This window comes from Cohnella suwonensis (assembly GCF_042655365.1).
Classification (GTDB): Bacteria; Bacillota; Bacilli; order Paenibacillales; family Paenibacillaceae; genus Cohnella; species Cohnella suwonensis.
The window spans coordinates 1-41,243 of record NZ_JBHSMH010000117.1; the positions used below are offsets into that span (position 1 = coordinate 1).

At 55.1% G+C, this 41,243-nt stretch carries 38 protein-coding genes; 30 read left to right on the plus strand and 8 right to left on the minus strand.

Annotation, left to right across the window (positions count from 1 at the left end; translation table 11 throughout):
• Window positions 1–567: 567 nt before the first annotated feature.
• The 3 genes from ACFPPD_RS25870 (at window position 568) to ACFPPD_RS25880 (ending at window position 4,106) form a co-directional block, all read left to right on the plus strand.
• Window positions 568–936, plus strand: a complete 369-nt coding sequence (locus ACFPPD_RS25870; RefSeq protein WP_209750564.1) for a DUF4180 domain-containing protein — start codon at window positions 568–570, stop codon at window positions 934–936.
• 238 nt (window positions 937–1,174) lie between these two features.
• Window positions 1,175–2,017: a hypothetical protein gene (locus ACFPPD_RS25875; RefSeq protein WP_209750567.1), complete on the plus strand. Its 843-nt coding sequence runs from the start codon at window positions 1,175–1,177 to the stop codon at window positions 2,015–2,017.
• A gap of 100 nt (window positions 2,018–2,117) precedes the next feature.
• Window positions 2,118–4,106, plus strand: coding sequence for a glycoside hydrolase family 31 protein (locus ACFPPD_RS25880; RefSeq protein WP_209750638.1), 1,989 nt, complete (start codon window positions 2,118–2,120; stop codon window positions 4,104–4,106).
• A 16-nt stretch (window positions 4,107–4,122) separates the two neighbouring features.
• On the opposite strand, the gene ACFPPD_RS25885 is transcribed toward ACFPPD_RS25880, so the two are convergent.
• Window positions 4,123–5,202, minus strand: a complete 1,080-nt coding sequence (locus tag ACFPPD_RS25885; protein ID WP_209750569.1) for a DctP family TRAP transporter solute-binding subunit — start codon at window positions 5,200–5,202, stop codon at window positions 4,123–4,125.
• 104 nt (window positions 5,203–5,306) lie between these two features.
• On the opposite strand from ACFPPD_RS25885, the gene ACFPPD_RS25890 reads away from it, so the two are divergent.
• The 4 genes from ACFPPD_RS25890 to ACFPPD_RS25905 all read left to right on the plus strand — a co-directional run bounded on the left by ACFPPD_RS25890 (window position 5,307) and on the right by ACFPPD_RS25905 (window position 10,458).
• The gene (locus tag ACFPPD_RS25890; RefSeq protein WP_209750571.1) at window positions 5,307–6,908 is read left to right on the plus strand and encodes an ATP-binding protein; all 1,602 of its coding nucleotides are present in this window, start codon (window positions 5,307–5,309) and stop codon (window positions 6,906–6,908) included.
• Window positions 6,905–7,612, plus strand: coding sequence for a response regulator (locus tag ACFPPD_RS25895; protein ID WP_209750573.1), 708 nt, complete (start codon window positions 6,905–6,907; stop codon window positions 7,610–7,612). Before ACFPPD_RS25890 ends, ACFPPD_RS25895 begins: the two co-directional genes overlap by 4 nt.
• A gap of 103 nt (window positions 7,613–7,715) precedes the next feature.
• On the plus strand, window positions 7,716–9,140 hold the full coding sequence (locus tag ACFPPD_RS25900; RefSeq protein ID WP_209750575.1) for an NAD-dependent malic enzyme: 1,425 nt from the start codon (window positions 7,716–7,718) through the stop codon (window positions 9,138–9,140).
• Between the two features lie 22 nt (window positions 9,141–9,162).
• A complete protein-coding gene (locus ACFPPD_RS25905) occupies window positions 9,163–10,458 on the plus strand; it encodes a dicarboxylate/amino acid:cation symporter (protein WP_209750577.1) in 1,296 nt (431 codons plus the stop codon).
• 53 nt (window positions 10,459–10,511) lie between these two features.
• On the opposite strand, the gene ACFPPD_RS25910 is transcribed toward ACFPPD_RS25905, so the two are convergent.
• A complete protein-coding gene (locus ACFPPD_RS25910) occupies window positions 10,512–11,267 on the minus strand; it encodes an MBL fold metallo-hydrolase (protein ID WP_378083884.1) in 756 nt (251 codons plus the stop codon).
• Window positions 11,268–11,519: 252 nt separating this feature from the next.
• Between ACFPPD_RS25910 and ACFPPD_RS25915 the strand changes: the two genes are divergently transcribed.
• From ACFPPD_RS25915 to ACFPPD_RS25940, 6 genes are all read left to right on the plus strand, one after another.
• Window positions 11,520–12,809: a glycoside hydrolase family 27 protein gene (locus tag ACFPPD_RS25915; RefSeq protein WP_209750579.1), complete on the plus strand. Its 1,290-nt coding sequence runs from the start codon at window positions 11,520–11,522 to the stop codon at window positions 12,807–12,809.
• Between the two features lie 591 nt (window positions 12,810–13,400).
• Window positions 13,401–15,533: a hybrid sensor histidine kinase/response regulator gene (locus ACFPPD_RS25920; RefSeq protein ID WP_209750582.1), complete on the plus strand. Its 2,133-nt coding sequence runs from the start codon at window positions 13,401–13,403 to the stop codon at window positions 15,531–15,533.
• Complete coding sequence (locus tag ACFPPD_RS25925; protein WP_209750586.1) at window positions 15,530–15,898, plus strand: response regulator; 369 nt, start codon at window positions 15,530–15,532, stop codon at window positions 15,896–15,898. The genes ACFPPD_RS25920 and ACFPPD_RS25925 overlap by 4 nt, the downstream gene beginning before the upstream one ends.
• Window positions 15,899–15,919: 21 nt before the next feature.
• Window positions 15,920–16,987 (plus strand): HD-GYP domain-containing protein, encoded by a 1,068-nt coding sequence (locus ACFPPD_RS25930; RefSeq protein ID WP_378083887.1) that lies wholly within the window; start codon window positions 15,920–15,922, stop codon window positions 16,985–16,987.
• Between the two features lie 133 nt (window positions 16,988–17,120).
• Window positions 17,121–18,083: a hypothetical protein gene (locus ACFPPD_RS25935; RefSeq protein WP_209750589.1), complete on the plus strand. Its 963-nt coding sequence runs from the start codon at window positions 17,121–17,123 to the stop codon at window positions 18,081–18,083.
• A 69-nt stretch (window positions 18,084–18,152) separates the two neighbouring features.
• Window positions 18,153–18,389: an NHLP leader peptide family RiPP precursor gene (locus ACFPPD_RS25940; RefSeq protein ID WP_465251446.1), complete on the plus strand. Its 237-nt coding sequence runs from the start codon at window positions 18,153–18,155 to the stop codon at window positions 18,387–18,389.
• Here the strand turns inward: ACFPPD_RS25940 and ACFPPD_RS25945 are convergent.
• On the minus strand, window positions 18,366–20,279 hold the full coding sequence (locus ACFPPD_RS25945) for an ATP-binding protein (RefSeq protein ID WP_209750595.1): 1,914 nt from the start codon (window positions 20,277–20,279) through the stop codon (window positions 18,366–18,368). The genes ACFPPD_RS25940 and ACFPPD_RS25945 overlap by 24 nt on opposite strands.
• A gap of 202 nt (window positions 20,280–20,481) precedes the next feature.
• Between ACFPPD_RS25945 and ACFPPD_RS25950 the strand changes: the two genes are divergently transcribed.
• The 5 genes from ACFPPD_RS25950 to ACFPPD_RS25970 all read left to right on the plus strand — a co-directional run bounded on the left by ACFPPD_RS25950 (window position 20,482) and on the right by ACFPPD_RS25970 (window position 25,292).
• The gene (locus ACFPPD_RS25950; protein WP_209750598.1) at window positions 20,482–20,919 is read left to right on the plus strand and encodes an Rrf2 family transcriptional regulator; all 438 of its coding nucleotides are present in this window, start codon (window positions 20,482–20,484) and stop codon (window positions 20,917–20,919) included.
• Between the two features lie 119 nt (window positions 20,920–21,038).
• Window positions 21,039–21,683: an NAD(P)-dependent oxidoreductase gene (locus ACFPPD_RS25955; protein WP_209750601.1), complete on the plus strand. Its 645-nt coding sequence runs from the start codon at window positions 21,039–21,041 to the stop codon at window positions 21,681–21,683.
• 529 nt (window positions 21,684–22,212) lie between these two features.
• Entirely contained in the window at window positions 22,213–23,289 is a 1,077-nt protein-coding gene (gene rlmN, locus ACFPPD_RS25960) for a dual-specificity RNA methyltransferase RlmN (protein WP_209750603.1), read from the plus strand.
• Window positions 23,290–23,291: 2 nt separating this feature from the next.
• Window positions 23,292–24,266, plus strand: a complete 975-nt coding sequence (locus ACFPPD_RS25965) for an aldo/keto reductase (protein ID WP_209750605.1) — start codon at window positions 23,292–23,294, stop codon at window positions 24,264–24,266.
• 15 nt (window positions 24,267–24,281) lie between these two features.
• Window positions 24,282–25,292, plus strand: a complete 1,011-nt coding sequence (locus ACFPPD_RS25970; protein WP_209750607.1) for a TlpA family protein disulfide reductase — start codon at window positions 24,282–24,284, stop codon at window positions 25,290–25,292.
• A gap of 2 nt (window positions 25,293–25,294) precedes the next feature.
• Here ACFPPD_RS25970 and ACFPPD_RS25975 read toward each other — a convergent pair whose 3' ends face one another.
• Entirely contained in the window at window positions 25,295–25,984 is a 690-nt protein-coding gene (locus ACFPPD_RS25975; RefSeq protein ID WP_209750609.1) for a lysoplasmalogenase, read from the minus strand.
• A 190-nt stretch (window positions 25,985–26,174) separates the two neighbouring features.
• Between ACFPPD_RS25975 and ACFPPD_RS25980 the strand changes: the two genes are divergently transcribed.
• From ACFPPD_RS25980 to ACFPPD_RS26020, 9 genes are all read left to right on the plus strand, one after another.
• Window positions 26,175–26,747: a pyridoxamine 5'-phosphate oxidase family protein gene (locus ACFPPD_RS25980; protein WP_209750611.1), complete on the plus strand. Its 573-nt coding sequence runs from the start codon at window positions 26,175–26,177 to the stop codon at window positions 26,745–26,747.
• A 53-nt stretch (window positions 26,748–26,800) separates the two neighbouring features.
• Window positions 26,801–27,280: a transcription elongation factor GreA gene (greA, locus tag ACFPPD_RS25985; protein WP_209750613.1), complete on the plus strand. Its 480-nt coding sequence runs from the start codon at window positions 26,801–26,803 to the stop codon at window positions 27,278–27,280.
• Window positions 27,281–27,501: 221 nt separating this feature from the next.
• Window positions 27,502–27,765, plus strand: a complete 264-nt coding sequence (locus tag ACFPPD_RS25990; protein WP_209750615.1) for a hypothetical protein — start codon at window positions 27,502–27,504, stop codon at window positions 27,763–27,765.
• A 93-nt stretch (window positions 27,766–27,858) separates the two neighbouring features.
• Window positions 27,859–28,554: an aspartate/glutamate racemase family protein gene (locus ACFPPD_RS25995; RefSeq protein WP_378083893.1), complete on the plus strand. Its 696-nt coding sequence runs from the start codon at window positions 27,859–27,861 to the stop codon at window positions 28,552–28,554.
• A gap of 100 nt (window positions 28,555–28,654) precedes the next feature.
• Entirely contained in the window at window positions 28,655–29,353 is a 699-nt protein-coding gene (rpiA, locus tag ACFPPD_RS26000) for a ribose 5-phosphate isomerase A (protein ID WP_209750617.1), read from the plus strand.
• Window positions 29,354–29,425: 72 nt separating this feature from the next.
• The gene (locus tag ACFPPD_RS26005; protein WP_209750620.1) at window positions 29,426–30,925 is read left to right on the plus strand and encodes a class I SAM-dependent methyltransferase; all 1,500 of its coding nucleotides are present in this window, start codon (window positions 29,426–29,428) and stop codon (window positions 30,923–30,925) included.
• The gene (locus ACFPPD_RS26010; protein ID WP_209750623.1) at window positions 30,926–31,573 is read left to right on the plus strand and encodes a YczE/YyaS/YitT family protein; all 648 of its coding nucleotides are present in this window, start codon (window positions 30,926–30,928) and stop codon (window positions 31,571–31,573) included.
• A gap of 97 nt (window positions 31,574–31,670) precedes the next feature.
• Entirely contained in the window at window positions 31,671–33,236 is a 1,566-nt protein-coding gene (locus ACFPPD_RS26015; protein WP_209750626.1) for an MFS transporter, read from the plus strand.
• A gap of 13 nt (window positions 33,237–33,249) precedes the next feature.
• Window positions 33,250–33,978 carry a CAP domain-containing protein gene (locus ACFPPD_RS26020; protein ID WP_209750628.1) on the plus strand — a complete coding sequence of 243 codons (729 nt, stop codon included), beginning with the start codon at window positions 33,250–33,252 and terminating at the stop codon, window positions 33,976–33,978.
• Between the two features lie 62 nt (window positions 33,979–34,040).
• Here ACFPPD_RS26020 and ACFPPD_RS26025 read toward each other — a convergent pair whose 3' ends face one another.
• Entirely contained in the window at window positions 34,041–34,931 is an 891-nt protein-coding gene (locus ACFPPD_RS26025) for a LysR family transcriptional regulator (protein ID WP_209750630.1), read from the minus strand.
• Between the two features lie 160 nt (window positions 34,932–35,091).
• Between ACFPPD_RS26025 and ACFPPD_RS26030 the strand changes: the two genes are divergently transcribed.
• A complete protein-coding gene (locus ACFPPD_RS26030) occupies window positions 35,092–36,162 on the plus strand; it encodes a branched-chain amino acid aminotransferase (RefSeq protein WP_209750632.1) in 1,071 nt (356 codons plus the stop codon).
• A 401-nt stretch (window positions 36,163–36,563) separates the two neighbouring features.
• Here the strand turns inward: ACFPPD_RS26030 and ACFPPD_RS26035 are convergent, their stop codons facing one another.
• The 3 genes from ACFPPD_RS26035 to ACFPPD_RS26045 all read right to left on the minus strand — a co-directional run bounded on the left by ACFPPD_RS26035 (window position 36,564) and on the right by ACFPPD_RS26045 (window position 38,628).
• Complete coding sequence (locus ACFPPD_RS26035) at window positions 36,564–37,226, minus strand: MFS transporter (protein ID WP_378083904.1); 663 nt, start codon at window positions 37,224–37,226, stop codon at window positions 36,564–36,566.
• Window positions 37,133–37,981: an MFS transporter gene (locus ACFPPD_RS26040; protein WP_378083899.1), complete on the minus strand. Its 849-nt coding sequence runs from the start codon at window positions 37,979–37,981 to the stop codon at window positions 37,133–37,135. Before ACFPPD_RS26040 ends, ACFPPD_RS26035 begins: the two co-directional genes overlap by 94 nt.
• Before the next feature lie 65 nt (window positions 37,982–38,046).
• Complete coding sequence (locus tag ACFPPD_RS26045) at window positions 38,047–38,628, minus strand: TetR/AcrR family transcriptional regulator (protein WP_209750634.1); 582 nt, start codon at window positions 38,626–38,628, stop codon at window positions 38,047–38,049.
• A gap of 180 nt (window positions 38,629–38,808) precedes the next feature.
• On the opposite strand from ACFPPD_RS26045, the gene ACFPPD_RS26050 reads away from it, so the two are divergent.
• Both ACFPPD_RS26050 and ACFPPD_RS26055 read left to right on the plus strand, forming a co-directional pair.
• Entirely contained in the window at window positions 38,809–40,341 is a 1,533-nt protein-coding gene (locus ACFPPD_RS26050; RefSeq protein ID WP_209750636.1) for an MDR family MFS transporter, read from the plus strand.
• A gap of 151 nt (window positions 40,342–40,492) precedes the next feature.
• Window positions 40,493–41,110: a nitroreductase family protein gene (locus ACFPPD_RS26055; protein ID WP_378083901.1), complete on the plus strand. Its 618-nt coding sequence runs from the start codon at window positions 40,493–40,495 to the stop codon at window positions 41,108–41,110.
• The last annotated feature ends 133 nt before the right edge of the window (window positions 41,111–41,243 follow it).

Genomic DNA, 41,243 nt, shown 5'->3' on the forward strand with positions numbered 1-41,243 from the left:
CCCGCCTACTCGACCATTTCGCGGGAAAGATGTAGGGGAAGTTAAGCTGCTCCAATTCTCCTCCTGAAAGGACAGGAGGCAAAGCCTCCGGTTTTTCTTAGAGTGTCAGAAAGTATAAGTTTTCGATTTCCTTTGTACTCATCTGATACCTACGCAAAGCTGCTTCAGCGTCTAAGTACGACGAAGGCGTGTTTGCTTGTTTGGTGAAGTGCGGAAAGTCGTACAAAGTGGCGTTCGAGGTTGTCCGTCGTAGAAGTTTTGTTCGAAATATCGTACAAAGTGGCTTGCGAGGCAGTCCGTCGCAAAGTTTTGTACGAAATATCGTACAAAGCGGTGAGCGAGGTAGTCCGTAGCAAAGGTTTTGTACGAAATATCGAACAAAGTGGTGAGCGAGGCACCCCGTCGCAGAAGTTTTGTACGAAATATCGCACATAGCGGTTTATGCAATCGTTCGATTCAATACGTCCAAGGACGTCGGAGACGTTTTTGCTTGTCCTCGCGGGAAGTAAAGTGTGATAAAGTATCGGAAGAAACGCAAACATCGCCAAGGGCGGGAAGGTGAGAAGAATGAATATCGCGATAAACGAACGGGGTGCCTCGAAGGTTGCCGTCGTGGAATGCGGCGAAGTATTAATCTCGAGCGTCCAGGACGCGCTCGACTTCATGGCTACGGTCAGGTACGAGGCGGATTGTCATAAGATCGTCATCGGCAAGGAGGCGATCGCGGAGCCGTTCTTCGATCTGAGCACGCGACTTGCCGGCGAGATTTTGCAGAAGTTCGTGAATTACGGCGTCCAGATCGCTATCGTCGGAGACTTCGGCGGATATTCGAGCAAAAGCCTGAAAGACTTTATTTACGAAAGCAACCATGGCAAGAACGCCTTTTTCCTGCCGGACGTCTCGTCGGCTCTCGATGCGCTTCACTCGGTCGGGTAGTCGGTCGAACGAATGCGATTGGAACCCCATCCCGGCGATGGGGTTCTTTGCGGTTGACGCGCTAAATGCCGAGTACCGCGCTTTTGTATTCGTCGACGATTTTCTTTTCCGCGTCCGAATGGAGAGCGGAAAGCTCGGCCAGAAATATTTCACTGCTTGCGATTGGTGTTTGGGATCAATGTCTAAGCTTAAAAAAAATGAGCGGGTGGAATGATAAGGAATGAAAGGGTGAAGGAAGATGCATGAAACGCTTCTATCAGAACTGAGGCAGTTTGTAACCGAGCTCGAGCAAAAAGAGGCTGCAGCCACATATATCGTCCCCAGTGAAGTCATGAAGGCCGTGAAAAAAGCCAAATCGTTGGAAAAGCTGCTGCACGAAATTTTTATGCAAGTTAGCGGTCACGGCGGGATTCACCTCAGTCCCATTATCCGCAGAGAGTTCGGCATGAACGAGGAGTTAATGGATCACTTCAAGCAGTGGGCGCCTTACATCAAGGAGCAGTTTGAGGATGAACTCCACGAAGCGATAGACCGAGCGGAAATCCGTGCGGGAAACCAGGGGGTGTTTTTTGAAGGTACGCCGAGTAAGAAGGAAGCGGGAGAAGCTCTCCAATTACTGAAGGATATCGCACATGCCGCGGTGAGATGTCAGTTTCATGCCAGGCTCGTAGAACCGGAGTTATATGTTGAAATCTTGGATAAACTCTTGCGGTTTTATGCCATGCCGAATACATACCCTGAGGGGAATACAGTTAGTTACCGAAACCTCATCTCGGCCGACCGGCTTTATGCGATGTCAGGGAGTGACGATGCGGTCGCGGATGCCTTGAAGGCTTTTGCCAAGGAGTGGTACCAGCAGTCGCCGCATACATTCCTGGAGAGCAAGGAAGGTTTTTTTTCCTATGAATATGTCCGCAACTTCTTGTACGCATTAACGGAGGAACAGCTGGAGCGGCTGCGCAGCGATTATATCCGGTACATCGAAGAAGAATTCAAGCTGGTAAGGGCCAAGCCGGAATTAAATCGCGCGAATCATTTGAAAATCATGCTGGAAACGGTAATAAGCTGGATGCCGCACTGATAAGGATGTGAAAGCGGGGCAATTTAACTTTTATCGATCAAGACGGCTGCATACAATTGGATAGCAACGCAATTGGATGGAGGAGATCCTATTGGACAGTATGTTTCGATTAGAGAGCAACCGACTAATCCGGCGATACGATGCGGAACAACTATGGGTGGAGCCCTGGGGTGTTAATAGTCTGCGTGTTCGTGCTACGCAGATGGAAGCTGTACGTATGGATGACTGGGCGTTGCTGCCGCAGGAAGCAAGCGATGTTCAGATTTCGATAGTCGGGCAGACCGCATCCATTCAGAACGGGAACATTCGGGCCGCGATTTCAGCCGATGGAAAGATTACTTTCTATAACCGAAAAGGCGAGATTCTGCTGCAGGAATATGTACGCAATAGGGAGGAGACTCAGGAGTTCAAAAGCGCTCTCAACATCAAAGCCCGTAACTTCATTCCTATTTTAGGCGGCGATTATAAATTGATTATGAGTTTCGAATCCGATCCGGAGGAGAAAATATTCGGTATGGGGCAATATCAACAGCCGTATTTGAATATGAAAAATTGCACGCTCGAGCTAGCGCAGCGGAATTCGCAAGTCACCGTGCCTTTTGCCTTATCTAGTTTGGGGTACGGTTTTCTCTGGAACAATCCGGCTATCGGACAAGTGACTTTTGGGAAAAATGTGACAGAGTGGGCAATAGGTTTTACGAAGCAGTTGGACTACTGGATTACTGCAGGGGATACGCCGGCACAGATCGAAGAAGCTTATGCTCGGACGACCGGTACGGTGCCGATGATGCCGGACTATGGGATGGGTTTCTGGCAAAGCAAGATGCGTTACCAAACACAGGAGGAGCTGCTTGCGATTGCTAGGGAATACCGGCGGAGAGGGCTTCCGATTTCCGTAATCGTTGCCGATTTTTTTCATTGGACCAAGATGGGGGAATGGAAGTTCGATCCGAAATATTGGCCGGATCCTGCTGCTATGGTCAGCGAACTTAAATCGATGGGGATCGAGCTCATGGTTTCCATCTGGCCTACAGTAGACAAGACAAGCGAGCATTACCCGGAAATGCTGCAAAAGGGGTTTCTTGTCCGAACCGAGCGGGGGATTCGGATAACGATGGATTTTGTCGCCGATACCGTTTTTTACGATACAACCAATGCCGAAGCACGGGGTTTTGTCTGGAAGAAAGTCAAAAAGAACTACTATGACTATGGAATCAGAGTTTTCTGGCTGGATGAAGCCGAACCGGAATATTCCGTATACGACTTTGACAACTATCGGTATTACGTGGGACCGGATGTGCAGATCGGGAACATTTACCCTTTAATGTACGCAAAAGGTTTCTTTGACGGCATGACCGAAGCCGGACAGAAAAATATCATCAATCTGATTCGTTGCGCTTGGGCAGGCAGTCAACGCTATGGCGCTCTTGTCTGGTCCGGAGATATCGATTCAAGCTTCAGGTCGCTGCGGAATCAAGTTAGGGCGGGACTCAACATGGGTCTGGCAGGCATTCCTTGGTGGACGACCGATATCGGCGGATTTCATGGAGGCAATCCGAACGATCCCGCTTTTCGCGAGCTCATTATCCGTTGGTTTCAATATGGGGCTTTTTGTCCTGTTTTCCGTATTCACGGCGCTCGCGAACCGCATTCCCCGCCAATAGGAGTCAGCGGCGGCGGCTTGATGGAAAGCGGGGCCGCGAATGAAGTATGGAGCTATGGCGAAGGAGCTTACGAGATTTTCAAGAAGTATATGTTCATTCGTGAGCGGCTTCGTCCATACATCACGGAGTTGATGAAGGCCGCTCATGAGAAGGGAACTCCTCCGATGCGCCCGCTGTTCTATGATTTTCCGAAGGACGGCGAGGCTTGGAACATTGAAGATGAATTCATGTTCGGTCCTGATTTGCTCGTTGCCCCTGTACTGTATAGTGGAGCAAGAACAAGAAAGGTATATTTGCCTAAAGGTCCTACTTGGAAAGAGGTGAGTACGGGGCAAATCCATGAAGGCGGCAGTTGGATAAAGAGCGATGTGCCAATCGAAGTTATCCCTTTGTTTTTGAGAGACGAGGCGGAGTTACCTATTTGATAATAAGTAATAAACCTTAATCAAGGGTCGGCGGCGGCTGATCGGAGAACCGGCTTCTGAGCTCGTAAACGGCTTCCATCAGCTCTTTGCCGATGTACGATTCGACCTCTTGATAGACGGGCTCAAGAGCCTGCTGCCATTCACTCCGCTCTTCAAGGGAAAGAGCGTGAATGTCCATCTGGCCTTTCTTCTTTAACTCATCCCATTGCTTGCGATTGGTGGCGACGGCATTCCGGTTCGCCCAAGCCGTCGTCCCTTGCATGGCCTCTGCAATCGCCTTCCTCTGACTTTGCGGCAGCTTTTCCCAAAATGATTTATTCATCAACACGCCATACCCTAAGTAAGCATGATTGCTTAAGGTGAGATATTTTTGAACCTGATACAGCTTTTTGGAGTATAGGTTTGAGATCGTATTCTCGCCTGAATCAACCTTGCCGGTTTCCATGCTGCGATAGACCTGATTAAAGGGGATACTTATCGTTGCGGCCTGCAATTGATTAAATTGAGCCTGTTTGACTTTGCTGGGAAGAATCCGAAAACGCAAATCGCGAAAGTCTTCCGGATGAACGAGCAATCCGCGGTTCGAGGTCATCTGCTGAAAGCCGTTTCCCCAAAAGCCTAATCCGATCATTCCTTCCGGTTCCAATTTGCGCAACAAAATGTCCCCGATATTACTCTGAAACGACTCCAATACCGCCTCTTCGTTCTGGAAAGCAAACGGAAGATCCATGACCATCCATTCGGGAACCACTTCGGATATATTGGAGAAGCTTGGAGCTATCATCTGTACCCTGCCGCGCTGCAGTGCCTCGACTTCATTCGTTTCATTATAAAGGCTTGCATTAGGGAATAATTCCACCTTGACGCCGTCGTTCGTTTTTTCTTCGACTAATCGGGCGAACTCTTGAGCAGCTAAGCCTTTAGGGGTATTTTCCGCAACGACATAGCTGAATTTAATCACGGTTTGCCGGCCGAGTCCGATTTGTTCATCGTCATAAGCGCTTGGAGCGTTACTGAATCGAGAGAAGAATCCAATACCGATCGCGGTAACGAGCCCGATCAAGACGAACGATCCGATTCCCCAAAACGTTCTCATGTCTAACCTCCTCCAGAAGCTCCGTTGTTTAATTTCAGCTTCATGTTAAATGATATGGAGTAAAAACAGCCCGTTGTTGCCTGACAGAAAGCGTGGGTACGAGCATGAAGATCAAAGAGCTTCGCATGAATTGGAAAATTACGATCCTGTCGTTCGGTATCGTGCTCTTCGCGATCTGTATCGGCGGAATTATTCTGATCGGGCGAATTATTCGCTTACAGGACGAGGAACTCGGCCAAAGACTGCTCATGACGTCGCGGACAGTCGCGCAGCTGCCCTCCGTCATCAACGGATTATCCGAACAAAGCTATCGCAAAGAAATCAATCCCATTGCGGATCGCATCCGAATTATCAACGAGGTTGATTATATCGTAGTCATGGATATGGACGGCATTCGATGGTCGCACCCGTCCAAAGATCGTATCGGACAGCCTTCGCAAGGGACGGACGAGCGATCCGCATTCGCCGAGAATACTTACATCTCTAAGGCGAACGGCGAACGGGGTACTGCGCTTAGAGCCTTCGTCCCCGTTATGAACGAGCAGCATGAGCAGGTAGGCGTAGTGCTTACCGGACAACTGGTGCCGGGGCTTGTCGATGTGATTCTCGATATGCGCGGGCAGATTTACGTAACGGTGCTGCTGTCCATGCTTTTTGGCGTGTTGGGCTCTTGGATGCTGTCGCGACATATTAAGGAGCAGATGTTTCGATTGGAACCGCAAGAAATCGCTCAGCTGCTCGTGGAACGAACGGCAACCTTTAATGCGATGCATGAAGGGGTTATTGCCATTGACAGCAAGGAAAACATAACCGTACTTAACGATAAGGCCAAACAAATGCTGCATCTCGAAGGAGAAGTTCTCGGGCGTTCGATCCGCGAAGTTCTGCCGGATACGAGATTGCCGGAAATTTTGCTGCAGAATTATGCTATTTATAATCAAGAACTTCATATCGGCCCTGCTCTCATTCTAAGCAATAGAGTACCCATTAAGGTTGGCAATCAGACGGTCGGCGCAGTCGCTATATTCCAAGATCGTTCGGAGGTTACGAAAATCGCCGAAGAGCTGACCGGGGTCAAAGCTTTTGTCGATGCGCTGCGCGTGCAAAATCACGAATACATGAACAAGCTCCATACGATCGGAGGACTTATTCAGCTAGATCATAAGCAGAAGGCGTTGGACTATTTATTTCAGACGATGGATTCTCAATCGGAGTTAAGCGGCTTTCTTTCCAGCAGGATTGAAAATGAAAACGTGGCAGGACTTCTGATCGGCAAAATCAGCCGCGGCAAAGAGCTTGGCATCGAGGTTCGATTGGATCGTAACAGCAGGCTGAAAGAGTTTCCGACATTTTTGGATCAACATGATGTTGTTGTGATTCTAGGGAACTTAATCGAAAACGCGTTCGACGCATTAAAGCAAAAGCCGGGGAGCAAAGAGATTTTTATCAGCATGGAACAAGATGACGAGGTGCTTTCGATCTTGGTCGAGGATAATGGGAACGGCATGGACGAGGAGACGAAACAGCGTATTTATGAACGGGGCTTCTCGACAAAAGGCGGCGAGAGCAGAGGAATCGGGTTGTATTTGATCCGGAATATCGTAAACAAAAGCGGAGCCCGCATGGAAGTGCAATCAGCGGTCGGACAAGGTACAAGCTTTATGCTTACCTTTCCGATGATGAGCGAAGGGGGAAGAGAATCATGATCAGAGTCGTACTCATTGAAGACGATCCGATGGTGCTGGAGGTCAACAAGCAATTCGTGGAGCGGGTTCCCGGATTTGAAATCGTGGGAACGGCATCGGGCGGGATCGAGGGAATCGCCAAAGTTCGCGCGCTGAAGCCGGATTTAGTCATTCTGGATATCTATATGCCCGGGCTGAACGGATTGGAAACTTTACAGCAAATTCGCGGCGAGCAGCTTGAAGTAGATGCCATTGCGATTACGGCAGCTAATGATATTCCCACGATCCAACGAATGCTTCATCATGGCGCAATCGACTATATCATGAAGCCGTTTCAGTTCGATCGAGTGCGGCAGGCATTGGAAAATTATCGGTTGGTAAGAAGCAGGCTGAATAAGGATACGACTCTGTCGCAAGCGGAATTGGACCAGCTGTGGCATGATAAGCGATCAACGGCGACGACTCAACCTCCGCAACAATCGAATAATGAGATGCCCAAAGGATTACAGGAGCACACGATGAAACAAGTGATGTTGTTCCTGGTTCATCAACGGAAGCCCTTATCCGCCGAAGAAGTGGCAGAAGGCGTAGGCTTGGCGAGGGTAACCGCACGCAGGTATTTGGAGCATCTGGAAAAGAAAATGCAGGTTAAAATGATGATCGAGTACGGTGGAGTCGGACGTCCGGTGAATCGATACTTATGGGTTTCGGAAGGAATAAAGTGAATACCAAAAAGACCATAAGTACCAATATGGTCAAATGATTCACGCCCATTCATGAAAGCGGTATCATGAACTCACTTCTTACAATAACTTTGAGGTGAACTGAATGTCCATTCCTTCCGGGGCCAATACCAGCATTATTTTGCGTCTTGAATTAGATAAAGAAGCTGCCTCGTTCGGCAGAATCGCAACCGCGATCAGCGATACCGGCGGAGATATTATCGCCATTGACGTCGTCAGAACGGAGAAAACGACAACCGTTCGTGATATCACGGTTAATGTCCGCGATAATAAGCACTCCGAGCTTATCTCCGCTACGATTAGCAAATTATCCGGCGTTACGGTTATTCATGTTTCCGATCAAACCTTTCTCCTGCATTTGGGCGGGAAGATAGAAATGAGCCCTAAGTATCCGATCAAAAACCGGGACGATCTTTCCCGGGTGTATACGCCCGGCGTAGCAAGAGTGTGCATGGCCATTCATGACAAACCGTCGCTGGCGCATACGCTGACGATCAAGCGCAATACGGTAGCTGTCGTATCGGATGGATCCGCCGTGTTAGGTCTCGGCAATATCGGACCGGAAGCGGCCATGCCCGTGATGGAAGGAAAGGCGATGCTGTTCAAGCAGCTAGCCGGAGTGGATGCTTATCCCATCTGTCTGGACACGCAGGATACGGACGAGATCGTACGTATTGTGAAAGCGCTCTCTCCGACATTCGGCGGAATTAACCTGGAGGATATTTCGGCGCCTAGATGCTTCGAGATTGAAGAGCGGCTCATTAAGGAGTTGGATATCCCCGTATTTCACGACGACCAGCATGGGACGGCAGTTGTGCTGTTGGCGGGATTATACAATGCGGTGAAGATCGTCAACAAAAAGCTGGAGGACTGCAAAGTGGTGCTTTGCGGCGTGGGCGCGGCTGGGACGGCGTGTACCAAAATGCTGATGGCGGCAGGCGTGACGAACATCATCGGCGTTGACAAGGCAGGAGCGATAACGCGCGCCGGCAAGTACGATAACCCGTTCTGGCAGTGGTATGCGGATCATACGAATCCGGAGCAGATCGGCGGTTCGTTATCCGATGTGATTAAGGGCGCGGATATCTTTATCGGCGTATCGGGTCCCGGCGTTCTGAAGAAGGAAGACGTTGCCCAAATGGCTAAGGACGCGATCGTCTTCGCGATGGCCAATCCCGTGCCGGAAATTCTTCCGGAGGACGCGGAGCCCTATGTACGAGTAATGGCGACCGGGCGCTCGGATTATCCGAATCAGATCAACAACGTGCTTTGCTTTCCCGGCTTGTTCCGAGGCTTGCTCGATTGCAGGGCATCGCGGGTCACGGAAAAGATGAAGCTGGCAGCTGCCAAAGCGATCGCATCAGTGGTCTCGGAGGATGAATTGAATGAATTTTACATTATTCCGAGCGTATTTAACCCATCCGTAGCCGAACGGGTTCAAGAGGCCGTCATTAGCGCGGCATACGAAGACGGAGTTGCCAGAAGACGCAGGGAAAAAGTGCAATCCTAATCATGAAAAGAGGCGGAAACGCATGAAATTTATGAAAAACTTGACGATTCAGGTGCTAGTTGCGATTTTACTGGGGATTCTTGTAGGTTCATTATTCCCGCACATGGCGGATAATCTGAAGCTGCTTTCCGACATGTTCGTAAAAATGATTAAGATGGTCATTGCACCTATCGTGTTCTTTACGATCGTGATCGGATTTGCCAATATGGGCGATATGAAGAAAATCGGCCGTATCGGCGGAAAAGCGCTGCTTTACTTCGAGTTAGTCACAACGTTTGCAATGGCTATCGGGATCGTCGTTATGTACATCGTTCAACCGGGCACGGGCATGAATACAAGCGGGGCTAAAGCGGCCGATGTGTCCAAATATACGGAGCAAGCCGCCGAAACCAGCCACGGCTTCATGGATTTCCTGATGGGTGTTGTCCCCGATAATGTAATGGGTGCGTTCGCCAAAGGCGAAATGCTTCCGATATTGTTTTTCTCCGTATTGTTCGGCCTCGCGATCGCGGGACTTGGCGATAAGGCAAAGCCGGTAACGAGCTTGTTCGAGAAATTGAACGAGATCTTCTTCCGCCTCGTTGCGATTATTATGAAATTCTCGCCGGTTGCCGCCTTTGGCGCCATGTCCTATACGATCGGCAAGTTCGGTATCCATTCCTTGTTTTCTCTCGGGAAAATGATGGGCTCGGTATACATCACGATGGCGCTATTCATCTTCGTTGTTTTGGGCGCTATTTGCAAAATGTACGGATTCAGCCTTCTTAAGCTGCTACGTTTCATTAGAGAAGAGCTTCTTCTCGTGTTAGGAACATCGTCCTCCGAATCCGCGCTTCCGCGGGTGATGGAGAAGCTGGAGAAATTCGGCGCGTCGAAGCCGGTGGTCGGACTAGTCGTGCCGACCGGTTATTCGTTCAACCTGGACGGAACATCGATCTATTTATCCATGGCGGCATTATTTATCGCTCAAGCTTATGGCGTTCACTTGGATTGGATTCAGGTACTGACTTTGCTCGGCGTATTGATGCTAACCTCGAAGGGAGCGGCAGGCGTGACCGGATCGGGTTTCGTAACGTTAGCCGCGACGCTGGCCGCCATACCGAATAATGTCATACCGATTGAAGGAATGGCTCTCCTGTTAGGCGTCGATCGCTTTATGTCGGAGGCAAGAGCGATCACGAACATCATCGGCAATAGCGTGGCAACCATTGTCATCGCGAAAAGCGAAAACCAATTCAATCCCGATGTTCAGAAAGAAACATCGAAAACACCGGATACCCTCGTTGACTCTGCCGTGTTAACCGGAAAATCCGCTTAACAAGGCTGAAAATAAAAACCGATCCCGGCGAACCGGAGATCGGTTTTTGGCTGTTAATCGTGTCTGGCAACCGTGAGAGCCGACAGGCGTTCTTGCGCGTCCCCTTCGACGATGCCGCCATGGTAGCAGACGACGCGCCGGATATCGAGCCCGTCGAGGTTGGCAAGAGAGGCTAGTGCCGTTGCCATGTCCAGCGTCGTATGCGGGTCTGGCCCGTTCAATATGCCGTTGTCGGCCGTTAGGGCGTCTCCGGCGATAAGCGTCTTGGACGGTTCGTGGTAGTAGCTGATATGCCCGGGCGTGTGCCCCGGCGTGTCGATGACGACGACGCCCCCGCACAGGGGAAGCCGCTCGCCTCCTTCGACGACGCGTTGGACTTTCGCTTTGGGCGGGTTCAGCATGAGCCTCTTCAGGCCTTGCTTAAAGGCTTCCGGAACGCTTTCGGGCATCCGGTCGACGCTCGCGATCGCTTCGTCGGTAAAACGGATGATCCGACGGTCGCCTTCGATGTAAGGCTTCTCCACGGCGTGGGCGTAAACTTCGATCTGCGCAGGCGAGCTTTCGACGAGCGCTTGGAGATTGCCGATATGATCGATATCTTGATGGGTCATAAGAATTCGGTTGAGGCGGTCCGGGTCGACGCCATGGCCGCGCATGTCGTCGCGAAGCCTTTCGAACTGGCCGGGGAAACCGGTATCGACGAGTACGACGTCGTTCTCGTCCCAGATCATCGTGAGATGGACGGTATCCGTTCGACCCATAACGGGGGCGGATAAAGGCACTACGGCAATTGAGGGATTCGTAGGCAAAGCGTTCACGCTCCTTTGTCATTGTAGAGGACCGGCCGGGTTCTACGACAATGAGTATAGAGAAGTGAAACGAGAAAGTAAATTGTAAAAATAAATATTATAACATAAAAATATTTTTTTGTCAATATATATTTTGTAGAAACAAACCGGAAAAACGGGCATCCGAAATCGCTCTCGGCACGAATGGATAGCATCGATTAGGGTTAAGTACATAAGATTTAAAAGTTAATACGGAGGGAGGAAGAATGCGGCATGAGGGAGCATCACAAAGTTGCTATGACTCCGCCCATGGGCTGGAATAGCTGGGATAGCTACGGAGCAAGCGTTACAGAGGCGGAAGTGCGCGGAAACGCGAAGTATATGTCCGTCTATATGAAGCCTTACGGTTGGGAATATGTCGTCGTGGATATCCAGTGGTACGAGCCGGGAGCCCATTCGCACGAATACCGTCCATATGTGCCGCTGGAGATGGATGAATACTCCAGGTTGGTTCCTGCCGTCAACCGGTTTCCTTCTGCCGCAGGGGGAGCAGGCTTTAAGAATTTATCGGATTATGTACATAGTCTCGGCTTGAAGTTCGGCATTCATATCATGCGGGGCATTCCCAGGCAAGCCGTCCATGCCAACGCCGCGATAAAAGGCACGGATGCCAGAGCGCGGGATATCGCCCATATCAATTCCATCTGCCCGTGGAATACGGATATGTATGGCGTGGATGCCTCTAAGGAAGGCGCGCAGGCGTATTACAACTCCTTATTCGAGTTGTATGCTGCGTGGGGCGTAGATTTCGTCAAAGTGGACGATATTGCGTTTTCCCGCCTTTACGGTATTCATAAGGACGAAATCCGAATGATCCGCAAAGCGATTGATAGTTGCGGAAGACCCATCGTTCTCAGCCTTTCCCCTGGCCCCGCGCCTTTGGACGAAGCGGAGTTCTTAGTGGAAAATGCGAATATGTGGCGATTGACGGACGACTTTTGGGATCGTTGGAAGCTCCTTTACGAAATGTTCGAAAGGTGCGAGAAGTGGTTTCCTTATGCGGGACCCGGACATTGGCCGGATTGCGACATGCTCCCTCTGGGCCATATCGGGATCCGCTCCCTCGACGGCGACCGCTGGACAAGATTTACCAGAGACGAGCAAATCACCATGATGACGCTTTGGACGATATTCCGATCGCCTCTTATGATGGGGGGAGAGCTGCGCGATAACGATAGGTGGACCTTGGATTTGCTTACCAACGAAGAGGTGTTGCAGGTCCATAGAAATAGCCGCAATAACAGGCCGCTATACCGTGATAGCCGGTGGACCGGTTGGATCGCCGACGATATAGAGGGCAACATTTATTTAGCGTATTTTAACCTTAGCCAGGCGTTATTGACCTTTCCGATTAACTTGGAATGGCTCGGGTGCTCCGACCATTTAAAAGTAAGAGATTTGTGGCGGCACGAAGAATTGGGGAGCCTACATGATAAAGTTATGATTATCATTCCTCCGCACGGCGCGGCATTATTGAAAATTTATGAGCCGCAATCGAATTAGTCGAAAATCCCGGATCGCGGCCTAGCCATCCGCCCCGACTCACCCGAACCGCTGCGTTTTATACCAACGCGATTTGCGGCCCGTCAAGGTTTTAAGGCTTTCTTCCATGTGCCTTTCTGTCGGCCTCGACTGTAGCATTCATATTAAACCATATTAACGCGGTATCGTGTTAAATCACGAAGGCAAAAGAAAAGCTGTCGAGGCTATCTCGACAGCCTGAAGCCAAACAACCTGCAAATAGGCAGGTTGTTTGGCTCGTTTATTCATTGTTCGTGGACAACCTGCAAATATGCAGGTTGTTTTCTGCTTTTCGCGAGAAACGCTCTATTTCGACTTAACAAACTGTATTTTTGCAGGTTGTTGAGTCGTTTTTGTGAAATTGCCCCGAACAAACTGCACTTTTGCAGGTTGTCGGGAGGAGGTGTTCAGCGGGCGGCAGCGAATTCCAGGGAATGCGTAACATGGCCAATGGAACGAGGCCGCGGGATTTCATCCCTGGAATGTCGAATTTTGTTGCCGCAACAAGAAGATTATGGTTCAATCAGGGTACATTCCGAAAGACAAATACCGATACGGACGGGGACAGCTTTCATGGAAAGTATGCATGGCTCTTACGATACGATGCTGGTCGTGTTTTCTTATATCGTCGCCGTCGCGGCCTCCTATGCCGTGCTCGATATGGCGGGGATGGTTAGCTCCTCAACGGGGCGCAACCGTTGGTTATGGCTGCTGTTCGGCGGCGTATCGATGGGTATGGGCATCTGGTCGATGCATTTCGTCGGTATGCTGGCGTTCTCGTTGCCGGTGAAGATCGCCTACGATCTCGTCTTCGTGCTGCTGTCCGTACTGGCGGCGATTATCGCGTCGTTCATCGCCCTTTACGTCGTCAGCCGGAGGACGATGACGATCGGCAGGCTGCTGCGAGGCGGACTGCTGTTCGCGGCGGGCATATCCGCCATGCACTACACGGGCATGTACGCGATGCAAATCGACATTACCTATGATCTTTTCTTGTTCTCTTTGTCAATACTGATTGCGCTTGTGGCATCGATCGCCGCGTTATGGCTGTCGTTCTACTTCGGTAAAGGCGGGAAACGCGGCATCGGCTGGAAAAAGTTCGGAAGCGGCTTGATCATGGGGGCCGCGATCGTCGGCATGCACTACACCGGCATGATGGCGAGCCATTTCCATTACGGCGCCAAAACCGCAATGTCTTCTGGCATCGTGCTGGACCAGAAATGGCTCGCCTACTTCATCGCCGGCGGCACGTTGTTCACGCTCGGCTTGTCCGTGCTCGGGGCTTACATCTCCAAGAGATTTACGTTCAAGGACTTGGAGCTTCGGCAGAAGCAGGACGAAATCTTCGTCATGAATCAGGAGCTTCTTCAATTGAACGAGAATCTGGAGCGATTGGTAGAAGAACGGACGGCGCAGCTAGCCAGGGCGCACGACGAAGCGATCCATGCGAATATGATCAAGAGCCAATTCCTCGCCAATATGAGCCATGAGTTGAGAACCCCGCTGAACGCGATTATCGGCTATAGCGAGATGCTGATAGAGGACGCGGAAGACTTGAACGAGCCGACCTTCGCGAACGATCTGGGCAAGATCGCCAGCTCCGGACAGAACTTGTTGTCCATCATCAACGACATCCTCGATATTTCCAAGATCGAAGCGGGCAAGGTGGATGTCTATTTGGAACCGTGCAAGGTCGGCGACGTCGCGCAGGACGTGCTGACGATGGTCAAGCCGCTCGTCGCGGGCAACAACAACCGGCTCGTGACGAGCCTGGCGGAAGGCGAGATGAAGACTGACGTCACCAAGCTTCGGCAAATTCTCCTTAATCTGCTGAGCAACGCGAACAAGTTCTCTAAAGAAGGCACGATCTTGTTCGAGGCGAAGCCGGAATCGCGGGACGGCAAGCTCGGCTTTGCGTTCGTCGTGAAGGATACCGGGATCGGCATGTCTAAGGAGCAAGTCGGACGGCTGTTCCAGCCGTTCACGCAGGCGGATTCGTCGACGACGCGGAAGTATGGCGGCACGGGTCTCGGACTTGCGATCAGCCAGCGCTTCTGCGCTCTCCTAGGCGGCGATATTCGCATCGAGAGCGTCCTCGGGGAGGGCAGCACGTTCAAATGCTGGCTGCCCGTCGATCCGCAGGGGTTGCCGGAGGTGCCGGAACAGCCGGCATCGAGCCGTTCTCCCGAGGAGGAAAGCCTCGTCGGCGTGCTTCTTATCGACGACGAGCCGATCAACCAACAAATATTGAGCCGGTTTCTCGCTAAGGAAGGATGGACGCTTGCCTTTGCCGAAAGCGGCGTGGAAGGGCTGCGCTTGGCCAGGGAGCTTCGTCCGCAGGTGATCTGCCTGGACATTCTCATGCCGAGCATGGACGGCTGGAACGTGCTGTCGATGCTGAAGAGCGATCCCGAGCTTGCCGATATCCCGGTCATTATCCTGTCGATGACGAGCGATAAGCAACTGGGTTATTCGCTGGGCGCCTCCGAGTTTCTGATGAAGCCCGTCCGGCAGGACAGGCTTCTCGAGGCGCTCGTTAAATACGTCGACCGGCAAGCAGCGCGGCGCCAATCGGTACTGCTCATCGAAGAGACGCTTGAAGCCGAGGAAGGCAAGCCCGGAAGCGGGAAAGGCGGCGCCGTCGAAGAGGGGCAGCCGAAGCGGACCGATCTATCTCGGGAGCAGACGCGGAGGAAGACGACATGACGACGATTCTTCTGGTGGAAGATAACGAATTGAATCGGGATATGCTGGCGCGGAGGCTTACGAAGAAAGGCTACGCGATGCTCATCGCGGAGGACGGCTTGCGGGGAGTCGAGTTGGCCGCTTCCGAGCTGCCGGACGTCATTCTCATGGACCTCAGCCTCCCGGTCATGGACGGCTGGGAAGCGACGAAGGCGATCAGGCGGAACGAGGCGACCCGAAGCATTCCGGTCATCGCGCTGACGGCGCACGCGATGGCCGGGGACCGGGAGAAGGCGATCGGGGCGGGGTGCAACGATTTCGACACGAAGCCGATCGCCTTGGAGCGGCTGATCGGCAAGATCGAAGCGTCGTTAACGGCGCGATAACGGGCAACGGGAGCGATCATCATGGACACCATGGACGCCATGGAATTGACATTGGCGAGAATATTGATCGTCGACGACCAAGAGATCAATATCGGCTTGCTGGAGCGGATCTTGCGACGGTCCGGATTTTCCGACTTGCATAGCACGATGGATGCACTGAAGATCGGGCAATTGGTCGAGGAAGTCGGACCGGATATCGTGCTTCTCGACTTGCATATGCCGGAGATGGACGGCTTGCAAGCGCTTGAGGTCATTCGCGAACGCAAGGGAGGGAACCAGTTCCTGCCGGTGTTGATGCTGACCGCCGATATGACCGCGGAAGCGAGGCGACGCGGCCTGCAAGCCGGGGTGGACGACTTCTTGACGAAGCCCTACGACCGAACGGAAGTCGTCTTGCGGATCAATAACCTGCTGCGGACGAGATTTCTGCACTTGCAGCTTCAGCGTAACAACTCCCTGTTGGAAGAGAAAGTACAGGAGAGAACGCGGGAGCTCAGCCAAGCGCAGAGCGAGATGCTTCAGCTTCTAGGCCGCGCGGGCGAGTTCAGGGACGACATGACGGGCCAACATACGGTCCGGGTCGGCAGCCTGTCCGGTTTGATCGCTAAGCAATTCGGGTTATCCGACCACGAGGCGGATTTGATCCGGCGCGCCGCGCCGCTTCACGACATCGGCAAGATCGGCATTCCCGACGAGCTGCTGCTGAAGCCGGGCCGATACGAGCCCGAGGAGTTCGAACGGATGAAGGAGCATGCGCTTATCGGGGAAAGCATATTGGCCGGGAGCACTTTCGAGGTGTTGAAGCTGGCCGGGACGATCGCGAGGTCCCATCACGAGAGATGGGACGGCAACGGCTATCCCCAAGGCCTGCGCGGAGAGGAGATTCCCGTCGCAGCGCGCATCGTGGCGCTCGCCGATTTCTACGACGCGCTCACTCACGAACGTCCGTACAAGCGGGCGTGGACGCATGAGGAAGCGCTGGAAGAGATCATGCGGCAGCGAGGCCTGCATTTCGACCCGCGCGTCGTCGACGCCTGGCTGGCGCTCGCGGAACGGGAAGAGGATCAACGGCTTCGGGAAGCTCGATGACCGGACTGGGCTTGGCCAAGACCTATACGATCTGCGGAACGGGAAGTCGAAAATGCCATACGACCTTCAGCGGTTGGCGCCGAGCGTCGCCTACAGGATCATGAAGGGGTAACGCGAGAGACGGGGTGCCCGGATGGAAGGGACGAAACGGTTCGAGAGGGAAATCGGGGAGGCGTTCCGGGAGGCCGAGGATGAGGCTTCCCGTTTTCCCGCGCCCTTGAACGAAATCGGCGCGAAGATGATCGGCAAGCTGAATCCTCTCCGAGAGGGGCAGGGCTCCAATCTGATTACCTTCTTGCTTCCTTACTGGCTGCGAGAATATACGGGGTTCCCGGCGGAGGCGTGCCGTGACTTGGCCGTCGGCAACGTCTTCGCGATGCTGCACTTCTTCTTGCTGGACGACGCGATGGACGCGGCGGGCGGCGCGGCGGAGGGAAAAGACGTTCGCCGGTCGCTCGTTCTCGGACAGCTCTGCCATACCGCGTTCCAGGGCAGGTACGACCGGCACGCACCTAAGGGCTTGCCTTGGGGCGCTTCCTATGGCGAGTACTTGAACCAATGGGCCGCCGCCGTCGCCGAAGAGGGGGAGAGGGCTGCCGATCCGCGGGACCCGGAACGGCTCGCGCGCAAGTCCGCTCCGGTCAAGCTATGCGCCGCGGTCATGCTGCGGCTGTCCGGGCGAGAGGAGAGATTGCCGAAGCTGGAAGAAGCGATCGACTTGGCGCTCGCGACGCTTCAGCTTTCGGACGACTGGGCGGATTGGCGGGAGGATTTGGCAGGAGGGCAAGAGAAGTGCAATGCGTTCCTGACGCTCGCGCGCGAACGGATCGCCTTGCCGACGGAGGAGCCGCTGGACGAACGGCAAGTCCGGCGTTCGATCTTCCGGGCGAACGCGTTAGGCATGCTGGCGGACATTGCGGACGGCTACGGTGAGCGGATGGGGCGTTTGCCGGAAGTTCCGGGCGAAGTGCGCGAATTCCAGCAGGCGATCGCATCGGAGATCCGTGCGGGAGCGGTCGAGGCGGCATCGGCCGCGGATAGGCTGGCAACGGAGGGCGGATTGTCCTATTTTTTGTCGAATCACGCAATAAAATGAGAGATTTTACCTAATAGAGATGCTATAATGAGGACGTATTTCAACCACTTGTTGGAAGGTTGTGTCCGCATGTCTCTGGAATCGTTGAAAGTGCAGATTATCAAGAAAGCTTGGGAAGACGCTTCGTTCAAGAAGTCTCTGTTGAGCGATCCAAAGAGTGCGATTCGGGAAGCGTTCGGCATCGAGATTCCCGAGGCGATCGAATTGAAAGTGGTTGAAGAAACGCCGACGACGTATTATTTGGTCTTGCCTCCGAATCCGGAGGATGTCCCGAGCGGCGGCTCAGTCGTCAACCTGATGTGGTAACGGAATCGGCTCGGCCAAGGGGAACCGAATGGTAAATTCGGTTCCTTTTCCTTTGGCGCTGAAGACCTTGATGGAGCCTTTCATCACTTCCACGATCCGATACGTCACCATTAAGCCGAGGCCGGTTCCTTTCGTCTTCGTGGAGAAGAACGGCACGCCGAGCTTGGCGACTTGGCTTTCCTCCATTCCCTGGCCATTGTCCGCGATCCGAACGATGGCGTCTCCCCCTTCCTCGAACACCCCGATTTCGACGACGCCGTTTTTCCCGATCGCCTCGATGCTGTTCTTGATAATGTTGATCAGCGCCTGCTTCAGTTTCGACGAATTGCCGTAGATCGGAATTTCGCTTTCCCCCGAGAACACCAGGATACCGCCGTGCATGGCGGCCATCGGCGTCATGATCGCTTCGATTTTCTTGATTTCCTTGGACAGGTCGAGCCTGACGATCGTGTCCAATTCCGGTTTGGCGAACGTCAGGAAGTCGGTGATGATCTCCGCGGCCCGGTCGAGCTCGTTCGTGGCCAACTCGAAATAAGGTTTGTCCTTCTCGTCCGTTCTAGCGGCGAGAAGCTGAAGGAATCCCCTCGTCACTTGTAGCGGGTTGCGAACCTCGTGCGCGACAGAAGCCGCCAAGTCGCTGATAATCTTCAGTTTCTCCGTTCGTTGCAAGCGATGGTTGTACATCTCGAGATCCTTCGAATACGTGACGAGTTTGCCGTAATCGGAGGAGATGCGCCTTGCGAGAATGATTACGAGGGCGACCATCATAATGACGACGCCGAATTTCCAGAAGTAAAACACGTGCTTGCGGTCCGACCAGTAATAGTAGATCAGATCGGCGATTCCGAACAAGGCGAGCAGGACGATGCCGACGGACAGGATGATCGCGTCCCGGTTTCCTTTCACCGCGTTCATGGCCGTTAATGTGATGATCGAGAGCAATTGGACGAGAATAAAGATGCTCATCATGACGACGGACAAGAAATAGTACAGATCGTAGAAGCGATCCATGTCGGTCACGTAGACGACGAGGCAACACGCGCACACCACGGAATAGACCGTCTGCACTCGCCGGAAGAAAGTGAAGTAACGATATTTGCCTTCGAATACTTGGTCGACGTAATAGTTTAAGGCGGGCAACAGAACGAACAACGACAGGTCGAACAGGCGCAGCATCAAGCTTCCGTAGGATTTGAAATAAAAATACAGAAGAGGATTGTATACGACGATGATCGTTCCGGTCGTTAAGGCGATCAAGCATAAGGCAATCCAGGAGTCTCGCTGCTTCTTGTGCAAGTAACCGGAGCAGATCAGCATGATGAGCGCTAGAAAAGCGATCGACGTGCCGAGCAGCAGATCCGGCAGCTCGCGGGTGACGAACCGCTCGGAGAGCGACTGGAAATCGTCGATTAGAATGCCGCTGATCAGCCCTGCCCGGTTGCTGTGGGTAACGATGCGCAATTCGAAGGTTTTCGGCTGGGCGGATGAATCCAAAGGCATTAACAGCTTGTTGAGATCGACGGTCAGCTTGCGCTTCGATTCGTAGAGCAGCTTGCCGTTCTCGTAGACGGAGAGCTCCAAGCCGAACAGACGATCGATGAGCAGGCCCGGGCGTTGCCACTCGCCGGTGGGGGGAACGGTAAATTTCACCCACATGCCTCTCGTGCCGGTTTTCAAATCCGTTTGCTGGTCGCGTCGGTTAAACGTCTCCCAACCTCGGGAAGCGGACGGTTGGTCCAGTCCTTCTTCTCCCGCGGGAATCCATTGCACTTGCCAATCCTCTATCGTGATTCGCTTGCTTTCCGCATGCGCAAGAAACGAAGGCGAAAGAACGAACAGCGCCAGCCACAGGGTCAAGCAACGAAGTAAAAGTCCATGTCGAGCCAGCATATTTTCCCCTTTCATAACCTTCATGAGTCTAAAGTCGGAATTAAAACACAACAGTGAGACAATTCGACAATTTTTTACATAACCCTCCATGAATATGGAACTTTTTCTTTCGGATAATAAACTTAGTGGGTATTTAACGACGAGGGGGTTGACGAACGGGTTTTGTTGTAACTATAATAGTTACATCGAAAGGGTGTTGCGCATGCAGATCAGCAGCAGATTTTCCATCGCGGTTCACGTGTTGTCGTTGCTGGCCATCAATCCCAGCGCCCATCACACGTCCGAGTGGATCGCGGGCAGCGTCGGCACCAATCCCGTCATCATCCGAAGAGTGCTGGGGCATCTAAAGAAAGCGGGGCTCGCGAACGTGCGGGCAGGAAGCGGCGGGGCGACGCTGGCGAAAGAGATGGGCGACATTCGTTTGCTGGACGTCTACCGCGCGGTCGACGTCGTGGAGGAGGGACAATTGTTCCATATGCACGACGGGCCCAATCCGCAATGCGAGGTCGGGGCCAATATCGAGACGGTGCTGAGGCTGCTGTTCGGCAAAGCGCAAGCGGCGATGGAAGCCGTGCTGGCGGACGTGACGTTGGAAGAACTCGTTCACGTTCTGGCGGAGCAAATCAAGACTAAAGCTTGATTCGCTTTTTTTTCGAGCCTGTTGTAACGTCGGTGGTTACAACAAAGCGGCAATGCGCTGATCGTTATGCGAACAAACCTTTCGTTATAGAACACACATACTTTGGGAGGATGAAACACATGAAAATCGGAGTTATCGGAGCTAGCGGCAGAGCAGGAAAAACGATCGCGAAAGAAGCGGCGACGAGAGGGCATCAGGTGACGGCGATCGTGCGCGATGCCGGGAAAGTCGCGGAGTCCGGCTACGTCGTGTTGGAGAAAGACGTATTCGATCTTACGGCGCAAGACCTTGGCGCGTTCGATGTCGTCGTAAACGCGTTCGGCGCGATGGTTCCGGGGACGGCGCATTTGCACGTGGATGCCGGCCGGTCGCTGATCGAAGCATTGAAAGGGGCGCCGAACACCCGGCTGATCGTCGTCGGCGGAGCGGGAAGCCTTTACGTCGATGAAGCGAAAACGCTTCGCCTCGTAGATACGCCGGAATTCCCGGACGCCTACAAGGATATCGCGCTGAACCAAGGGAAAGCCCTTGAAGATCTGAAGGCCTCTTCCGGCATTCGGTGGACGTTCGTCAGCCCATCGGCGTTCTTTAATGCCGAAGGCAAGCGCACGGGGACGTATCGTACCGGCACAGACAACCTTCTCGTCAACGCGAAAGGCGACAGCTACGTGAGCTACGCCGACTACGCGATCGCCATCGTCGACGAAATCGAGAATCCGCAGCATGCGAACGCTCGCTTCACGGTCGTCTCGGAAGCGGAATAAGCCGGAAACGGCGCGAAAAGCCCGGCGAGGATGCGATTCCTCGCCGGGCTTTTTGGCGTTTTCGCGGAGTGGGAGAAGTTCTACGCGTTGAGCGGCGGATAGCGGCGTATTCGTCGTCGATTCGTTCTCGTTAATGGAAAAATCCATTAAAAAGGCTTGAAGTTCGCACGTTTGCTTGAATTAATGGAATAGTCCATTAATATTCGTCATTTCGGCCTGAAAACGGCGTGGAGGCCGAGTTTTACTGTATTTTTCCATTAATATCGATCGACTAGGGGCTAACGACGTCGATTAAATGGATTTTTCCACTATGCAGGCGACGAAGAGGCGGCGGGACTGCCAGACGATCACGAAGAATACGCAACGGAACGCCGACGGACGGCTGTCGGGGTTTTTCGATGTGGATGGCGATTCTCCGGGAGCCGGCGGCAAGAGCCTAAATAGGTTTGTTTGCTTGTTTAACGGCTTATTTTCTGGGACAATAAGAGCTAGACGAAAGAGCGATGCAACGGGAAAGAGGACGACGGAAATGAGCAAACGATCCATTTACGGGCTGACCTTCGAGCAGCTGACGGCATGGTTAATAGAGAACGGGCAGAAGAAATCGCGCGCCCTAAGAATATGGGAATGGCTGTACCGGGAACGGGTCTCCTCGTTCTCCGACATGGCGGACATGAACGCCGACTGCGTGCGGGCGCTGGAGAAGCACTTCGCCATCCATACGCTTTCCGAGCACACGAAGCAGCAGTCCGCCGACGGAACGGTCAAATTCCTGTTCCGGCTGAGCGACGGCAACTTGATCGAGACGGTGCTCATGCGGCACAAGTTCGGCTTGTCCGTTTGCGTGACGACGCAGGTCGGATGCAATATCGGCTGCAGCTTCTGCGCGAGCGGGCTGCTGAAGAAGAGCCGCGACTTGTCCGCGGGCGAGATCGTCGAGCAGGTCATGAACGTGCAGCATCACTTGGACCGCGCGGGCGCCGGCGATCTCGTCAGCCATATCGTGGTCATGGGCATCGGCGAGCCGTTCGATAACTTCGACAACATGGTCGATTTCCTGAACATAGTCAAGCAACAGAAGGGGCTTGCGCTGGCGGGACGCCACATTACCGTGTCGACGAGCGGCCTCGCGGACAAAATCCGCGAATTCACCGACGCCGATCTTCGGGTGAACTTGGCGGTGTCGCTCCATGCGCCGAACAACGAGCTGCGGACGCGGATCATGAAGATCAACAAGGCGATTCCGATCGAGAAGCTCATGCCGGCGATCGATTACTATTTGGAGAAGTCGAACCGGCGCGTGACGCTCGAATATATTTTGCTGAAAGACGTCAACGATCAACGGGAGCATGCGCTCGAGCTGGCGGCGTTGATCGGGGAGCAAAGGCGTTCGCTCGTGAACGTCAATCTGATTCCTTACAATCCGGTCGACGAGCATAGCCAATACCAACGCACCGACCGCGCGACGGTCAGCGAATTCTACGATACGCTCAAGAAACAAGGCGTCAGCTGCAACGTCCGACTGGAGCACGGCACGGACATCGACGCGGCGTGCGGGCAGCTGAGAAGCAAACAAATCAAGGAAGAAACGCAAAGGAGCGGGTAACGATGAAGTACCGGCGGCTGGGAGGCAGCGGGCTCGAAGTGTCGGCTCTCGGGCTCGGGACGAACGCCTTCGGCAAAAGAGCGGACGAGGCGGCGTCCATCCGGATCGTGCACCATGCGCTCGATAGCGGCATCAATTTCATCGATACGGCGAACATCTACGCCGGTACCGAATCCGAGCGGATCATCGGACTCGCGCTGGAAGGCAGGCGCGAGAGCGCGGTGCTCACGACGAAAGCCGGGTTGCCGCGCGGGACGGGAGCGAACGAGCGGGGCTCGTCCCGCTTTCACTTGCAGCGCGAGCTGGAGATGAGCCTGCGGCGGCTCAAGACGGATTACGTCGATCTGTACCAGATTCATTCGTTCGATCCGAACACGCCGCTCGAAGAGACGCTTCGCGCGCTCGACGATATGGTGAGCGCGGGCAAGGTGCGCTATATCGGCGCGTCCAATTACGCGGCATGGGAATTAATGAAGGCGCTCGGCATTAGCGAACGGCTCGGTTGGAGCCGGTACGTCTCCATCCAGACGAGTTACTCGCTCGCGGACCGGACGCCGGAGAACGAGCTCGTTCCCCTCTGCCTCGACCAAGGCGTCGGAATCATTCCTTATTTCCCGCTCGCGGGCGGGATCTTGAGCGGCAAGTACGCCTCCGGGGCGGAGGCGCCGGCCGGTTCCCGCGCGATAACGGATCCCGGCTTCCGCCGCTTCTTAGAGGAGCGCTACGTCGCTCTTGGAGAACGGGTCGGCCGGTTGGCGGCGGAACGCGGCGTCTCGCCGAGCGTCTTGTCGCTGGCGTGGCTCATGGGCAAGCCTGCCGTCTCGACCGTCATCGTGGGCGCGACGGGAACCGCGCAACTGGAAGAGAACCTGAAGAGCGTCGAATGGGAACCGGATGCCGGACTGCTCGCGGCGCTGGACGAGCTAAGCGACGAGTTCCGCTACGGCAAACCTTTCGCCGTTTATCGATTGAGCTAAGAGGGTGAAGCGCGGATGTCGAACTTGCAGGTAGGCACGTTCGTTCTGAACGCCGAATTGTTGATCTATCTCGCGGCGGGCGCGTTCGGCGCGTTCGCGACTCGGGCCTGGCTTCGGCTTCAAGCGATGCCGGAACGGGAGCTGACGGCGGGCGTCGCCTGGAACGCGGCGATCGGCTGGATCGCGGTCTGGAAAGGCAGTCTCCTGCTATTCGACCCCGCCGGCGTTCTCGATAACCCGATGACTCTCGTCTTCTTCAGCGGCGGGACGAAGGGGTTCTGGCTGGCCTGCGCGGCTGCATTCGGATATATGGCGATCAGGCTCGGGCGAAAGCTCGGGCCTGTTTACGCCGCGAAGGCGACGGGAGTCTTCGCGGCGGGCTGGGTCGCGGCGGAGAGCTTGGCGAAGCTCGCTTTAACGGATGCTGAGGCCAACGTACTCTTGTTCTTCCGACTTGGGGCAGCAGTCGTCGCGCTGGCGGTCTTGCTGAGCCCGACGCCCCGCAGGGCCTTGCAGGCACTCGGCGTCGCGCTTCTCGCGACGATGGTCGCCTATGCCGCGTTCGGCGCAGACGACGGGAAGACCGCCCGGGCGAAGGAGCTCGCGCCGGACTTCAAGCTGACCGATCTGGACGGCAACGAAGTCCGCTTGTCCGATTACCGGGGCCGCACCGTGCTCGTGAACTTCTGGGCGACGTGGTGCCAGGTGTGCAAAGCAGAGATGCCGCACGTGGAGAAGCTGTACGGGAAATACGGGTCTGACGGGGATGTCGCCATTCTGTCGGTGAACGCAACGAGCCAGGAGAGCGGCGTGGGGCGCGTCTCCGCTTACGTCGAGCGGCACGGCCTTAGCTTCTCCGTCGTGCTCGACCCTCAAGGGGATACGCTTCGCCAATACGGCGTCAGCGCGTATCCGACGACTTACGTCATCGACGCCGACGGTCGGATCGGGGAGCGGTTCCTCGGCGCCTTAAGCTTCGAGGAGATGGACAAAGCGTTGGCTCGCGCGGCGAATCGAATTCGCTAGAATCAGAGACCGTCGGCTCTTCCGTTAACGGCTTCGGCCGCGGATGGGAGGCCGGCGGTTTTATCGTCCGTCGCGCTGGCGGCGATGAGGAATTGGGCGGCGTAATACGTCAGCATGATGAGCGGTCCGGCGTATTCGACGTCGGAGACGAACATGTTCCACGACAGAATCGAGTCGGAGACGAGGAACAGCAGGCTACCCGCGATGGCGGTCGCCCGACCGGTCATGATCGCGGTCCATGCCATCGCGCAGATGACGAGAATATACAGGACGACGGGAGCCATCAGCGCTCCTTTGTCGTCTTCGGAGAGCGCGCGAAGCAGCTCCGTTCCCATATAAGCGGCGAACAAGCCGAGCGGAACGAGGGTCGCGAACCGGAGACGCGAAGAGCGATAGCGGCGAGAGAACGCCGACACGTAGAACAGATGGCCGATCAGGAACGCGGACAAGCCGACGACGAACATGCCGAGCGTGCCGTCGCCGATCATGCAGAAGGCAAGGCCGACCGCGACGAGAGAATGGTAGCGTTCCTTGGCCGCGGGAAAGTTCCAGACTGCGTAAGCGATAATGAGCGCCATAGGGATCAGCTTGAACGACAGCTTCAAGGCGGTCGGTTCGGAGGGGACGAGGAAAATATAAACGAGCCCCAAGATGGCGATCAGGGCGGGCAGCGCGGACTTCAGGCGGCGCATAAGGGCGATCTCCCGTCGATGGATAATAGCGAGCGATGAATGGATTTCCCCTAAGCATTCGACGCGTCCGCGGGCAATCCTGCCTAAGCATCCGCGCGAATCGTCCTATGCGGCGACGGGCGAAGAGTGGTATGGTAGACGTACGACAATCGAGAACGATGCGGTCACGATGACGAGGGGGAGACGTTGGATGGGCAAACAGTTCGAGTCGATGCTTCCGCAGCACGCGGAATTCATAGGCAAGCAGAAAATCTATTTCGTAGGCTCTGCGCCATTGTCGGCGGACGGCCATGTCAATTTGTCGCCTAAGGGCCATGATTCCTTGCGGGTGCTGACCCCGAACAAGGTGGCTTACCTCGATCTGACGGGCAGCGGCAACGAGACGAGCGCCCATATCAGGGAGAACGGCAGGGTCACGGTCATGTTCTGCGCGTTCGAAGGGCCTCCGAATATTTTGCGCCTGTACGGCAACGGAACGGTCGTATTGCCGGGTTCCGAGGAGTGGGATGAGCTATTCCCGATGTTCGATCCGATTCCGGGAGCGAGGCAGATCATCGTCGTCGACGTCCATCTCGTGCAGACGTCTTGCGGTTACGCCGTTCCGTTCATGGATTACAAGGAAGAACGGGAAACATTGAAGCGCTGGGCGGAACAGAAAGGCGAAGACGGGCTGGTCGCTTACCGGCAGGAGAAGAACATGCGCACGATCGACGGGATGCCGACGCCCATCGGGATTTCCTTTGCCGATTCGCCGGATGCATGAGCGATTCCGGATTAGGGAACCAATGGAGTAGAGAAAGTAAGGGAGTTGCTAGCATGGCGAACGAAGAGGTCATACTGACCAAAGAAGGCTTGGCGAAGCTGCAGGCCGAGCTGGACGATCTGAAATACGTGAAACGCAGGGAACTGGCGGAACGCATCAAGCTGGCGATCAGCTACGGCGACCTGAAGGAAAATAGCGAGTACCATTCGGCGAAGAACGACCAATCGTTCATGGAGACCCGGATCATCATCCTGGAGAAAATGCTGAACAACGCCCGCGTCGTCGATGCCGGTGAGCTCAATGCGGATACGATTCAAGTCGGATCCGTCGTCGTGCTGAACGATCTGGAATTCGACGAGCGACTGGAATACCGCATCGTCGGACCGGCCGAAGCGGACGTGTTGGATAACAAAATCTCCTACGAGAGCCCGCTCGGCAAAGGCCTGCTGGGCAAGTCCAAGGGAAGCGTCGTCAGCGTGGACGCGCCGATGGGCGTCGTCAAGTACGAAGTCATCGAGATCAAGCCCGCGTAACAACAGAAAAGAGCTCGGCTCCCTTCGGGGACGCCGGGCTCTTTTGCTTTCTCCTGCATATTTGCCTTCGATGCCGCGGAAATTCGTCATATCGATAATCCTCTTATAAATCGGCATCCGTCAACCCGTTAACCTGTCCACGCCGAACGGCGGCTCGAGAATACAATGTCGCGAAGGCCGGCGATGGCCATACCCGGGTTCCGGGAACGAGGAGGGAGATCATGAACAAGGCGAAAGCGAAAGTCGTGGAAAACCAAGTGTACTCCAACCGCGTGCTCCGTTCGGAGTTCGACGCGAATTGGAAAACGTTCGTCGGCGGAGGCGGTTACGTCGTCTACGTCGCCAAGGCGAACAACGCCCGGGTGACGGTGCTCCTGAGCAACGGCTCGTCGAAGCTGCTGACGTTCGGCAGGGGCGGAAGAGTGCTTGTCGGAGGCGGCGGGACGAGCCATTACAGCAAACCGCACACGGCGCAGGACCTATAATCGCGGAGAGGTCATCCGTAAGGATGGCCTTTTGTGATAAAATCGATTCTAATCCATGGTCGCATGCGGATACGACGAAAGCGAGGGATTCAATTGACGAAGATAACGAAAATCGGGTGCCTGCACGCCCATCATTCCAATATCGGCTATATCGAACAAGCGTTGGCGGCCCGTTCGGACGGGATAGAGCTGACGCACTACGTCGATCCGGGATTGGTCGGCCGGTTGTCGTCGGACGCCTCGTACACGGCTGACGAAGGACGGAAGAAAGTCGCGGAGCAACTGGAATGGATCGCGGAGGGAGGCGCCGACGCGATCTTGATCACGTGCACGAATTACGCGGCGCTTCTCCCCGAAGATCGGTCGGGCGTCGCCATCCCTATCGTAACGATCGACGAGCCTTTCTTCGGGGAAGTATGCCGGCGGAAGGGGCGGCAATTGCTGTTGTTCACGAACCCGGCGACGGTGGAGGGGACGATGGTCAGGCTCCGGGAGTATGCGAAAATGGCCGGTCTGTGCCCTGACGTCGAAGCACGGCTGATTCCGGGGACGTTCGAGCTGATCATGCAAGGGAAGAAAGAAGAATACGAGCAAGCGTTAACGGGATACATTCGCGACCTTTCGAACGACGTCGAAGACGGCTCCTGCATCCTGTCCGTCGCGCAGCTGTCCATGGTCGGCGCGGCGCGGGCGCTCGGCGAAGAACGCGCCGCCAGTGGCGCTTCGGCGATCGGCAACCCGCTCGATCCGCTGGCCGCCCACGTTGAAGAGAGAATATTGCGCGGCTAAGCCAGAAGGGGAGTTCCCTGCTTATTTCCGATGGCAAACATGGTATAATCATGTTCAGATGAAAGGCATGTCCACACTTTAGACGAGACGGGGTTCAGTCATGATTTGGGATAACAAGATCGCGACCACGCTGCAATGGTCGAGCGAAATCTCCAATAGGGAACAGAAGGAGAAGGTCGCGGACAAGATCGCGGAGCGCGTGCGCTCGGGCGACGTCATCGGCGTCGGCTCCGGCTCCACTTCGTATTTGGCGCTACTCGCCATCAGCAAGAAGGTCAAGGAACAGAAGCTGGACGTATTGGCGATTCCGACTTCGCACGAAGTGTCGCTCGCTTGCTCGATCGTCGGCTTGAAGACGACGACGCTGCAGAACGCGCGTCCGGACTGGTCGTTCGACGGCGCCGACGAAGTCGACCCGCAGAAAGGGCTTATCAAGGGTAGGGGAGGCGCGATGTTCGCCGAGAAGCTCGTCATCAAGAGCTCTCCGGAGAACTACATTCTCGTCGATTCCTCGAAGTTCGTCTCGTATTTGGGCGAGAAGTTCGCCGTTCCGGTCGAAGTCGACCCGCGGGCGATCAACCTCGTGGAGACCGAGCTGCTGAAGCTCGGCGCGCGAGAGATCGACCTTCGTCTGGCGAAGGGCAAGGACGGTCCGATTATCTCGGAAGCCGGCAACTTGATCGTCGACGTTCGCTTCAACAAGATCACTTCCGAGTATGAGAAGGAGATCAAGGCGATTCCGGGCGTCATCGAATCGGGCTTATTCATCGGCTACGAGGTCGAGATTCTTACGACTTAAGTCGCGCATAACGCCAAAGGCCATATCGATTGCGATATGGCCTTTTATTCGGAAAAGAGGTCGCATAATCGGATGTCGGACGCGGTATTTATCAATCCGGATTACAGCAGAACGTATACGGTGAACAGAAGGATGAACGAGAATGCGATCTCCGAATATTTCGACAGGGTCATGAAGCTGCTCGGAACGAAGAGGCGGATTCGAGTCGTCGACGTCGGATGCGGAACGGGACAATTCACGGCGCTGATGGCGGAATACTTCTCCGGCCAACAGATTGAAGCGTCGATCGACGGAGTAGACAAGTCGATGGCGATGCTGGAAGTCGCCCGTCGCAATTGTGACGGACTGGGCAATGTTAGATTCATTCATGGCGATATGCTCCAATACGAATCGGCGGAGCGTTACGATTTGGCTTTTTGCTCGGAGATGATCCATCTTGTCGAAGATTTGGCCGGATTCGTCGCGGCGATCGACCGAACGCTCGTCCCGGACGGCGTGTTGGCGATTCGCACTTCTACGCACAAACAATTGTACGAGAGGCAATGGTATCGCGATTTCCCCGCGGCTCTGCAAGTGGATCTGAACCGTCACAAAAGCGCGTACCAACTGACGGCCGCACTCGAAACGCGAGGTTTTCAAGTAAGCAGCCACCCGATCGACGAATCGGAGAAAATGGACGCCGCAACCTATTTAAAGCTTTTCGAAGATAGGAGTTACTCGACGCTCCGGCTCATCCCGGACGAAGAGTATAAGCGTTCGCTGAGCGTCTTGCGGGAGCGGTTGAAAGGCGAGCGGACGGACGACGAAGGATTATCGAATGACCTTATATTTAGCGAGGAGAAGCCGATGAAAATCAAGGGGAAAGACTTTTCGTTGCCGGAGCTCATGGAGCTGGGCGGATTAGGGATTCTTGGTTTGTTCGCATTCGCATGGCCGTTCGTCTCCGGCTTCTTTACGATCGAATTCGAGAAACTCGTGGCGATCTTCGTCGGGGCGCTGTCGATTACGCTATTGAACTTATTCATCCGATTAAAGGTCATGGACAGCAAAATCACACCATTAAACAGCGTTAACTTGCTGTCTATTCAGAAGTTAAGCGATGCGTTTATCCGAATCACATCAAAAAAGAAAGAGATCAAACATCTACGGGTATTCGCGGTAACGACGAATCAAATCTATACGCAAGTCGAGAACCTGGTCCGGGACGACGTCAGCATTCGCAAATGCACGATCATGGTCAGGGATTTCGAATGGAACGATCCGACCCGAAACGAGGAAGTCGTCAAAGAGATTGATATGTTCATCAAGAGATGGAGGCAGCTTCATCGGGAAGGCATCATTCAGGAACTCGAGATCGTAAGGTACAGCTTTCTTCCGACGGAATACCAATGCATCTTCGACGATGAATACATGATTCTCGGCTTGTATCAGCCAAGCAAGACCGATGACGCTTCCGTTACGGTCGTTAAACCGATCGTCATCTCTAAAGGGCTGGCCGAAGGCAAAGCTATCATCGATACATACACGGAAAGATTCGACCATATGGTAGCCGCCTATGGAAGTGGCGCGTAGATGCCGGTCGGAGGCTGGTTCATTCGGTTCGCTTTTTACTTCGGGGGCTTGCTCGTTCTTACCTTCGCGATCGCGTTGATCATTAAGTCTGGCGTCGGGGCAGGCCCGTGGGACGCGGTATTCGTCGGGCTGAACAAGCAACTGGGATTAACGGTAGGCACCTGGGTATATGTCGTTCAAGTTTCGATTCTGCTTCTGAACGCGTTGTTGTTGCGCGAAAAACCGGAATTGTTATCGTTCGTAACGATTTTCTTGCGCGGACTCTTACTGGACATGTGGCTCTATTGGTCGTTTATGGATTGGACGGCGTCCGGATGGGAGAGTTACGCGGGAATGATGGCGGGTACGGCGTTACTCGGGGTGGGAATCAGTGCCTATTTGTCGGCGCGCTTCCCCAAATCACCTATCGACGGTCTGATGCTTGCTATCCATGGACGATTCGGCTTCAACGTTAGGCTTTCCCGCACGATAGTTGAAGTGGCCGCCGTCGTTATCGGGTTCTTTCTCGGCGGTCCGATCGGAGTGGGGACCATCGTCATCTCGTTGTTGCTCGGACCGATCATTCAGGCGACCGATGGCGGAATGGCGAAGTTATTACGTTTTGTTAGCGATAGGCAAGTACGATCTGGACGGGGAAAACCGGGATGAGAGCGAGGGAAATCACGCGGCCGACGGAGCTATGCGACGCCTCGAAAATGATCGCGTGCGTCCTAGCGCGCACGCAGCAAGGAAGTGCAAAGATAAGATGAACGACAAAGTGGCGATGCCGATCTGGGCGATCGGCTTGTTCGTCGTCGTCATGAATACGACGATGTTTAACGTCTCGATTCCGGATATCATCCGCGATTTGGACATCTCCGCCGACTTGGCCTCCTGGGTCATCTCTAGTTATTCGATCGGATACGCGCTTTCGACGGTCATCTACAGCCGGCTGTCGGATATCGTGCCGATTCGCCGACTGCTAACGGTCGGCCTAACGACTCTCGGGGTATCCTCGGTCGTCGGCATCTTCGCCCGCCATTTCGAGATGTTGCTCGCGGCGAGGATTCTGCAATCGGCGGGCGCCGGCGCGATGGCCGGTCTCGGCCTCGTGCTTGCGAGCCGGTACGTGCCTCCCGAACGGAGGGGGCGGGCGATCGCGATGATCTCGGCCGGCAGCGCGATGGCGTTCGGTCTCGGACCGATCGTCGGAGGGCTCATCAGCGAATATATCGGGTGGAACGGCTTGTTCGCCGTGACGTGCCTCGTGCTGGCGGTGTTGCCCGTGCTCGTCCGCTTGCTTCCGAAGGAGCAGACGAGACTGGCGCGCTTCGATCTATGGGGCGCCGTATTGACCGTCGTGAACGCAGCCGCATTGCTCGTCGCGATTACTCAGCAATCTTATGTCTGGTTCGCCGTCGCCGTTCTCTCGGTGATCGCTCACGTTATCTACGTTCGCCGGGCGAAGGAAACGTTTATCAATCCGAAGCTGCTGAAGAGGCCGGGGTATCGGAAGCTGCTGTTCGTCGGATTTTGCGTGCTCGTTACGAATTTGGGCAACCTGTTCCTCATGCCGCTCGTGCTAGCGCGCTTGTTCGACCAGTCGCCGCTGCGAATCGGGCTCATGATCGCGCCGGGAGCGGTGCTGACCGCGTTCTTGACCCGCTACTTCGGCAGGTGGATCGACCGTTACGGCAATCTCCGCTTCCTGGTGCTAGGGCATGCGATTCTGGCGCTGGTGCTTGCGTTCTATTCGTGGGAAATCGCGGCGTCCAGATGGGTGATCCTGTGCGGTTACGCGTTCTTCTCCCCGGCTCTTTCCGCGACGCTCTCTTCGCTCAACAACGAGACGTCGATCGGATTGCCGAAGGAAATGATCGGATCGGGAATGGGATTCATGCAGCTCGTTCAATTTTTCGGAGGATCGGTGTCCGTCGCTTTCTGCGGTTTGCTGCTGGAACGCCAGAGCCATCTGCCCGAGCCGACCGCTTTCCGCCACGCGTACGAGCTGCTGCTCGGCGTCATTCTCTCGTGTCGTCGGTATTCCTGTTCGCCTACGCGAAGTCTGCTATCGCGTTACGCCAAACCAAGCCGGCGGGTTAATCGATCCGTCGGCTTAGGAATAACGGCAAGAGAACCTATGCCCGAGCCGCCGCCGATCGGGTTCGTCGGGCTCGTCCTTCGCGAAGAGAGATCTTCGCGGGGGACGTTTTTTTTTGCCGAGGCGGGGAACAGTAACGGTGAATCATTTAAGAAAGGGGATCGAGATGAAACGATTATGGATAGGGTGCTCTGCCCTTCTGTTGCTGTCGGCATGCGGCAACGTAGATAAGGATAGCACCCGGATGAACATGCGCGGGAACGGCATGATGCCTCACGTCAGCTCCGTCGACACGACGCTGCCGTTCAACAAGCAGACGATCCGCAGCAACGATACGCTGCAAAGCATCGCGGACCGGTTTCACGTCAATCCGGAAGACCTGCTTCGGATGAACCCGAATCTCGCCGACTATATGAACAATCCGAACGCCAACATCGGAGCCGACACGGGGGCGGGCACGGGTAACGGGACGGGCGCTGGAACGAACATGGGCAACGGAACCGGCGACCGGACGAGCGCGCCGCAAGGCTCCCCGGCCAATCAGGGTCAAGGCCAAGGGACCGTTAACGTTCCTTCGAATAGCAGCCTGACCGGATACGAGCAGCAGGTGCTCGCGCTCACGAACGAGGAAAGGCAGAAGGCCGGGCTGTCCCCTTGCGCGGGAACGGACGCCAACTTAAACCGTTCCGCCCACGCGAAGTCGGAGGACATGGCGGCCAAAGGCTACTTCGCGCACGATTCGCCGACGTACGGCGACCCGTTCGCCATGATGCGCAACTTCGGGGTACAATACCAAGCCGCGGGCGAGAATATCGCCATGGGGCAGCCGACGCCTGCCGAAGTCGTGAAGGCGTGGATGAATTCCCCGGGACACCGGGCGAATATTCTGAAGGGCGCTTATACCCATCTCGGCGTCGGATACGTCATCCAGAACGGCAAAGCCTATTGGACGCAGCAGTTTATTCAGAAATAAACCGGACAAGCCTCCGAAGCCGCGTCGCAGCGGTTGCGGAGGCTTGCTCTCTGCTCTCGGGCTTAGTCGAGAAACATATCCATGAAATGCCGGGCGCTCTTGGAAAGATGGCGATCCTTCAGCCAGACGAGGCCGACGTCGCTCTGAAATTCGGCGTCCGCGATCGTCACTTGCTTGATGCTGGACAACGCGAACGTGTTCATGACCGAAGCGGGCAGAATGGCGATTCCGATACCGCTGGCGACGAGGGACACCGTGATCGCTACGCTGGAGCATTCGCTGATGATGCGGGGCCCGAGGCCGCGCTTGCCGAATTCGTGGAAAATACGGTTATGCATGCCCGTTGTCCGGTCCGTCTTGAGCGTGAGGAAGGGGAGTCTCGCGAGTTCCTTCAGCGTCATGCTCCGTTCTTCCGGGTCCGGACTCCAAGCGACGGGTACGATGGCCACGAACGGATCGGATGGCAACGGGAGCACGGAATAGTGCTGGGATTGGAAGTCGGACTGGAACGGCAGCCTTGACGCGATCAGCTCGATGTCGCGGTTCTCCAAGAGCTCTCCCAGCAGAAAGTGGTCGCCCTCCTGAAGCTTAAAGGTGACCGCCGGATACTTTTCCGCGAATCGGCGGATGACGGGAGGAAGCAGCGAAATGCAAGAGACGACCGCGCCGACCGACAGAACGCCCTGAACGCCTTCTCCGAGCTCCTGCACGTAAGTGATCGTTTCGTCGAATTGGTTCATGAGCGCGAGGGCGCGCTGCCGCAGCGACTCGCCGGCTTGCGTCAACTGCAGCTGCTTGCCTTTGCGGTCGAACAGAACGACGCCGAGCTCTTGTTCCATCAGCTTGAGCTGCCGGCTGAGAGGAGGCTGCTCCATGTTGAGCTGCTTGGCCGCCCGGGTAATCTGGCCTTCGTTCGCGATCGCGAGGAAGTAGCGCAACTGTCTCATGTCCATTTTCCGACGCCTCCCGGTTTTCCGTTTCCCGTTTCCCTACCATACCCGCAAAGTATGGATGACAGATCAAACAGATATTATCAATATACTTAACGCTCTGCTATCATTCAACTATAAGCACGCGTTCAAAAAGTTCGACAGGCAGGGAGACGATGACCGAATGGCACTCAACAAAATCGCGGTGGAACTGACGACCGCTCCGAAGAGCAAGCCGGATAACGGACAGCTAAGCTTCGGAAAGTATTTTACCGACCACATGTTCATTCTGGACTACGACGCCGGCAAAGGCTGGCACGATCCGCGCATCGTCCCGTACCAGCCGATTCCCCTCGATCCCGCGGCGAAAGTGTTCCACTACGGGCAGACGGTATTCGAAGGAATGAAAGCGTATAAAACGCCGGAAGGCCCGGTGCTCCTGTTCCGTCCGTACAAGAACCTGCAACGGTTGAACCGCTCGAACGCGCGCCTGAGCATCCCGCATATCGACGAAGGGCTCGTCATCGAGGCGCTGAAGCAGCTCATCCAGATCGATAAAGACTGGATTCCCGATGAGCAGGGCACTTCGCTCTATATCCGCCCGTTCGTTATCGCGACGCAAGCGACGCTCGGCGTGCAGCCGTCGGAACAATACATGTTCATGATCATCCTGTCTCCGGTCGGTTCCTATTACGCAGAAGGCATCAACCCGGTCAACATCTACGTCGAATCCGAATACGTTCGCGCGGTGACCGGCGGCGTCGGCAACGCGAAGACGGGAGGCAATTACGCGGCGGGGCTTAAGGCCCAACAGGAAGCGACGGAAAAAGGCTATTCCCAAGTGTTGTGGCTGGACGGCATCCATCGCAAATACATCGAGGAAGTCGGCAGCATGAACGTGTTCTTCAAGGTTGGCGACAAAGTGATCACGCCCGCGTTGAACGGCAGCATTCTCGAAGGCGTCACCCGGGATTCGGTTATTCGCTTGCTCAAGCATTGGAAAGTCGACGTCGAGGAGCGGACGATCTCGATCGACGAGCTCGTGGACGCTTACCGGAACGGCCAACTACAAGAAGCGTTCGGAACCGGAACGGCGGCCGTCATCTCCCCGATCGGCGAGTTGAACTGGCAAGGCGACAAGCTGACGCTCAACGGCGGCAAGACAGGCGAGCTGTCAGCGCGCGTGTACGATTTCATGACCGGCCTGCAAAGAGGCTTGATCGAAGATCCGTTCGGCTGGATCGAGAAGCTGTAATAATGACCTATAACTAAATGATGACGGCGCCCGGAGATGGATTTCCATGCTCTGGGCCGCTTCCATCGGACATGTTGCGCACTCCCTAAGCTTCGCTGTCGCTCGCTGAAGCGCCTCCCTCCCGACAACCTGCAAAAATGCAGTATGTTCGGGGCAATCTCGCCAAAACGACTCAACAACCTGCAAAAATACAGTTTGTTGAGTCGAAATGGAGCGTTTCTCGCGAAAAGCAGAAATCAACCTGCATATTTGCAGGTTGTCCACGAGCATTGAATAAACGAGCCAAACAACCTGCATATTTGCAGGTTGTTTGGCTTTCGTAGCGAAAATGGCTAAGCGTAAACGGCGGGTCGGTAAAAATGCGATTGTGAAACCGCTGAATTCCCGAGTAGTGGGCGAAATTAATGGATATTTCCACTTGGGGAAATTCGCTTTAGCTCTGGAACGCGGGGGGCGCGGAACCGCAAGCGATAGAAGATCAAGATGCCGACGAGCAAAAGGGCGAGAACGAGGTACAGATTGCTGAAAGCGTAGCCCTCGGGGTGCGCGTTCAGCGGGTTCCAGTTCGCGGATGCGCTTCGCGAAGCGAGAATGCCATATACGCCGGCCGCGAGCCCCTGCGAAATGAAGTTCATCATCGAGAAGAGGCCCATGCCCACGCCGGTCTGCTCCTTCGGCAGCGTTTTGGAGACGGCGCTCGATAACGAGATTTGGACGAAGGACTGACCGACGTTGCCCAAGACCAAGAACAAGGAGATCCAGAGCGGCGGAATACCGACGAAGACGGAGAGCAGCAGGAAGAAGGTCGTCAGGCTGCAGGCGGCGACGGTGAACACGTAAGTCGTGCCTTTACGGTCCGCGAGCTTCCCTCCTTGTCTACCGACGATGGCCGACAGGATGGCGGCGGGAACCATGGCGAATCCGATCCGTCCGGAGTCGAGATGATATACTTCGGCCAACAGGATAGGCGTCATGAAATACAGAGAAGTGACGATGCATCCGAGGAGAAAAATGAGCGCGAGCAAGATCGTATAGGTCCTGTTCCGGAATAACCGGGGCTGGATGAACGCTTCCTCGGCTTTGACCGAACGCGCGCGACGAACAGGAGGAGCGAAGCGGCGCCTGCCAGCCCGTACGTCCATTCGAGCTTCGTGACAGCAAGCAAGATCAAGGCGATCGATGCGGCGAGCAAAGCCCCGCCGAGCCAATCGAATTTAGGGGCTATGCCCTTAGGCTCATGCACGAGGTTACGGCGGAAGAGCGGCAGCAAGACCAAGATGAGGAGGGACGGGAGGAACAGCCAACGCCAGTCGGCTACGCTGGAGATGACGGCGGCGACGACCGGTCCCAAGGCGCTTCCGAGAGCGACGCCGACGGCGGTCATGCTGACGGCCGAGCCGCGTTTGTCGGGTGTGAAGTAACGTGCCGGAATGAGAAGCGCGAGCGCCGGCACGGCGGCGGATCCGGCAGATTGCAGGCATCTGCCGGCCAAGGCGAGCCAGAACGTCTGCGAGACAAGGCCGACCAACGATCCCGCGGCGAACAGCGTCAGCCCGAACGTGATGAGGGTTTTCAGTTGAAACCGGTTCGCGAGCTTCCCGTACGTGACGGTGCCGAACGCGTAGATAAGCGTATAAGCGGTAGTCAGCCGACTCGTCTGTGCCAGCGTCATCCGGAATTCTTCGCCGATCTGCGGGAGGACGACGTTAAACATCAAGGCGCTCATCGACGAGATCATGACCGTGAACAACATGAGGCGCATGAGGATCGGGCCTTTGCTTTGCCGGGAGTCGGCGTGGCGTTCGTTCGGTACGTTCATGGGTTAGTCTCCTTTGCGTTTGGATTGTGTGCAAGTACATGCTTGCATCATGTGGTTAAAAAAAGCTAGGGGGTTAAAGCCCTAGCGAACAACCTGACGCTCTCTTCGATAAATTCGGCCAATTCCGCTTCGCCGACGTGGCTGCGGAATACGCCGTGATTCATCTCAAGGAAGGCTCTGGCTTGAATCTCGTGCTTCGACGAAGGGACGATTCTTTTCCTATCCGCCATGTCCGTCAAATACTTCGTCAGCAGCATCCGAAGTTGCTTGGGGTGACGCGCGGCTTCTTCGTACACGTCCTTCGGTAGATTGCCGCTACCCCGCTGCACGACCATGAACAGCTTTCGGTTCCGGTTCATCAGCTTATGGTAGGTGCGGCTGATCAACAGAAGATCCTCGTGCAGTTCTCCGCGAAGAGACTCGGCGAACAGCTTCGTCATCTCGTCCGCGTAATGGAATCGGCTTAAGGCCGATTCGAGCAGCTTTTCTTTCGTTCCGAAGTGGCGAAAGAGAGTGACCTCGTTCACGCCGGCTTCCGACGCGATTTCCTTCGTCGTCGTGGCCGCGTACCCTTTTTCCGCCATCAGATCGATCGCCGCGAGCATCAGCTTGTCGGGGGTGCTTCTTTTGCCGGTATCCTCGATCATGGGCATCCTCACTTGTTTGCAAGTACTTACTTACATTCAGAGTATATGCAGTTCGAAACGGAATGTCAACAAACAGGAAAAAGAATTTTTCAAAGGCACGGAAACACTGACCGACAGTTGTCAGTGTTCGAACTTTACAATGAAATCAAGAACAAGCGATAAACGAAAGGATGATAAACGATGACGAACAACGTAACGAAAGCGGGATGGGTGCTCGCGGGTTTGCTGCTCTCCATTCTGATGGCTTCCATGGACAACACGATCGTGTCGACCGCGATGGGAACGATCGTCGGAGAGCTCGGAGGGCTCGACAAATTCGTGTGGGTGACGTCGGCCTACATGGTGGCGGAGATGGCGGGGATGCCGATTTTCGGCAAGCTGTCGGATATGTACGGACGCAAAAGATTTTTCATATTCGGGATTCTCATGTTCATGCTCGGCTCCATCCTGTGCGGAACGGCGAATTCCATCGTCGAGCTGAGCATCTACCGCGCGATCCAAGGCATCGGCGGCGGTGCGCTCGTACCGATCAGCTTCACGATTCTGTTCGATGCGGTGTCTCCCGAGAAAAGGGGCAAACTGATGGGGATGTTCGGCGCGGTGTTCGGATTGTCGAGCATTTTCGGACCGCTGCTCGGCTCTTACATCGCGGAATACGTAAGCTGGCAATGGATTTTCTACATCAACCTGCCGCTCGGCTTGATCTCGCTCTTCATGGTCGCCAAGTTCTATAAAGAGTCTTTATCCCATGCCAAACAACGCATCGACTGGCTCGGCGCGACGACGTTGGTCGGAGCGATCGTCTGCCTGATCTTCGCCCTCGAGCTCGGCGGCAAAATGTACGCTTGGGATTCCGTTCAGATTCTCGGCTTGTTCGCCGGGTTTGCATTACTCGGCTTGCTGTTCTTGCGGGCTGAAACGAAGGCCGAGGAACCGATTATCTCGTTTAACATGTTTCGCGACCGCCTGTATGCGTCCAGTAGCGTCGTGGCGATGCTTAGCGGGGCGGCGTTCATCGCGGCGTCCGTCTACATTCCGATCTACATTCAAGGCGTTCTTGGCGGAACGGCGACGAATTCGGGCTTGGTGCTGCTTCCGATGATGCTCGGCACGGTCGTCACGGCGACGATGGGCGGTATGCTGATGACCAAGTTCAGCTATAGATCGATTATGGTAGCCACGCTCGTGCTTCTCGTTGCCGGAATCGCGCTGCTGACGACGATTACTCCCGATACTTCGCGGGTCGTCGTCACGCTGGAGATGATTCTCGTCGGCCTCGGCATCGGCGCTTCGTTCTCGGTCATTACGAACGCGGCGATCCACAGCTTGGCGCCGAACAAGAGAGGGGCTGCGACGTCTACGGTGAACTTCCTTCGTTCGCTCGGCATGATGCTCGGCATTACGATCTTCGGCATCTTCCAGAGTCACGCGATGTCGGGCAATCTGTCCAAGGCGTTCGCCGGCGCCGATTCGGAAGCCATTCCCCAAGGGCTCGACCTGAACGATCCGTACGCGCTGCTGAATCCTGCGGTCCGCTCGGCCATTCCGGATAACACGCTCGATTCCGTGTTAAGCGGCTTGTCGTCCTCGATCTCCGAAGTATTCGCTTGGGGACTGATCCCCGCGGTGTTGTCGCTGGCTGCGGCCCTGTACATGCGCCGCGAGAAATATGATCCGAAAGCCGAGATGGACGCGATGGCGGCGGCTCACTGATTTTCAAGCCCGGAAATACGCCGGAGGCGGTTTCCGGGCTTTCCCTGCTTGATGTGGACTTGAACTCGAATCCGCGAACCGCGCCCGGGCAACAATATACGAGTAATTCATCATGCGCTATATGCGACAGCCCGGGAGGAACTCGAACGACATGTCTATGAGCACGATGAACGCCACGGAATTTATGGCCGCGATCAAGAACCGAAGAACGATTTACGCGCTTGGCAAGGAATCGACGATATCGGATTCGCGTATCCAAGAGATCGTGGAAGAAGCCGTCAAGCATACGCCGTCCGCCTTCAATTCCCAGAGCTCGAGGTTGGTCGTCCTGTTCGGGGAACAACACGACAAGCTGTGGAATATCACGACGGACGTGCTGAAGGCGATCGTGCCGCCGGATCAATTCCAATCGACGCAGGACAAAATGAACGGTTTCCGCGCGGGACACGGAACGGTACTGTTCTTCGAGGAAATGCAGGTCATCGAGAATCTTCAGCAACAATTCGCGGCGTACCAGGACCGGTTCCCCGTCTGGGCGCAGCAGACGAGCGCCATGCACCAGCTTGTCGTCTGGACGGCGTTCGAGGCGGAAGGGCTGGGCGCGTCGTTGCAGCATTACAATCCGCTTATCGACGACAAGGTGAAGGCGGAGTGGAGCTTGCCGGACAGTTGGCAGCTGATCGCGCAGATGCCGTTCGGGAAACCGACGGCGGGGCCGGGCGATAAACAGTTCCAGCCGGTGTCGGAGCGGGTGAAAGTGTTCAAATAGCGCGACAAGGCTGCCGGAAAATTTCCGGTAGCCTTTTTTGACGATTGCGCGCCTAGCCAAGTTAGGCACAACTAGCCGGTGAAAGTCCGGTCGAGGTAAGAGCCAAGTCGCCTCGTAGCTGACGGGCAGCTGG

Bases quoted from the DNA above. Each gene is read 5' to 3' on its own strand.
- ACFPPD_RS25940 (WP_465251446.1), top strand. From the start codon at position 18,153: ATGTCTCTGGAATCGTTGAAAGTGCAGATTATCAAGAAAGCTTGGGAA.
- ACFPPD_RS25875 (WP_209750567.1), top strand. From the start codon at position 1,175: ATGCATGAAACGCTTCTATCAGAACTGAGGCAGTTTGTAACCGAGCTC.
- ACFPPD_RS26010 (WP_209750623.1), top strand. From the start codon at position 30,926: ATGCCGGTCGGAGGCTGGTTCATTCGGTTCGCTTTTTACTTCGGGGGC.
- ACFPPD_RS26045 (WP_209750634.1), bottom strand. From the start codon at position 38,628: ATGATCGAGGATACCGGCAAAAGAAGCACCCCCGACAAGCTGATGCTC.
- ACFPPD_RS25980 (WP_209750611.1), top strand. From the start codon at position 26,175: ATGGGCAAACAGTTCGAGTCGATGCTTCCGCAGCACGCGGAATTCATA.
- ACFPPD_RS25930 (WP_378083887.1), top strand. From the start codon at position 15,920: ATGGACACCATGGACGCCATGGAATTGACATTGGCGAGAATATTGATC.
- ACFPPD_RS25975 (WP_209750609.1), bottom strand. From the start codon at position 25,984: ATGCGCCGCCTGAAGTCCGCGCTGCCCGCCCTGATCGCCATCTTGGGG.
- ACFPPD_RS25920 (WP_209750582.1), top strand. From the start codon at position 13,401: ATGGAAAGTATGCATGGCTCTTACGATACGATGCTGGTCGTGTTTTCT.
- ACFPPD_RS26050 (WP_209750636.1), top strand. From the start codon at position 38,809: ATGACGAACAACGTAACGAAAGCGGGATGGGTGCTCGCGGGTTTGCTG.
- ACFPPD_RS25915 (WP_209750579.1), top strand. From the start codon at position 11,520: ATGAGGGAGCATCACAAAGTTGCTATGACTCCGCCCATGGGCTGGAAT.
- ACFPPD_RS26025 (WP_209750630.1), bottom strand. From the start codon at position 34,931: ATGGACATGAGACAGTTGCGCTACTTCCTCGCGATCGCGAACGAAGGC.
- ACFPPD_RS25945 (WP_209750595.1), bottom strand. From the start codon at position 20,279: ATGCTGGCTCGACATGGACTTTTACTTCGTTGCTTGACCCTGTGGCTG.
- ACFPPD_RS25990 (WP_209750615.1), top strand. From the start codon at position 27,502: ATGAACAAGGCGAAAGCGAAAGTCGTGGAAAACCAAGTGTACTCCAAC.
- ACFPPD_RS26020 (WP_209750628.1), top strand. From the start codon at position 33,250: ATGAACATGCGCGGGAACGGCATGATGCCTCACGTCAGCTCCGTCGAC.
- ACFPPD_RS26015 (WP_209750626.1), top strand. From the start codon at position 31,671: ATGAACGACAAAGTGGCGATGCCGATCTGGGCGATCGGCTTGTTCGTC.
- ACFPPD_RS25895 (WP_209750573.1), top strand. From the start codon at position 6,905: ATGATCAGAGTCGTACTCATTGAAGACGATCCGATGGTGCTGGAGGTC.
- ACFPPD_RS25925 (WP_209750586.1), top strand. From the start codon at position 15,530: ATGACGACGATTCTTCTGGTGGAAGATAACGAATTGAATCGGGATATG.
- ACFPPD_RS25970 (WP_209750607.1), top strand. From the start codon at position 24,282: ATGTCGAACTTGCAGGTAGGCACGTTCGTTCTGAACGCCGAATTGTTG.
- ACFPPD_RS25955 (WP_209750601.1), top strand. From the start codon at position 21,039: ATGAAAATCGGAGTTATCGGAGCTAGCGGCAGAGCAGGAAAAACGATC.
- rpiA (WP_209750617.1), top strand. From the start codon at position 28,655: ATGATTTGGGATAACAAGATCGCGACCACGCTGCAATGGTCGAGCGAA.
- ACFPPD_RS25885 (WP_209750569.1), bottom strand. From the start codon at position 5,202: ATGAGAACGTTTTGGGGAATCGGATCGTTCGTCTTGATCGGGCTCGTT.
- ACFPPD_RS25900 (WP_209750575.1), top strand. From the start codon at position 7,716: ATGTCCATTCCTTCCGGGGCCAATACCAGCATTATTTTGCGTCTTGAA.
- ACFPPD_RS25870 (WP_209750564.1), top strand. From the start codon at position 568: ATGAATATCGCGATAAACGAACGGGGTGCCTCGAAGGTTGCCGTCGTG.
- ACFPPD_RS26055 (WP_378083901.1), top strand. From the start codon at position 40,493: ATGTCTATGAGCACGATGAACGCCACGGAATTTATGGCCGCGATCAAG.
- ACFPPD_RS26030 (WP_209750632.1), top strand. From the start codon at position 35,092: ATGGCACTCAACAAAATCGCGGTGGAACTGACGACCGCTCCGAAGAGC.
- ACFPPD_RS25935 (WP_209750589.1), top strand. From the start codon at position 17,121: ATGGAAGGGACGAAACGGTTCGAGAGGGAAATCGGGGAGGCGTTCCGG.
- ACFPPD_RS26040 (WP_378083899.1), bottom strand. From the start codon at position 37,981: ATGAACGTACCGAACGAACGCCACGCCGACTCCCGGCAAAGCAAAGGC.
- ACFPPD_RS25950 (WP_209750598.1), top strand. From the start codon at position 20,482: ATGCAGATCAGCAGCAGATTTTCCATCGCGGTTCACGTGTTGTCGTTG.
- ACFPPD_RS25880 (WP_209750638.1), top strand. From the start codon at position 2,118: ATGTTTCGATTAGAGAGCAACCGACTAATCCGGCGATACGATGCGGAA.
- ACFPPD_RS25905 (WP_209750577.1), top strand. From the start codon at position 9,163: ATGAAATTTATGAAAAACTTGACGATTCAGGTGCTAGTTGCGATTTTA.
- rlmN (WP_209750603.1), top strand. From the start codon at position 22,213: ATGAGCAAACGATCCATTTACGGGCTGACCTTCGAGCAGCTGACGGCA.
- ACFPPD_RS25965 (WP_209750605.1), top strand. From the start codon at position 23,292: ATGAAGTACCGGCGGCTGGGAGGCAGCGGGCTCGAAGTGTCGGCTCTC.
- ACFPPD_RS25890 (WP_209750571.1), top strand. From the start codon at position 5,307: ATGAAGATCAAAGAGCTTCGCATGAATTGGAAAATTACGATCCTGTCG.
- greA (WP_209750613.1), top strand. From the start codon at position 26,801: ATGGCGAACGAAGAGGTCATACTGACCAAAGAAGGCTTGGCGAAGCTG.
- ACFPPD_RS26005 (WP_209750620.1), top strand. From the start codon at position 29,426: ATGTCGGACGCGGTATTTATCAATCCGGATTACAGCAGAACGTATACG.